Source organism: Streptomyces cellostaticus (assembly GCF_001513965.1).
Classification (GTDB): domain Bacteria; phylum Actinomycetota; class Actinomycetes; order Streptomycetales; family Streptomycetaceae; genus Streptomyces; species Streptomyces cellostaticus.
Map to the genome: position 1 here is coordinate 1 of NZ_KQ948042.1, position 56042 is coordinate 56042.

General features: G+C 71.8%; 51 protein-coding genes (1 of these 51 running past the window's edge). 25 read left to right on the plus strand and 26 right to left on the minus strand.

Annotation, left to right across the window (positions count from 1 at the left end; genetic code table 11):
* Positions 1 to 12 precede the first annotated feature (12 nt).
* Positions 13 to 594, minus strand: coding sequence for a hypothetical protein (locus AQI88_RS34880; protein ID WP_067007334.1), 582 nt, complete (start codon positions 592 to 594; stop codon positions 13 to 15).
* 151 nt (positions 595 to 745) lie between these two features.
* Between AQI88_RS34880 and hmgA the strand changes: the two genes are divergently transcribed.
* Genes hmgA through AQI88_RS34895 form a run of 3 tightly spaced genes read left to right on the plus strand, consistent with a single transcriptional unit; the run spans position 746 to position 4025 of the window.
* Positions 746 to 2062, plus strand: coding sequence for a homogentisate 1,2-dioxygenase (hmgA, locus tag AQI88_RS34885; protein WP_067007337.1), 1317 nt, complete (start codon positions 746 to 748; stop codon positions 2060 to 2062).
* A 27-nt stretch (positions 2063 to 2089) separates the two neighbouring features.
* Complete coding sequence (locus AQI88_RS34890) at positions 2090 to 2839, plus strand: GntR family transcriptional regulator (RefSeq protein WP_067007339.1); 750 nt, start codon at positions 2090 to 2092, stop codon at positions 2837 to 2839.
* Between the two features lie 25 nt (positions 2840 to 2864).
* Positions 2865 to 4025 carry a type ISP restriction/modification enzyme gene (locus tag AQI88_RS34895; RefSeq protein WP_067007342.1) on the plus strand — a complete coding sequence of 387 codons (1161 nt, stop codon included), beginning with the start codon at positions 2865 to 2867 and terminating at the stop codon, positions 4023 to 4025.
* Here AQI88_RS34895 and AQI88_RS34900 read toward each other — a convergent pair.
* The gene (locus tag AQI88_RS34900) at positions 4022 to 4549 is read right to left on the minus strand and encodes a nucleotidyltransferase domain-containing protein (protein ID WP_067007346.1); all 528 of its coding nucleotides are present in this window, start codon (positions 4547 to 4549) and stop codon (positions 4022 to 4024) included. The two genes, AQI88_RS34895 and AQI88_RS34900, sit on opposite strands and share 4 nt — an antisense overlap.
* Positions 4550 to 4655: 106 nt before the next feature.
* The gene (locus AQI88_RS34905) at positions 4656 to 5366 is read right to left on the minus strand and encodes a TetR/AcrR family transcriptional regulator (RefSeq protein WP_067007348.1); all 711 of its coding nucleotides are present in this window, start codon (positions 5364 to 5366) and stop codon (positions 4656 to 4658) included.
* A 62-nt stretch (positions 5367 to 5428) separates the two neighbouring features.
* Here AQI88_RS34905 and AQI88_RS34910 point away from each other — a divergent pair, with 62 nt between their 5' ends.
* The 3 genes from AQI88_RS34910 to AQI88_RS34920 are packed head-to-tail and all read left to right on the plus strand — an operon-like array spanning position 5429 to position 8405.
* A complete protein-coding gene (locus AQI88_RS34910) occupies positions 5429 to 6385 on the plus strand; it encodes an ATP-binding cassette domain-containing protein (RefSeq protein WP_067007351.1) in 957 nt (318 codons plus the stop codon).
* Positions 6382 to 7164: an ABC transporter permease gene (locus tag AQI88_RS34915; protein ID WP_067007354.1), complete on the plus strand. Its 783-nt coding sequence runs from the start codon at positions 6382 to 6384 to the stop codon at positions 7162 to 7164. The genes AQI88_RS34910 and AQI88_RS34915 overlap by 4 nt, the downstream gene beginning before the upstream one ends.
* 44 nt (positions 7165 to 7208) lie before the next feature.
* The gene (locus AQI88_RS34920) at positions 7209 to 8405 is read left to right on the plus strand and encodes a CaiB/BaiF CoA transferase family protein (RefSeq protein ID WP_067007357.1); all 1197 of its coding nucleotides are present in this window, start codon (positions 7209 to 7211) and stop codon (positions 8403 to 8405) included.
* A 75-nt stretch (positions 8406 to 8480) separates the two neighbouring features.
* On the opposite strand, the gene AQI88_RS34925 is transcribed toward AQI88_RS34920, so the two are convergent.
* The 3 genes from AQI88_RS34925 to AQI88_RS34935 all read right to left on the minus strand — a co-directional run bounded on the left by AQI88_RS34925 (position 8481) and on the right by AQI88_RS34935 (position 10234).
* Positions 8481 to 8750 carry a hypothetical protein gene (locus AQI88_RS34925; protein ID WP_067007360.1) on the minus strand — a complete coding sequence of 90 codons (270 nt, stop codon included), beginning with the start codon at positions 8748 to 8750 and terminating at the stop codon, positions 8481 to 8483.
* Between the two features lie 126 nt (positions 8751 to 8876).
* Positions 8877 to 9695, minus strand: coding sequence for an anti-sigma factor (locus AQI88_RS34930; protein ID WP_067007364.1), 819 nt, complete (start codon positions 9693 to 9695; stop codon positions 8877 to 8879).
* Positions 9692 to 10234: a sigma-70 family RNA polymerase sigma factor gene (locus tag AQI88_RS34935; protein ID WP_067007367.1), complete on the minus strand. Its 543-nt coding sequence runs from the start codon at positions 10232 to 10234 to the stop codon at positions 9692 to 9694. The genes AQI88_RS34930 and AQI88_RS34935 overlap by 4 nt, the downstream gene beginning before the upstream one ends.
* A 211-nt stretch (positions 10235 to 10445) precedes the next feature.
* Here AQI88_RS34935 and AQI88_RS34940 point away from each other — a divergent pair, with 211 nt between their 5' ends.
* The 4 genes from AQI88_RS34940 to AQI88_RS34955 all read left to right on the plus strand — a co-directional run bounded on the left by AQI88_RS34940 (position 10446) and on the right by AQI88_RS34955 (position 16989).
* Positions 10446 to 11987 carry a DUF4331 domain-containing protein gene (locus AQI88_RS34940; protein WP_067007370.1) on the plus strand — a complete coding sequence of 514 codons (1542 nt, stop codon included), beginning with the start codon at positions 10446 to 10448 and terminating at the stop codon, positions 11985 to 11987.
* Positions 11988 to 12082: 95 nt separating this feature from the next.
* The gene (locus AQI88_RS34945) at positions 12083 to 13696 is read left to right on the plus strand and encodes a tetratricopeptide repeat protein (protein WP_244184459.1); all 1614 of its coding nucleotides are present in this window, start codon (positions 12083 to 12085) and stop codon (positions 13694 to 13696) included.
* Complete coding sequence (locus tag AQI88_RS34950) at positions 13693 to 15345, plus strand: sulfite exporter TauE/SafE family protein (RefSeq protein WP_067007373.1); 1653 nt, start codon at positions 13693 to 13695, stop codon at positions 15343 to 15345. The genes AQI88_RS34945 and AQI88_RS34950 overlap by 4 nt, the downstream gene beginning before the upstream one ends.
* A 27-nt stretch (positions 15346 to 15372) precedes the next feature.
* Positions 15373 to 16989: a serine/threonine-protein kinase gene (locus tag AQI88_RS34955; RefSeq protein ID WP_067007377.1), complete on the plus strand. Its 1617-nt coding sequence runs from the start codon at positions 15373 to 15375 to the stop codon at positions 16987 to 16989.
* A gap of 4 nt (positions 16990 to 16993) precedes the next feature.
* On the opposite strand, the gene AQI88_RS34960 is transcribed toward AQI88_RS34955, so the two are convergent.
* Positions 16994 to 17803: an SGNH/GDSL hydrolase family protein gene (locus tag AQI88_RS34960; RefSeq protein ID WP_067007379.1), complete on the minus strand. Its 810-nt coding sequence runs from the start codon at positions 17801 to 17803 to the stop codon at positions 16994 to 16996.
* A 307-nt stretch (positions 17804 to 18110) separates the two neighbouring features.
* On the opposite strand from AQI88_RS34960, the gene AQI88_RS34965 reads away from it, so the two are divergent.
* From AQI88_RS34965 to AQI88_RS34985, 5 genes are all read left to right on the plus strand, one after another.
* On the plus strand, positions 18111 to 18569 hold the full coding sequence (locus AQI88_RS34965; protein ID WP_244184461.1) for a hypothetical protein: 459 nt from the start codon (positions 18111 to 18113) through the stop codon (positions 18567 to 18569).
* Between the two features lie 365 nt (positions 18570 to 18934).
* Complete coding sequence (locus AQI88_RS34970) at positions 18935 to 19756, plus strand: glycosyltransferase family 2 protein (protein WP_067007382.1); 822 nt, start codon at positions 18935 to 18937, stop codon at positions 19754 to 19756.
* Positions 19753 to 20775 carry a glycosyltransferase family 2 protein gene (locus AQI88_RS34975; protein WP_067007385.1) on the plus strand — a complete coding sequence of 341 codons (1023 nt, stop codon included), beginning with the start codon at positions 19753 to 19755 and terminating at the stop codon, positions 20773 to 20775. The genes AQI88_RS34970 and AQI88_RS34975 overlap by 4 nt, the downstream gene beginning before the upstream one ends.
* 34 nt (positions 20776 to 20809) lie before the next feature.
* On the plus strand, positions 20810 to 21610 hold the full coding sequence (locus tag AQI88_RS34980; RefSeq protein ID WP_067007388.1) for a polysaccharide deacetylase family protein: 801 nt from the start codon (positions 20810 to 20812) through the stop codon (positions 21608 to 21610).
* The gene (locus tag AQI88_RS34985) at positions 21603 to 25340 is read left to right on the plus strand and encodes a lipopolysaccharide biosynthesis protein (protein WP_067007390.1); all 3738 of its coding nucleotides are present in this window, start codon (positions 21603 to 21605) and stop codon (positions 25338 to 25340) included. The genes AQI88_RS34980 and AQI88_RS34985 overlap by 8 nt, the downstream gene beginning before the upstream one ends.
* A gap of 21 nt (positions 25341 to 25361) precedes the next feature.
* On the opposite strand, the gene AQI88_RS34990 is transcribed toward AQI88_RS34985, so the two are convergent.
* Positions 25362 to 26783, minus strand: a complete 1422-nt coding sequence (locus tag AQI88_RS34990; RefSeq protein WP_067007393.1) for a GH39 family glycosyl hydrolase — start codon at positions 26781 to 26783, stop codon at positions 25362 to 25364.
* 212 nt (positions 26784 to 26995) lie between these two features.
* On the opposite strand from AQI88_RS34990, the gene AQI88_RS34995 reads away from it, so the two are divergent.
* Together AQI88_RS34995 and AQI88_RS35000 are read left to right on the plus strand one after the other, a co-directional pair.
* Entirely contained in the window at positions 26996 to 28090 is a 1095-nt protein-coding gene (locus tag AQI88_RS34995; protein WP_067007396.1) for a DUF5925 domain-containing protein, read from the plus strand.
* Positions 28091 to 28105: 15 nt separating this feature from the next.
* Positions 28106 to 28900 (plus strand): DUF72 domain-containing protein, encoded by a 795-nt coding sequence (locus AQI88_RS35000; protein ID WP_067007399.1) that lies wholly within the window; start codon positions 28106 to 28108, stop codon positions 28898 to 28900.
* On the opposite strand, the gene AQI88_RS35005 is transcribed toward AQI88_RS35000, so the two are convergent.
* Positions 28888 to 29256 (minus strand): GntR family transcriptional regulator, encoded by a 369-nt coding sequence (locus AQI88_RS35005; protein ID WP_067007402.1) that lies wholly within the window; start codon positions 29254 to 29256, stop codon positions 28888 to 28890. The genes AQI88_RS35000 and AQI88_RS35005 overlap by 13 nt on opposite strands.
* Before the next feature lie 71 nt (positions 29257 to 29327).
* Here AQI88_RS35005 and AQI88_RS35010 point away from each other — a divergent pair, with 71 nt between their 5' ends.
* Positions 29328 to 30257, plus strand: coding sequence for a GNAT family N-acetyltransferase (locus AQI88_RS35010; RefSeq protein ID WP_067007406.1), 930 nt, complete (start codon positions 29328 to 29330; stop codon positions 30255 to 30257).
* Positions 30238 to 30738 (plus strand): ribonuclease FAU-1 family protein, encoded by a 501-nt coding sequence (locus tag AQI88_RS35015; RefSeq protein ID WP_067007408.1) that lies wholly within the window; start codon positions 30238 to 30240, stop codon positions 30736 to 30738. The genes AQI88_RS35010 and AQI88_RS35015 overlap by 20 nt, the downstream gene beginning before the upstream one ends.
* A gap of 10 nt (positions 30739 to 30748) precedes the next feature.
* On the opposite strand, the gene AQI88_RS35020 is transcribed toward AQI88_RS35015, so the two are convergent.
* Positions 30749 to 31369 (minus strand): class I SAM-dependent methyltransferase, encoded by a 621-nt coding sequence (locus tag AQI88_RS35020; protein WP_067007411.1) that lies wholly within the window; start codon positions 31367 to 31369, stop codon positions 30749 to 30751.
* Between the two features lie 138 nt (positions 31370 to 31507).
* Here AQI88_RS35020 and AQI88_RS48635 point away from each other — a divergent pair, with 138 nt between their 5' ends.
* A complete protein-coding gene (locus AQI88_RS48635; RefSeq protein ID WP_107118754.1) occupies positions 31508 to 31642 on the plus strand; it encodes a hypothetical protein in 135 nt (44 codons plus the stop codon).
* On the opposite strand, the gene AQI88_RS35025 is transcribed toward AQI88_RS48635, so the two are convergent.
* On the minus strand, positions 31643 to 32092 hold the full coding sequence (locus AQI88_RS35025) for a GNAT family N-acetyltransferase (protein WP_067007414.1): 450 nt from the start codon (positions 32090 to 32092) through the stop codon (positions 31643 to 31645).
* 167 nt (positions 32093 to 32259) lie between these two features.
* Here AQI88_RS35025 and AQI88_RS35030 point away from each other — a divergent pair, with 167 nt between their 5' ends.
* Entirely contained in the window at positions 32260 to 33219 is a 960-nt protein-coding gene (locus AQI88_RS35030) for a lytic polysaccharide monooxygenase auxiliary activity family 9 protein (RefSeq protein ID WP_067007416.1), read from the plus strand.
* A 55-nt stretch (positions 33220 to 33274) separates the two neighbouring features.
* Here the strand turns inward: AQI88_RS35030 and AQI88_RS35035 are convergent, their stop codons facing one another.
* Positions 33275 to 34138 carry an esterase/lipase family protein gene (locus tag AQI88_RS35035; protein ID WP_067007419.1) on the minus strand — a complete coding sequence of 288 codons (864 nt, stop codon included), beginning with the start codon at positions 34136 to 34138 and terminating at the stop codon, positions 33275 to 33277.
* Positions 34139 to 34308: 170 nt separating this feature from the next.
* The gene (locus tag AQI88_RS35040) at positions 34309 to 34755 is read right to left on the minus strand and encodes a MarR family winged helix-turn-helix transcriptional regulator (RefSeq protein WP_067007422.1); all 447 of its coding nucleotides are present in this window, start codon (positions 34753 to 34755) and stop codon (positions 34309 to 34311) included.
* Between the two features lie 87 nt (positions 34756 to 34842).
* Here AQI88_RS35040 and AQI88_RS35045 point away from each other — a divergent pair, with 87 nt between their 5' ends.
* Positions 34843 to 35217 carry a cupin domain-containing protein gene (locus AQI88_RS35045; RefSeq protein WP_067007588.1) on the plus strand — a complete coding sequence of 125 codons (375 nt, stop codon included), beginning with the start codon at positions 34843 to 34845 and terminating at the stop codon, positions 35215 to 35217.
* A gap of 17 nt (positions 35218 to 35234) precedes the next feature.
* Here the strand turns inward: AQI88_RS35045 and AQI88_RS35050 are convergent, their stop codons facing one another.
* From AQI88_RS35050 to AQI88_RS35095, 10 genes are all read right to left on the minus strand, one after another.
* The gene (locus AQI88_RS35050; RefSeq protein ID WP_067007425.1) at positions 35235 to 36209 is read right to left on the minus strand and encodes a DNA polymerase Y family protein; all 975 of its coding nucleotides are present in this window, start codon (positions 36207 to 36209) and stop codon (positions 35235 to 35237) included.
* A complete protein-coding gene (locus AQI88_RS35055) occupies positions 36206 to 39637 on the minus strand; it encodes a DNA polymerase III subunit alpha (protein ID WP_067007428.1) in 3432 nt (1143 codons plus the stop codon). The genes AQI88_RS35050 and AQI88_RS35055 overlap by 4 nt, the downstream gene beginning before the upstream one ends.
* 225 nt (positions 39638 to 39862) lie before the next feature.
* A complete protein-coding gene (locus AQI88_RS35060; protein WP_067007431.1) occupies positions 39863 to 40945 on the minus strand; it encodes a S1 family peptidase in 1083 nt (360 codons plus the stop codon).
* Between the two features lie 342 nt (positions 40946 to 41287).
* Positions 41288 to 42187 (minus strand): S1 family peptidase, encoded by a 900-nt coding sequence (locus AQI88_RS35065; protein WP_067007434.1) that lies wholly within the window; start codon positions 42185 to 42187, stop codon positions 41288 to 41290.
* Between the two features lie 240 nt (positions 42188 to 42427).
* The gene (locus AQI88_RS35070) at positions 42428 to 43216 is read right to left on the minus strand and encodes a DUF1684 domain-containing protein (RefSeq protein ID WP_067007437.1); all 789 of its coding nucleotides are present in this window, start codon (positions 43214 to 43216) and stop codon (positions 42428 to 42430) included.
* Positions 43217 to 43240: 24 nt separating this feature from the next.
* Positions 43241 to 44539 (minus strand): NtaA/DmoA family FMN-dependent monooxygenase, encoded by a 1299-nt coding sequence (locus AQI88_RS35075; protein ID WP_079057994.1) that lies wholly within the window; start codon positions 44537 to 44539, stop codon positions 43241 to 43243.
* Positions 44536 to 45615, minus strand: a complete 1080-nt coding sequence (locus tag AQI88_RS35080) for an LLM class flavin-dependent oxidoreductase (protein ID WP_079057995.1) — start codon at positions 45613 to 45615, stop codon at positions 44536 to 44538. The genes AQI88_RS35075 and AQI88_RS35080 overlap by 4 nt, the downstream gene beginning before the upstream one ends.
* A 53-nt stretch (positions 45616 to 45668) precedes the next feature.
* Complete coding sequence (locus tag AQI88_RS35085; protein ID WP_067007440.1) at positions 45669 to 46430, minus strand: amino acid ABC transporter ATP-binding protein; 762 nt, start codon at positions 46428 to 46430, stop codon at positions 45669 to 45671.
* Between the two features lie 28 nt (positions 46431 to 46458).
* Positions 46459 to 48216 carry an FAD/NAD(P)-binding protein gene (locus AQI88_RS35090; protein WP_067007443.1) on the minus strand — a complete coding sequence of 586 codons (1758 nt, stop codon included), beginning with the start codon at positions 48214 to 48216 and terminating at the stop codon, positions 46459 to 46461.
* Positions 48213 to 49070 carry an amino acid ABC transporter permease gene (locus tag AQI88_RS35095; RefSeq protein WP_067007446.1) on the minus strand — a complete coding sequence of 286 codons (858 nt, stop codon included), beginning with the start codon at positions 49068 to 49070 and terminating at the stop codon, positions 48213 to 48215. The genes AQI88_RS35090 and AQI88_RS35095 overlap by 4 nt, the downstream gene beginning before the upstream one ends.
* A gap of 386 nt (positions 49071 to 49456) precedes the next feature.
* On the opposite strand from AQI88_RS35095, the gene AQI88_RS35100 reads away from it, so the two are divergent.
* Entirely contained in the window at positions 49457 to 50374 is a 918-nt protein-coding gene (locus AQI88_RS35100) for an ABC transporter substrate-binding protein (protein ID WP_067007449.1), read from the plus strand.
* Here AQI88_RS35100 and AQI88_RS35105 read toward each other — a convergent pair whose 3' ends face one another.
* Positions 50375 to 51454 (minus strand): DUF5685 family protein, encoded by a 1080-nt coding sequence (locus tag AQI88_RS35105; protein WP_079057996.1) that lies wholly within the window; start codon positions 51452 to 51454, stop codon positions 50375 to 50377.
* A 311-nt stretch (positions 51455 to 51765) separates the two neighbouring features.
* Here AQI88_RS35105 and AQI88_RS35110 point away from each other — a divergent pair, with 311 nt between their 5' ends.
* Complete coding sequence (locus tag AQI88_RS35110) at positions 51766 to 52203, plus strand: cell division protein SepF (RefSeq protein WP_067007452.1); 438 nt, start codon at positions 51766 to 51768, stop codon at positions 52201 to 52203.
* A 36-nt stretch (positions 52204 to 52239) separates the two neighbouring features.
* Here AQI88_RS35110 and AQI88_RS35115 read toward each other — a convergent pair whose 3' ends face one another.
* Positions 52240 to 53430 carry an acyl-CoA dehydrogenase family protein gene (locus tag AQI88_RS35115; protein WP_067007455.1) on the minus strand — a complete coding sequence of 397 codons (1191 nt, stop codon included), beginning with the start codon at positions 53428 to 53430 and terminating at the stop codon, positions 52240 to 52242.
* Positions 53431 to 53533: 103 nt separating this feature from the next.
* A complete protein-coding gene (locus tag AQI88_RS35120) occupies positions 53534 to 55171 on the minus strand; it encodes an MFS transporter (RefSeq protein WP_067007459.1) in 1638 nt (545 codons plus the stop codon).
* A gap of 260 nt (positions 55172 to 55431) precedes the next feature.
* Here AQI88_RS35120 and AQI88_RS35125 point away from each other — a divergent pair, with 260 nt between their 5' ends.
* On the plus strand, positions 55432 to 56042 hold the beginning of the coding sequence (locus tag AQI88_RS35125) for a mannosyltransferase family protein (RefSeq protein ID WP_067007462.1). It continues 655 nt past the right edge of the window; the window shows 611 of its 1266 coding nt (coding positions 1-611); it begins with the start codon at positions 55432 to 55434; the stop codon falls past the right edge of the window.

The window sequence follows — 56042 nt, forward strand, 5'->3', positions numbered from 1 at the left end:
TGGCTGATGCACTCATGGGCCGACGGTGACGGTCACGGTGGCCTCCGAGGGATCGGCCGACCCCTCGCCCGAAGGGGGCGTGGCCGAGTCCGTCTCCGCACCTGAGGCCGTGATGTCGGCGGTGCTCTCGACCGGCTTGCCGTGCACGGCCCACACCGTGCCGTCGTCGGCGTACAGGCGGGCCGTGACGTGGTGGGTGCCGTGCGGAACGAGACGGTCGGCCAGGTGGTACCCGTGCGCCCGCAGCCTGCTCACCAGACGGCCGTCGACCAGGAGGTACACGAGCCCGCGCGCGGGCAGCGCCCTGGGCCGCACGCCGGCCGGCGAGAAACGGAAGTGGCGCAGCGTCAGCAGGACGTCCCAGCCGCCGGCCTGGTCCGGGGTCACCTCTATGCCGACGCCGGGTGCGTTCTTCTTGTCGACCTCCCGCAGATGCCGGCCGGTGTCGTCCGTGTCGCCGAGGACCTTGCCCACCGGCGAGGGCGAGACGGCACTTCCGTGCCCGTGCGCCCCGCCGGTCCCGCAGCCCGCCGCTCCGAACGGCAGCAGGACGCAGACCGCGAGCGCGGTGAGAGTTCTGCGCGTCCACGACATGTCCCGGAGACTAGAACAACGCTCCGGCACCCGAATCCCCCTGAAGTCTGGTTCTCGCCCTACCCCGGACGGAGGAGCCGGCGCCCTCTTGCGCCCGCCCCCGCTCATTCCTACGGTGTTGCATAGGAATCGGGAGCGCAAGGGAGCGATCATGAGCGGGGACGCACGGAAGACCGCCGAGGGACTGTCGTACCTCTCCGGGTTCGGCAACGAACACGCCTCGGAGGCGGTGCCGGGCGCCCTGCCCGAGGGCCGCAACTCGCCGCAGCGCGCGCCGCTCGGTCTCTACGCGGAGCAGCTGAGCGGCACGGCGTTCACCGAGCCGCGGGCCCACAACCGCCGCTCCTGGCTGTACCGCATCCGGCCGTCGGCCGCGCACCCGGCGTTCACCCGCACCGAGAACGGCGCGATCCGTACGGCCCCCTTCGCCGAGACGGTGCCCGACCCCAACCGGCTGCGCTGGAGCCCGCTGCCCGAGCCGCCGTCCGGTACGGACTTCCTGGCGGGTCTGTGGACCCTCGGGGGCAACGGCGACGCGGCCCAGCGCACCGGCGTGGCCGTGCACCTGTACCACGCGAACTCCTCCATGGAGCGGGTGTTCAGCGATGCCGACGGTGAGCTGCTGATCGTGCCGGAGCGCGGCGGACTGCTGCTGCACACCGAGTTCGGCAGGCTCCATGTGGAACCGGCCGAGGTGGCGCTGGTTCCGCGTGGGGTGCGCTTCCGTGTGGAGCTGCTGGACGAGTCTGCCCGCGGTTATGTGTGCGAGAACTACGGGGCGCCCTTCCAACTGCCCGACCTCGGCCCCATCGGCGCCAACGGACTCGCCAACGCGCGGGACTTCCGGGCGCCGGCCGCCGCGTACGAGGACGTGGAGGGGCCGGTGGAGGTGGTGAACAAGTTCTGCGGCAACCTCTGGACGGCGACGTACGGCCACTCGCCCCTCGACGTGGTCGCCTGGCACGGCAACCATGTGCCGTACGTCTACGACCTGCGCCGTTTCAATGTGATCGGCACCATCTCGTACGACCACCCGGATCCGTCGATCTTCACGGTCCTGACCTCCCCGTCGGACACCCCGGGCCTGGCCGGCGTCGACTTCGTGGTCTTCGCCCCGCGCTGGCTGGTGGGCGAGGACACCTTCCGGCCGCCGTACTTCCACCGGAACGTGATGAGCGAGTACATGGGCCTCATCGAGGGCGCCTACGACGCGAAGGCCGAAGGTTTCGTACCGGGCGGCGGCTCGCTGCACAACATGATGTCGGCGCACGGCCCGGACCGGGAGACCTTCGACAGGGCGAGCGCCGCCGAACTGCGGCCGCAGAAGATCGACGACGGACTGGCCTTCATGTTCGAGACCCGCTGGCCGGTGACGCTCACCCCACACGCGGCAGGGGCGGACCACCTCCAGCAGCGGTACGACGACGTGTGGCAGGGTCTGGAACGTCACTTCCGGCCGTTGCACTAGCCGGTCCCGACAGGTACGGATAGCCGCGTGACCTCCTTCGCTCCGGATTCGATCGTCCTGAACCGCAAGCTGCCGCTGTGGTACCAGGTGTCGCAGTCACTGCGCGCCTCGATACTCGGCCGTTCGCCGCAGGAACCCCTGCGGCTGCCCACCGAGGAGCAGCTGGCGGAGCACTACGGGGTCAGCGTGCTGACCATGCGGCAGGCGCTGAAGGAGCTGGAGGACGAGGGGCTGATCAGCCGGCACCGGCGGCGCGGCACGTTCATCGAGCCCGGGGTGCGGCGCGGGGCGCCCGTGCGGCTCCTCGGCTCGGTGGACGCGATCGTGGCCCAGCAGTCCGGCATGACGACCGAGCTGCTGGACCACGGCCGCGCCCCCGTGCCGGCCGATCTCGCCGAGCACTTCCCGGACCTCGCCGAGGTGGCGACGTACCATCGCCTGCGCAGCGACGAGAAGACCGGCGAGCCGACCAACCACGCCGTCAACCACGTACGTCCCGAACTTGCCGCGCGCATCGACCTGGAGGACCTGGTCCGCTGGCCGATGACGAAAGTGCTGCGGGACGTGGTCGGGGCGGACATCAGCCGCATCACGGACACCGTGGAGGCCCGGCTCGCCGACCCGGAGACCGCACGGCTGCTCCAAGTGCCGCTGCTCAGCCCGATCCTGCACTACACGGGCGTGACGTACGACACCGACGGCCGGGTGCTGGACGTGGCGGTCATCCACTACCGGGGCGACCGCTTCTCCTTCACGGTGACGCTGGACGCCACCTGACCCGATGCCGTCGGCAGGCTCTACGATGCCGAGCGTGACGCACGACGACGCTCCGCTGCTCGCGGACCTCATGCCGTGGTCCGTCGCACCGCCGCGACTGGGCCGCAGGTGGCCGGCGGCCCCCGACGCGGCCTCCCTGAAGGCCCGCTGGGACGCCTTCGTGAAGGCTGACGGCCCGGACCGGGAGGCACTGTTCGAGCCGACACGCTCGCGCACGCTGCACTCGGCGATCGGCCAGCTGCCGGGCCAGTCCAGCGGCACCGAGAAGCTGGCCCGCGCGTCCGGTCCCTGCCCGGAGCCGGTACGGGCCCTGGTGGCTCCCTTCGACGAGCAGTGGCTGATCCCCGACCACCGGCTGATCGACTCGGCCCGTCCGGAGCTGTGGCGGGTCGCCGACGAGCACCAGGTCTTCGCCGTGGAGACCGCCACGGACGCCGGCGGCCCCCGCCTGCTCGCGACGTCCCTGCTTCCCCTTCTCCGCCCGGGCCGCGTCCGCCCGCTCTACCGCCGCCCCGGCGGCACGGAACCCAACCTGGCACCGGGCCTGCTGGACCACCTCGGCACCCGTCTCGGACTGTCCCCCACCCCGCTGGACGTCCTGGCCTGGACCGTGTCGGCGCTCCGCACGGACCTCACCGTCCCCCTCACCGAGGACCCCGGACTCTGGGCGCGGGGCGTCGAGTCGGGCCGCCGCACGCTCTGGCTGCTGCGCCGCGACGGCGAGCGCCCCAAACTCCCCGGCGGCCGCCGCCCCTACGTCCGTGCCCCGCTCCCCTCCCGGCCCCTCGCCCTCCACTACGACCGCGACGAGGAGACCCTCCGCCTCGACGAGGGCCGCATCTCCCCGGTGCCGCAGGAGGCGTGGGACTTCGAGGTGGCCGGGGGCCGGGTCCTGGAGCAGTGGTTCGCGGCCCGCACGCAGGACCCCGAGCCGGGCACTCTGGCGGCGATCCGCCCGCCGACCTGGCCGCAGGCGTGGACATCGGAACTGCTGGAGCTGATCACGGTCCTGGCCTTGCTGACGGAAGTACGCCCGCAGCAGACGGAGCCGACGGTGACATCGCCGATCACGGCGACCGAGCTCCGCAAGGCGGGAGTGCTCCCGGTCCCGGACACGGCCCGCAGACCCGCCTCGGTCCTGGACCACCACGAGGAGGGACCCGAGGGCCAGTTCGCCCTGCTCTAGCGACCGCGCAGGGCCGCTTCGAGCCGTGCGACGTCCTCGGCGTCCTTGGTCCTACGGGGCCGGGACGCGTCCCAGACGGGCATCATGCGCTTGATCTCGATCTGGGCCCGCGGGCTGACGATCGGGGCCTCCAGCGTGCCGATGCGCCCCGGCTCGGCGTCGAGCAGTCCGTCCGGCCAGGGGGTCCCGGCCCAGGGGCCGCCCGCGACCGTGATCCGGCCCGCCGCGTCCCGGTCGAGCAGGGTGAAGCTGCTGTCCAGGCCGTCCTTGACGAAGTCGAGCTGAAGGTCGGAGGGCGGTCCGGGCACCGGCGTGTGACCGAGCCGGGTGAGGACATCGGCAAGGGCGGCCGCGTCCCACGCCCAGGCGAACCAGTCGATGTCCCCGTGATCACGGGTGACCTTACCGAGAAAGAAGTCCATCGCCCAGCCGCCGCGCAGCCACAGCTCGATACCGCTGCCGCGTGCCGCGTCCAAGTCCTGGGCAATCAGAGCGAGTTGGCGCTCGGCACGCTCGTGGTCCATCACGATTCCACCGTTCCCGTCAAGGCGGCCTCGCGGCCACTCCCCCAGGGGCGTGGGGAACTGCGCGATCAACCCCCACAACCCGCACCCGCCAAACCCGCCCCGGCTAGCGCGGCGCAAACCCATCCACAACCCGCTCCAACGCCCGCTGAAAGACCGCCTCCAGATCGATCGGCCCCGGATCCTCCCGGAACGCCGCAGCCATCCGCGGATACGCCCCGGAGGCAATCTGCCCGCCCAGATACGCGATGCGCATCGCGTTCTCCTCGTCCTCCGACCAGGGCAGCGCGCGCACCCGCTCAGCGGTGTCGAGTTCGTTGCGGACGTAGGTGGTCACCACGCCGTTCAGCATCGCGATCAGCTCGATCTTGGTGCCGTAGGACGCGTCCAACGGGTCCAGGCACGCCAGGCAGTGCTCCAGATAGCGAAGAGCGTGCGGGCTGAAGCCGTACACCGGAGACATCAGCCGTGGAACCCACGGATGCCGATGCATCAGCGAGCGCGTGGCATGGGCCACCCGGAACAGATCCGCCCGCCAGTCCCCGCTCGGCTCCCACGGCTCGTGCTCCGCGCTGACCGCGTCCATCATCAGCTCGTACAGGTCCTCCTTGCGGGGGACGTAGTTGTACAGCGACATGGTGCCGCAGCCCAGCTCGGCCGCGACGCGCCGCATCGAGACCGCGTCGAGCCCCTCGGCGTCGGCGATCCGGACGGCCGCGGCCGCGATGTCGTCGCGCGTGTACGCCGGCTTCGGGCCCCGGCCCGTGCGCTCGGGACGCGCCCAGATCACTTCGGGTACGGCCCCTCGGACTGCCATCGATCATCACCTCGGGACCATCCTAGTTACGTACAGCGTACGCAGTGCGCTATGGTCGCCGCATGGATACTACGTACGCTGTACTTAGTGAGGGCCTGGAGAAGCGCTTCGGCGCCGTGCACGCCCTGCGCGGGCTCGATCTGGCGGTGGCCCAGGGGACGGTCTGCGGGCTGCTCGGCCCGAACGGGGCCGGGAAGACGACGGCCGTACGGCTGCTGACCACGCTGCTGCGGCCCGACGCGGGCTCGGCACGGATCGCGGGCCACGACCTGGTGCGCGAGGCGGCGGCCGTACGGAGCCGGATCGGCGTCACCGGGCAGTACGCCTCGGTCGACGCGGACCTCACCGGCCGGGAGAACCTGCGGCTGTTCGCACGGCTGCAGCGGGTGCGGGGGCCGGCCGGGCGGGCCGACGAGCTGTTGGAGCGGTTCGGGCTGACCGAGGCCGCGGACCGGAAGGCGGCCGCCTACTCGGGCGGGATGCGGCGCCGGCTCGACCTCGCGGCCAGCCTGATCCGGCGCCCCGACGTCCTCTTCCTCGACGAGCCGACCACCGGACTCGACCCGGCCAGCCGCACCCGCATCTGGGAGTCGGTGCGGGAGCTGAGGGCGGAGGGCACGACCGTGCTGCTCACCACGCAGTACCTGGAGGAGGCCGACCGGCTCGCCGACGACATCGCCCTGGTGGACCGGGGCCGGGTCGCACACACCGGCTCACCCGCCGAGCTCAAGGCGCTCATCGGCTCGTACGCGGAGGCCGTCGTCGCGGATGCGGACGGGCTGCCGGCCGCGGCCGCCGTGCTCGACCGGCTCACCGGGTCCACGCCCGTGTTCGACCGTGAGCGAGGCGCCGTCGGCGCGGTCACCACCGACCCGACCCTCACCCTGCCCCGCCTGGTGCGCGAACTCGACGCGGCCGGTGTGCCGTTGCTCGACGTGAGCCTGCGACCGCCGACCCTCGACGACGTCTTCCTGCGGCTCACCGGGGAGTCCACCGACAGCAAGGAGCTCGTGGCATGAACGCGTTGGCCCACGACGGCCTGGCGATGACGGGGCGGCAGCTGCGCCGGGTCCGCAACAGCCCGGGTCTGGCGATCCTGACCCAGATGATGCCGATCAACATGCTGCTGTTCTTCGGCTACGTCTTCGGCAGCGCCCTGGCGATGCCCGGCCGTGAGTACCGTTCCTTCCTGGTGCCGGGGCTGCTGGTGGCGACCGCGGCCGGCGGCCTGATGACCGGCATGTTCCAGGCGGCCGCGGACACGCACCGGGGCGTGATGGACCGCTTCCGCACGATGCCGGTGAGCCGTGCCGCCGTACCGCTGGGACAGGCGGCGGCGGACCTCGTCGTCACGACCCTCGGCACCGTGCCGCTTCTGCTGGTGGGGCTCGCGGTGGGCTGGCGGATCGAGGGGTCCGCGATGGAGGCCGCCGCAGCGGTGGGACTGCTGCTGTTCTTCCGGTTCGCCTGCACCTGCGCCGGGATCTTCCTCGGGCTGCTCACCCGCAGCGAGGACGCCGCCGGGCAGCTCGGCGCCTCCTCCTTCGTGCTGCCGCTGCTGTCCAACGCCTACATTCCCACCGGCAACCTGCCCGGCTGGCTGCGCACGCTCGCCGAGTGGAACCCGATCAGCGCCGTGACGACCGCCCTGCGGGACCTGTTCGGCAATGCGCCGGTCCCGGCGGACTCCTCCTGGCCGGTGGCCCACCCGGTCGCCGGGTCGCTGGCCTGGAGCCTCGCCCTGACCGCGGTGTTCCTGCCCCTCGCCGTGCGCCGGTACGCACACGGCGAGCGGTGACCGGCTACTGACAAAGCCGCCGGTCAGGGGAGATCATCCACCCCATGGATCATCTCCCGCTGCCCCTGGAGGGCATCACCGTCGTCGCCGTCGAACAGGCCGTGTCCGCACCCTTCGCGACCCGGCAGCTCGCCGATCTGGGCGCCCGGGTCGTCAAGGTGGAGCGGATCGACGGCGGCGACTTCGCGCGCGGTTACGACACCGCGGCCGGCGGTCTCGCCTCGCACTTCGTGTGGTGCAACCGCGGCAAGGAGTCCATCGCGCTGGATCTCAAGGACCCGCGCGGCCTCGACGTCGTACGGCGGCTGATCGCGGACGCGGACGTGTTCGTGCAGAACCTCGCGCAGGGGGCCGCGGCCCGGCTGGGGCTCGACGCGGCCACGCTGTGTGCGGCGCATCCGCGGCTGATCGCCGTGGACATCTCGGGGTACGGCAGCTCGGGGCCGTACGCGGACAAGCGGGCCTACGACATGCTCGTGCAGTGCGAGGCCGGGCTCGTGTCGGTGACCGGGACGCCCGGGCAGCCCGTCAAGGCGGGCATCCCGGCGGCCGACATCGCGGCGGCCATGTACGCCTTCTCCGGGGTGCTGGCCGCGCTGGTGCGGCGCGGCACGACCGGGCGGGGCGGACCGGTGGAGGTGTCGATGCTGGAGGCGCTGGCCGAGTGGATGGGCCATCCGCTGCACCATGCGATGCATGGAGGTGAGCCCCCGGCGCGCACCGGTCTCGCGCACGCCGTCATCGCGCCTTACGACGCCTATGCGACGGCGGACGGCGGGCGGGTGCTGTTGTCGGTGCAGAACGACCGGGAGTGGCGGCGGCTGGCCGAACAGGTCATAGGCCGACCGGGCCTGGGAACGGATCCGGCATACGCGAGCAACGCGGCGCGGGTGGCGAACCGGGAGCGGACCGACGAGCTGGTCGCGGGGGCGCTGGGCGTGCTGGACGCGGACGAGGCGCTGGCCCGGCTGGAGAAGGCGGGCATCGCCTGCGCCCGGCTCAGGGATCTGCACGAGCTGGCGGAGCATCCGCAGCTGGCGGCCCGGGAGCGGTGGCGTGAGGTGGGGTCGCCGGTCGGACCGCTGAAGGCGCTGCTGCCTCCCCTCACGCTGCCGGGCGGGGACGAGGCACGGATGGGCGACGTGCCCGCGCTCGGGCAGCACACCGAGGCGCTGCTGCATGCCGTGGGGATGACGGACGACGAGATCGCAGCGTTGCGCCGGGACGGCGTGGCGGCCTGAGCGCGGGCCCCCCGAAGGCTTCTCCGAGGAACGCCGGTTCGCTCAGAACTGGACGAGATCTGGACGGGATACCGCTCAGTGTCCGCCGAACAGCGAGCGGCGCAGTCGGCGCAGAGGCGCGAAGAGGGAGACGCGGCTGACCCGCGCACCTCGGTCGCTGCGCCTGCGCGTGGTGTCACGTGCCGTCAGCTCGAGCATCAGCGAGGTCGCCTCGGCCGCCTTCTGCTGCGGTATGGCGGGACCCGCCAGCACCGAAAGATGGCGGTCGAGGCGCGAACTGGTCGCGCTGCTCCCGCAAGTGATCGCAGGGACCCTGGCCCTGCTGCGCACTGTTATCTGCTCCATGTCACTCCCCACCCGTACGAGTCCACCCGGCCCGGGCAGGGTAACCCTATCGCCCCGGTGGGGCACGCGGGTATCTCGACCACAGGATTCACCTTCCCCGCAAGGCGGTTGACCATCCCTCGATGACTACTCTCCGAATCCGACCGATTTCAGGGTGAGTTGGACAAGGGGCTGGCCGGTCGGCTGCGCTGACCCACCGTCAGGCTCGACGGTTACGGCGAGTGACGTCGAGGACTTGTCGAGACCCTTGGCGACCAAGGGCGTGTCGCCCGCGAAGAGCCCCAGGGAGCGCGGTTGCGCATGGGGGCGCATGGCCCAGAGCTGGTGGACACGGCCGCCGGACGGGGTGCCGTACCCGCTGAGGGTGACGACGACCTGCCCCTGCGATGCGGAAGCGATCACTCCGATACTGCGGCCCCGGGCGTCCTTGCCTGCGGCTGCGCGGGCGTCGGGAGCGGCAAGAACGTGGGCGATCTCACGTGCCTGGGTCCGCTCGGCGTCGAGCTGGTCCCGGGTGCGGTTCGCCTGGACCGCGAAGAGGGAGGCGACGACGAGGGCCGCGGCGGCGGTCGCCGTGGCGAAGGGGACGAAGAGGGGGCGCGTGCGGGGAGTACGGGTGCGCGACGGCGGGGGCTGGGTGCCCCACACATGCGGCGGCAGCTGGGGCGCGCGCTCCCGGGCGGGCGTCGGTGCCTGCTCCTGCGGGGTGGTGCGGACGGCGGCCAGCACCCGGTCGCGCAGGGCCGCCGGTGCAGGGGCGGCCGTGGACCAGGCGAGGCGCACCGCGTCCTCGGACAGGGCCCGCACCTCGGCGGCGCAGCGGTCACAGCCCTTCAGGTGCTTCTCGAAGCGGCGGCGCTCGCCGGGTTCGAGGGCGTCGAGCGCGTAGGGCGCGGCGAGGGAGTGCAGGTCCGCGCGGCCCGGCAGGCGGCCGAAGATGCTCATGCGGTACCTCCCAGGCACTCGCGCAGCCGGGTGAGTCCGTCGCGCATCCGCGTCTTGACCGTGCCGAGCGGCAGCGAGAGCCGCTCGGCCACCTCACGGTAGGTGTAGCCGTCGTAGTAGGCGAGGGTCACGGACTGGCGTTGCAGGGCGGTGAGCCGGTCCAGGCAGCGGCGCACCCACTCGCGCTCCAGGCCGGCCTCGACCTCCTCGGCGACGTGGTCGAAGGCGGGTTCCCCGGCGCGCAGGGCCTCGCGCTGCTCGCGTTCGCCGGCCGCGCGGGCGCTGCGCACCCGGTCGACGGCGCGACGGTGGGCGAGGGTGAGGATCCAGGACAGGGCGCTGCCCCGGCGGGGGTCGAACCGGGCGGCGGAGCGCCACAGTTCGAGCAGTACCTCCTGGGCGACCTCCTCGGACTGCGCGGGGTCGCGCACCACCCGTCGTACGAGCCCGAACACCGGTCCGGAGACCAGTGCGTACAGATCCTCGAACGCATTCTGGTCACCGCCCGCCACGAGCACCAGCAGCTCGTCCGCCTCCACCCCGGTCCCCCTTCCGCGGCCGCAGCCGGCCCCCCTGCCTCTGACTCCACGCATCCGCACGAGCGCACACCTCCGGCGGGTGATACGGATCGGCGGGCCGAAAACGCGGGTCCGAAACGGCGAAAAGATTTTTTCCGTCCGACCAATCCGATCGGCTCCTCCGCTCCGTATACCCGTCCGTCAAGGCAAGTTGGCACTGAGGACGGACGGCATGACACCTCTCTTCTCCAGGAGCGGCACGGGACGCAAGGGCCTGGTCACGCTCATCTGTGGTGCGCTGGCCGCCGGAGGGCTCGCAGCCGCCGGCGTCGCCACGCTGGAACCCGGGGCGGCCTCCGCCTCCTCCCACCGGGAGGCCCCGCTGATCTCGGGGACCCCGCAGTACGACAACACGGACCTGTACGCGTTCGTCAGCCCGGACAAACCCGACACCACGACGATCGTGGCCAACTGGATCCCGTTCGAGGAGCCGGCCGGCGGCCCGAACTTCTACACGTTCGCGGACGACGCCCAGTACGACATCCACATCGACAACAACGGTGACGCGCAGGGCGAGCTGCTGTTCCGCTACACGTTCAAGACGCACGTCAAGAACAAGAACACCTTCCTCTACAACACGGGTGCGGTGAAGAGCCTCGACGACCCGAACCTCAACATCACGCAGACCTACGACATCGATCTGATCAAGCTGCACAACCAGAAGGAGGTCGCCAAGACGCGGCTCGCGGACAACGTGCCGGTCGCGCCGTCGGACGTCGGCAAGGCCTCGATGCCGGACTACGCCAAGCTGCGGTCACAGGCCATCTACAAGACGGCGGGCGGCGCCGCGACCTTCGCCGGTCAGGCCGACGACCCGTTCTTCGCGGACCTGCGCGTCTTCGACCTGCTCTACGGCGGGAACCTCTCCGAGGTCGGACGGGACACGCTCAAGGGCTACAACGTCAACACGATCGCGCTGCAGGTGCCCAACGACCTGATCCGCGAGTCGTCCAAGCAGCCGATCGTCGGCATCTGGTCGACGACGCAGCGCAGGAACGCGCAGGGTTACTACGAGCAGGTCTCGCGCCTGGGCAACCCGCTGGTGAACGAGGTCGTCAACCCGCAGAAGGACAAGGACAAGTTCAACGCGTCCCAGCCTTGGTACGACGCGCAGTTCCTGAAGAACGTGACCAACCCCGAGCTGCCGAAGCTCATCGAGTCGATCTACAAGATCAAGGCACCCGCCGAGCCGCGCAACGACCTGGTCGACGTGTTCCTCAAGGGCGTCAAGGGCCTCAACCAGCCGCCGTACGTGAAGCCGGCGGAGGAGCTGCGGCTGAACACCTCGATCAAGCCGAGCATGCATCCCAAGCGGCTGGGCGTCCTCGACGGTGACAACGCGGGCTTCCCGAACGGCCGTCGCCTCACGGACGACGTGATCGACGCCTCCCTCCAGGTGGTCGAGGGCGAACTGGTCGGTTCCAAGAACGACTTGGGCGACGCGGTCGACAAGAACGACAAGGGCTTCGAGAAGTACTTCCCGTACGTGGCCGAGCCGACGTCCGGTTCCCGCGGCGCCCTCGCCAAGGGCACGTCCGGCAACGCCGACGTCCGCAGCCAGCTCGGCGACGCCCTGCAGCCGGCCGGGTCCTCCTCCGGGGGCTCCGACAACACGGTCCTGATCGCGGGCTCGGCGGCCTCGGGCGCGGCCGGGATCCTGCTGATCGGCACCGCCTTCGCCTGGTGGCGCCGCCGCATGCAGCGCCCGTACTGACCCGCACCCCACCGACCGGCGCGGCCCGTACCCCCCTCCCCCACGGCGGGCCGCGCCCTTCCCTTCGACCATGACCAGGCGACCTAGGAGAGGGCATGGCCCCGCGTACCCATGACGAGGAGACCGGTGGGCGGACGGTGAGCAAGGGCGTGGACGGCACCCCGGCGCCCGCCGCCTGCGAACCCGAGCCGACCAGGCCGCAGACGGAGCCGACCGGGTCAGAGACGGAGCCGAACCCTGTGCCGACTGCGTCGGAAGCAGAGCCGGCCGCCTTTGGAACGGATCCCGCCGAGCCTGAAGCCGCGTCTGTCGTCTCCGGGGCGGCCTCCTCCGCGTCCGGCGCCGACCGGCGCGTGGTCGCCGTCCGCCGGGTCGCCGCCGCGGGGCGGCGTCGGCATTCCGTGCAACTCCTCGGCTCTGCCGTCCTGTTGGCCATCGCGCTGACCGGCGGGGCGATCGCCGTCGGGGCGGCGCGGGACGGCGGGCCGGCCGTCGCGGCCGCCTCCAGTGCTGTCGATCCCGGGGTGCTGGCCGGCGGCAACCTGGACACGGGCATCGCTGCCCTCCAGGCTCATCTGCGGTCCCAGCCGAGGGACTTCGGCAGCTGGGCCACCCTCGGCCTGGCCTACGTCGAGCAGGCGCGGACCAAGGGCGACCCCGCCCGGTACCCGCAGGCCGAGAAGGCCCTGAAGCGGTCCCTGGAGCTGGCCCCGGGCAACGACCAGGCGCTGGCCGGCCGGGCCGCCCTCGCCGCCGCCCGGCACGACTTCAAGGACGCCCTGACCTACGCGGACCAGGCCCTGAAGCAGAACCCGTACAGCGAGCGCGCCCTGTCCTTGCGCGTCGACGCCCTGGTCGAACTCGGCCGGTACGCCGAGGCGTCCCGGGCCGCCGGGACAGCGGACACGCGCAAGCCGGGCGTGCCGGTCTTCACGCGGTACGCGTACGTGCACGAGCTGCGCGGTGACGTGCCGACCGCCCGGCGCGTACTCGAACAGGCCCTCGACGTGGCCGCTTCCCCGGGCGATGTGGCCTACGTGTCCGCCCAGCTCGGCCAACTCGCCTGGAACCAGGGCGACTACAAGGCGGCGCTCGGCTACTACGCCCGGGCCCTGGCCGCCGACGAGAACTACCTCCCCGCGCTGGAGGGCCGGGCCCGCGCCCAGGCGGCGAGCGGCCGGCGGGACGAGGCGATCAAGGGGCTTGAGACCGTGGTCTCCCGCTATCCGCTGCCCGGACCGCTCGTCGAACTCGGCGAGCTGTACGAGGCACGCGGCGCGGCCGGCGACCGGGCCAGGGCGCGCGACCAGTACGCGCTCGTGGACGCCTGGATCGCCCTCGCCCGTGCCAACGGCGTCAACGCCGACCTCGACACCGCGCTGGCCGCCGCCGACCACGGCGACAAGGCGTCCGCCCTGCGTGCGGCCCGCGCCGAATGGGCCCGACGGCACACCGTGCACACCGCGGACGCGCTCGCCTGGGCGCTGCACGTCAACGGCCATGACGAGGAGGCCCTTCCCTACGCCCGCCGGGCCACGGCCACCGGCTACCGCAACGCCGCCTTCCTCTACCACCGCGGCATGATCGAGCTGGCCACGGGCCACGAGAAGGACGGCCGGGCCTCGCTCAAAGCGGCCCTGACGCTGAACCCCGGCTTCTCCCCCTTGGGTGCGGCCAAGGCCCGCAAGGCGCTGGAGGCCGCCAAGTGAACCTCCGTCGCCCGCTCTCCTGCGCCGCCGCCGTCCTCACGGCCGCCTGTGCCCTCGCGCTCACCCCGGCCACGGCCGCGAGCGCGCACCCCCTCGGCAACTTCACCGTCAATCGCTACGACGGTCTCGTCGCCGCCCCCGGGCAGCTCCGCGTCGACCATGTGGAGGACCTCGCCGAGATCCCGGCGACCCAGGCCAAGCCCGGCATCCAGCGGCTGGGCCTCGCCGCGTGGGCCGAGCAGCGGTGCGCCGGGGCGGCGAAGGGCAGCGGGCTCACCGTCGGGGGACGGTCCGTCCCCCTGGCCGTCGGCTCCGCCCACGCCCGGCTGCGGCCCGGGCAGGCCGGGCTGAACACCCTGCGCGTGGAGTGCCGGTTCACCGCGTCCCTCCCCCGGGGGAAGTCCGTCGCCCTCGGCTTTCACAGTGCGGGTGCCACCAGCGGGCCCGGCTGGCGGGAGATCACCGCGCGCGGCGACCGCATGACGCTCACCGCGACGGACGTACCGAAGAAGTCCGTCTCGCACGAACTCACCACGTACCCCAAGGACTTGCTGTCCTCGCCCGCCGACACCACCAGGGCCTCCCTGCACGTGCGCCCCGGCGGTCCGGCGCTCGCCGAGGAGCGGCAGGAGGTCCCGGGCGCCGGTGTGCTGCCCCGGGGCGCCGACCGCTGGACCCGTGCCCTGGACGACCTCGTCGCCCGCCACGACCTGACCCTCGGCTTCGCCTCGCTCGCCCTGCTCATCGCGGTCGTCCTGGGCGCGATGCACGCCCTCGCACCGGGCCACGGCAAGACCCTGATGGCCGCGTCGGCGGCGGCCCGCGGGGGCCGGGCCCGGCTGCGGGACGTGCTGCCCCTGGCCGCCTCGGTCACGGTGACCCACACCCTCGGCGTGGTCGCCCTGGGCCTGCTCGTCACGGCCGGTTCCGCCGCCACGCCCTCGGTGATCGCCTGGCTGGGCATCGCCAGCGGCGCCCTGGTGCTCGTGGCGGGCGCGAACCTCGTACGACGGGCCTGGCACAGCCGTGCACACGGACACGCCCACCCGCACCCCCGCGAGCAGGCCGTGGAGCGGCCGTTGGCCCTGGTGGGCGCGCACCAAGGCGCCGCCTCGGCGCGCCATGCCGACGAGCACGACCACGGCCACCAGCACCACCACGATCACCACCACGGCCACGATCACCACGGTCACGATCACCACCATGGTGACCACACCCATGCGCACGGGCACCACCATGACCACGACCACGACCACGCCATGGTGCACACCCATGGCGGCCACACCCACAGCCACCCCACCGCCCCCACCCTCCGCGGCACGATCCTGCTCGGGTTCGCCGGTGGTCTGGTGCCCAGCCCCTCCGCGGTCGTCGTGCTCGTCGGTGCCGCGGCGCTCGGCAAGGCCTGGTTCGGACTGCTGCTCGTCGTGGCGTACGGCGCCGGGCTGGCGCTGACGCTCACGGCGGCCGGGTTCGCCGTGGTCCGGCTGGGCTCGGGCGTCACCCGGGTGCTGGAGCGGCGCCCGCGCTGGACCGTCCACCCGGTGGCCGCCCTGGTGCGCCGGACCCTGCCGCTCGCTTCCGCGCTGGTCGTGGTGGCGCTGGGGGTCGGATTGGTGCTCAAGGGGGCCGCATCCGCACTCGGCTGAGCTACTTTTGTGGAGAAATCACGTCAGATGCCGTGGGGGGCGCCCGTGTCCGAAGAGCCGGGCCGTGACCGCGTGATCGCGGGTCGCTACCGTCTGCTGTCCCCGCTGGGCGAGGGCGGCATGGGCACGGTGTGGCGCGCCCGCGACGAGGTGCTGCACCGCGAGGTGGCCGTCAAGGAGGTGCGGGCCCCGGCCGGGCTGCCCGCCTCCGACGTCGAGCGGATGTACGCGCGCCTGGAGCGCGAGGCGTGGGCGGCGGCCCGGGTCGCGAACCGCAACGTGGTCACGGTGTACGACGTGGCGATGGAGGGCGGCCGTCCGTGGATCGTGATGGAGCTGGTCCGCGGCCTGTCCCTCGCCGACGAGCTGGAGGCCGAGGGTCCGCTGTCGCCGCAGCGGGCCGCGCACATCGGTGCCGAGGTGCTGGCCGCGCTGCGCGCCGCGCACGCCGTCGGGGTCCTGCACCGGGACGTGAAGCCGGCCAATGTGCTGCTGGCGGCCGACGGCCGGGTGGTCCTCACCGACTTCGGCATCGCGACGGTCGAGGGCAGCTCGGCGCTGACGATGACCGGCGAGGTGGTCGGTTCCCCCGAGTTCCTCTCGCCGGAGCGGGCGCTCGGGCGCACGCCGGGCCCGGAGTCGGACCTGTGGTCGCTGGGCGTGCTGCTGTACGCGGCCGTCGAGGGCAACTCCCCGTTCCGGTACGACACTCCGCTCAGCACCCTGCGTGCCGTGGTGGACGAGGAGCTGCCGCCGCCGCACCGGGCCGGACCGCTCGCTCCCGTCATCGAGGGGCTGCTGCGCAAGGACCCGGCCGAGCGGCTGTCCGCCGAACGGGCCGAGCAGGACCTGCGGATCGTCGCGGCGGGCGGGGCCGTCCGCACCGAGGCGATGCCCGTCTCGCCGTACGCCCCGACGGTCGCGGCCCGGCCGCAACGGCCCTCTCCCACACCGCCGATGCCCGTGCCCACGGGGTATCCGGAGCCGCGGACCACGGCGGTCGCAGCGCCGGAGCGCAACCGGCGGGCCGGCGTGGTGCTGGTGGCCGGTCTCCTCGCGGTCGTCCTGGCGGTGGCGGGACTGACGTACGCGCTGCTCAACCGTGACAACGGCAGCGGCAAGGGGAACGCGGGCGCGCACACCGGCGCGGCGAGCGGCAGCGCGCACTCGCCCACCCCGAGCACCGGTACGGACTCCGACACCGGGGCGCCACCGCCCGCGCACAGCAGCAGCACGGCGAGCAGTCAGCCGGCCCAGTCCGTACGGGTGACCCTGACCGGCTCGCACACGGAGTACGACGGAACCTGTCCGCCGCCCACCGCCCAGGCGCCCGCGTTCACGGCGACGTTCACGGTCGGGCGGCTGCCCGCACAGGTGGAGTACCGGTGGGTGCTCGCGCACGGGTCGGTCTCCGACCCGGGATGGAAGACGCTGGCGTTTCCGGCGGGCGGCGGGAGGACGAAGCAGGTGCAGGTGGTCGTGACCGCCTACTCCGACGGCGGGACGATCGAGAACGAGATCAGTGTGGAGGTGCGCGGTCCGGTGCGGGCGACGTCGGACTCCGTGCCCTTCTCGGTGACCTGCGCGACGGCGGCGACGGAGACCCCGTCGGGCGGGGCCTCCCCTTCGCCGTCAGCCTCCTGACGGCTCAGGACGCCGCGTTCGTGAGCACCGGCAGATAGCCGCCGGACTGGCCGGCCGCGGTCGGGTGGTACGACTCGCTGATGGAGAGCCAGTTGACGCTGTGCAGCCAGGAGCTGCCGGAGCAGATCTCGTGGCCGGAGAACGGGGTGCGGACGTCACCGAAGACGAAGTCGTGGTCCAGGGCGCGCTTCTGGATGGCGGCGTCGATGTAGTCGGCGGCGCCGTTGATCGCGGACCGCTTGGTCTCGGAGAGGCCGAGGCAGGTCTGGCCGAGCAGATAGAAGCGGGGGTAGCCGAGGACGACCACCCGGGCGGACGGGGCTTTGGCGCTGATCGCGTTGTAGACGGCGTCGAGCTTGCCGGGGAGTGTCGAGTCGACGTACGCCTTGGCGCTGTTGATCTTGGACAGGCAGGCGCTGTCGGACGAGATGACACAGGTCGTCATGACGTCGGAGAAACCGGCGTCGTTGCCGCCGATGGTGACGGAGACCAGGGCGGTGGAGGAGTCGAGGGAGCCGAGCTGGCCCGCGAGCACGTCGTCCGTGGTGGCGCCCGAGCAGGCGTTGAAGGCGAACGAGGACGGGCTGTGGGCGGCGTTCCACAGGTACGGGTACGCCTTGGTGCTGCGGTCGCAGTTTCCGCTGGAGCTGATGTAGCTGCCCGCTCCCACCCCGGAGGAGTAGGAGTCGCCGAGCGCCACATAGCCGCCGGTCACGGCCGCCGAGGACGCCTGCGCCGTGGCGGCCCCGGTGAGGGCGAAGCCGGTGGCGAGGAGGAGCGAGGTCACGTATGCCGTAAGTCGGGAACGTCTCATGGAACCTCCCTTTAGCAGGATCTCTGCCACAACTGTCGTAGCAACTACGCGTGTTGAACGGAAGTGTTCATGCCAAGACTTTTCAGGTCTCAACAACGCCTCGACGGGATCGATTCGGGACGTTCACCGACCATGCGTTTCATGCACATGCCAGACCTGTTGACGGCTCGCCAACTCCACGCTTCCCAGGGGCCTCGAACGCCCCCGGGGAACACATGTTTAAAGAGGGACCGCTGTCTTGACGGCCCATGCGGGCCTGCGCCACATTGAAGCCCGGCATCCGGCGCGTCGGGGGGCAAAGTCGCCAATGCAGACCTTACGCATCAAGACACCTTCATCAGACGGCTCCGGGGACGACGCCGAACGGGCGCGGCCAGGTCCGGGGAGGGACCTGTCCCCGCTGCTCGCGGGGGCCGCCACGGCCGTTGGCGCGGTCGGCGCGCTGCTCGCACTCACCGACGCCGGCTCACCGCTGCGCGGACCGTGCACGTTGTTCTTCCTGCTCACGGCTCCGGCCGTGGCGGTCGGGGCGGCGCTGCGCGGGCTGGATCCCGTCGGCCGGGTGCTCACCGCGCTTGCAGGCGCGGTCGTACTGAACATGCTGGTTGCCCAGGGCATGCTGGCCGTGCACCGCTGGACGGTGCGCGGCGGGGTCGTCGCGGTGACCGCGCTCAGCCTGCTGCTGCTCCTGCTCGTCCTCGGGCGGGAGAAGTTCCGTTCGAGGAAACAAACACAAGACGGACCAACCCAGGCCAAAGTTGTGTAACGGCCAAACCAACAAAAACGTGAGGCCTCGTTCCAGGTCTTGCCATTCTGCTTCAATCGTCAATACCGTCGTACATCTCACCCGCATCGGTCCGTCAGCACACGGTTCAGGGGAGGGCTCAGGGCCGTGACGTATCGGCGCGGGGCGCGGTAGGGGGGTGCCGTGCTCGGTGGCCGCACTGGTTTCCGAGTCGTGCCGCGCGACCGGCTGCCGTCTTTTCCCGGCAGCCCGGCCAGCTTTGCCAGCTCGTCTGCGTGCACGCAGATCGCTTCACCGTGCCGAAGATGAGAACCCCCCTTTCGAACCGGACACAGAGCCGGGCCGCCCAGGGGCGGGCGGTCCACCGGACGAGAGGGACACAACACATGAGTTCTGTTCTGCATCCGCCGAGTTCGGGCCAAGATCCGTTAATGGCCGCCCAATACCGGCCCATCTCCACTCACCTTGCGATCACTCCGCCGGTGAGCGTGGTGATTCCCGCCATGAATGAGGCGGAGAATCTGCCCTACGTCTTCAAGACCCTTCCGGCCTGGATACAGGAAGTGGTTCTTGTGGACGGCAATTCCACCGACGACACCGTCGAGGTGGCCCGCTCGCTGTGGCCCGGGGTGAAGGTCGTCGAACAGCGGGGCAAGGGCAAGGGGGATGCCCTGATCACCGGGTTCGAGGCGTGCAGCGGCGACATCATCGTGATGGTCGACGCGGACGGCTCGGCCGACGGCAACGAGATCGTGTCGTACGTCTCCGCCCTCGTCTCGGGCGCCGACTTCGCCAAGGGCTCGCGTTTCGCCAACGGCGGCGGCACGGACGACATGACCTTCATCCGCAAGCTCGGCAACTGGGCGCTGTGCACCATCGTCAACCGCAAGTTCGGCGCCCGCTACACCGATCTCTGCTACGGATACAACGCGTTCTGGCGGCACTGCCTCGACAAGATCGACCTGGACTGCACCGGCTTCGAGGTCGAGACCCTGATGAACATCAGAGTGGTCAAGGCGGGACTCAAGGTCCAGGAGATCCCCAGCCACGAGTACCTCCGCATCCACGGCACGAGCAATCTGCGGGCCGTGCGGGACGGGCTGCGGGTGCTGAAGGTCATCCTCGAGGAGCGCTCCAACCGGCGTGCCCTGCGCCGCCAGGCCCACCAGGCGCGACTGCTGAACACCGGGCAGGGAGAGGCGTCTTGACGGATCCCGACATCTCCGTCGTGATCTGCGTGTACACCGAGGACCGCTGGGAGGACATCCTCGCGGCGGTCTCCTCGGTGCGCGCGCAGTCGTATCCGGCGCTGGAGACGCTCCTGGTCGTGGACCACAACGCCGCCCTGCTGGACCGGCTGGCCCGCGAGTACAAGGAGGCCACCGATGTGCGCGTGCTCGCCAACGCCGGCCCGCGCGGGCTGTCGGCCGGCCGCAACACCGGTATCGCCGCCTCCCACGGTGAGGTGATCGCCTTCCTGGACGACGACGCCGTGGCCGAGCGGGACTGGCTGCGCCGCTTCGCCGAGGGGTACGCCGACCCGCGCGTACTGGCGGTCGGCGGCCGTACGGAGCCGGTCTGGGCGTCGGGCCGGCGTCCCGCCTGGTTCCCCGAGGAGTTCGACTGGGTGGTGGGCTGCACCTACCGGGGACTGCCGCCGGGCCGGGTCCGGGTCCGCAACGTGCTGGGCGGAAACGCTTCTTTCCGGCGTACGGCGTTCGAGGCGGCGGGCGGTTTCGCCACCGGCATCGGCCGTGACGGCGACCGGCGACCGCTGGGCGGCGAGGAGACGGAGCTGTGCATCCGGCTCAGCCGGGCCCGCCCCGACGCCGTACTCCTCATCGACGACGGCGCGGTGATCCACCACCGGGTGCCCGCGGCCCGCGAGCACTTCGCGTACTTCCGCACCCGCGCCTACGCCGAGGGCCTGTCGAAGGCGCTGGTGGCCCGGAGCGTCGGCACGGACAAGGGGCTGGAGTCCGAGCGCCGGTACACCACGCGGGTGCTGCCCGCCGGGGTCGCCCGCGGTCTGCGGGACGCCCTGTTCGCCCGCCCGGGCGGCGCGGGGCGCGCGGGCGCGATCGTCGCGGGGGTGCTCACGGCGGCGGGCGGTTACCTGATGGGCAGTGTGCGGGCACGGCGGGGCGGGACGACGTTCTCCGTCGTACGGATCGACGGGGACGCCCTGACCGACCCGGGCGCAGGGACCGAAGGGGAAGGCGCATGAGCCAACCGGGCGTACGGATCGAGGGGGAACGCCCATGAGCGGCACAGCCGTACCGATCCTCATGTACCACGCGGTGGCGACCGCGCCGAACGACGCCACCCGGGCCCTGTCGGTCGCGCCGGAGGCGTTCGCCGAGCAGATGGCGCTCGTCGGCGACCTGGGCCTGACCCCGGTGACCACCGCCGACCTCGCGGCGCGCTGGCGCTCCGGCCGCCCGCTGCCCGGCCGGCCGGTGCTGATCACCTTCGACGACGGCTACGAGGGCGTCCACCGGCATGCCCTGCCCGTGCTCGCCAAGCACGGCTTCCCGGCCACCCTGTTCGTCTCCACCGGCTGGATCAAGGGCGCGTACGACACCGGAGGCGGCCTGGACGCCATGCTCGACTGGCAGCAGGTGCGCGACCTCGCGGACGCCGGTGTCGAGATCGGCGGGCACAGCCACAGCCACCCGCAGCTCGACCAGCTGGACGACGCCGCCCTGCACGCGGAACTGGTGTGCAGCACGGAGATCGTCACCGGAGAACTCGGATCGCGCCCGCTGTCGTTCGCCTACCCGTACGGCTACTCCAGCCGCCGGGTCCGCCGGGCCGTGCGGGAGGCCGGGTACGCCCAGGCGCTCGCCGTCGGCAACGGCCTCGCCCGCCGCCGGCAGGGGCCGTACGCCCTGCAGCGCGTCACCGTCCGCCGCAGCACGGGCGTCGAGGAGTTCGAGCGGCTGCTCCAAGGCCGCGCCATCGCCCGTAACTTCGTCAAGGACCGCACCCTCACCAAGGGGTACGCGCTCCTCCGCAGAGCACGCCAGGTCCGCCGGAAGGCCATCCGTTCCCGTGTCTGACACGACCACCACCACCGAGGCCGCATCGCCCGGGAGCCGGGCGCCCGGGCAGCCGGGGCGCCGCATCCGGCTGCCCGGGATGGGCCGCTCGCCCGGCGGCGACCAGTTGTTCCGCAACGCCTACGCGCTGATGCTCAACACCGGCATCTCCGCCGTCCTCGGGCTCGGCTTCTGGCTGGCCGCGGCACGCTACTACTCCGAGTCGGCGGTCGGGCAGGGCTCGGCCGCCATCGCCGCGATGAAGCTGCTCGCGGGGCTGACCGCGGTGACCCTGACCGGGGCCCTGGCCCGCTTCATCCCGGTGTCCGGGCAGCGCACCGGACGGCTCATCTTCCGTACGTATACGGGCAGTTCGCTGGTCGTGGCGCTGGCGGCGGGTGCCTTCCTGGCGACCCTGGACAGGTGGGGGCCGTCGTACCGCTTCCTGCACGGGCCGGTCAACGGGCTCGGGTTCATCGCTGCCGTCGTCGCCTGGAACCTGCTCACGCTCCAGGACGGCGTGCTGACCGGGCTGCGCAGCGCGCCCTGGGTGCCGGTGGGCAACACCGTGTTCTCGGCGGTGAAGCTGGGGCTGCTCGTCGCGTTCGCCGTGGCGATCCCCACCACCGGGGTCTTCGTGTCCTGGGTCGCCGCGATCGCCACCTCGGTGGTACCGCTGGGCTGGCTGGTGTTCCGGCGTCTGGTGCCCCGGCACGTCAAGGCGACCGCGGACCACGCCGAGCCGCCGACGCTGAGGGAGATCGGGCGGTTCCTCGCCGGTGACTACACCGGCTCGCTCTTCTCCCTCGCCGTGGTCTACCTGGTCCCGGTGATCATCGCCTCGCAGGTCAGCTCCGAGGACAACGCGTACTTCTACATCACCACCACCATCGGCGGCACGACCAACCTGCTCGCCATCAACATGGGCGCGTCGCTGACCGTGGAGGGCTCGCACGACCCGGGGCGGCTGGCCGCCAACACCCGGGCCGCGCTGAAGCGGATGGCCCGGATCATGCTGCCGATCGCGGGTGTGCTGTTCGTCGGCGCGCCCTGGATCCTGGGCGTCTTCGGCGACGGCTACGCGGACGCGGCGACCCCGCTGCTGCGCTGGTTCGCCCTCGGCGCGCTGCTGCGGGTCGTGATGGAGACGTACTTCGCGGTGCTGCGCGCGCAGAGCCGTACCGCCGGACTCGCCTGGCTGCAGGGCCTGTTGTGCGTGCTGGTGCTCGGGCTGACGCTGCTGCTCCTGCCCCGGATGGGCCTGACCGGGGCGGGCGTCGCCGAGATCTCCAGTCTCGCGGTGATCGTGGCGATCGCCGCGCCGAAGCTGTGGAAGACGGTCCGGGCCGCACCGTCGCAGGCCGTCGTGGAGACGGTGGCATCGGACGGGGACCTCTCCGACCTGGGGGCGCGCGAAATCCCGGCCGTCTCCCCGGCGCGCCGGCAGGGCCCGGCCTGGGCCCTGGACCACGACACCGTCGCCCTCGGCATCCACGTCGACTTCGACCACGTCGAGCGCCGGCCGGACGTCCGCCCGGGACCCGGCACCCCACCCACGGGCACACCCCTGCCGCTGCCGGTCGAGGAGCCGGAGCCGGGCGCCGAGGCGTCGCTGGGCCCGGCCGAGGCGGCACTGCTGCGGGAGGCGGTGGTCGACGCGCCGTTCGAGGAGGCGGCACCCGAGGACGCCGTGGCGTACGACGCCGTGGGCGAGGAGCCGCCGCCGCACCGTCGTCTGCTGCCCACCCGCTCCGGTGTCGTCCTCGGCTGTCTGCTGATCGCCGCGCTCCTGCTGTACTGGGTGCCCGCGCTGCGGCTCGGCGAGGGGGATCTGGACCGGATGGGCGGGCTCGGCCTGGTCTCCGTGCTGCCGCTGCCGACGCTGGTGGGGGCGGCCCTGCTGGTCACGGTGTTCGCCTCGCTGCTCTGGCTGCGCCGCGAGCACCGGGCCCTGCTGCTGGTCACCCTGCTGGCGACCGTGGTGTCCCTGCACGCGCTGCCCGCGGTGCTGGAGACCCAGCCGCGGTTCCCGACGGCCTGGCAGCACCTCGGCTTCATCGACTACATCGACCGCACCGGCTCCGCCGTACCGGACCTGGACGCCCGCTGGAGCTGGCCGGGCTTCTTCGCGGCGGCCGCGTTCGTCGCCCGGGCGTGCGGGGTCGACGACTTCACGGAGATCATCCGCTGGTGGCCGACGGCCGTCCAACTCGCCTATCTGGCCCCGATGTTCCTGCTGACCCGCTCCCTGCGGGCGAGCTGGCGGGCCAAGTGGACCGGCGTCTGGCTCTTCGTCCTGTGCGGCTGGGTCGGCCAGGACTACTTCTCCCCGCAGGGCTTCACCTATCTCCTCTACCTCGTCTTCGTGGCGATCCTGCTGGTCTGGTTCCGTGCCCCCCAGGTGATCTGGGCGACGTTCCGTCCGGGAGAAGCCGAGGTGGAGCCCGCCGACCGGCGCCAGCGGGCCGTGCTGCTGCTCGTGGTGATCGGCCTGTACGCGGCGAGCGTCCCGGCGCACCAGCTCACCCCGTTCGTGATGCTCGGGGTGCTCGCGGCCCTGGTGCTGCTGGGCCGGTCCGAACTGCGCGGCCTGCCCATCCTGTTCGCGGTGCTGGTCGCGGTGTGGGTCGGCTTCATGGCCGAGCCGTACTGGTCCGGGCACTTCAACGACCTCTTCGGCGGGGTCGGCGGGGTCGGCAGCAATGTCTCGACCTCCGTGTCCGGCCGTATCCAGGGCGGGGATTCGACACACAAGCTGGTCCTGTACACCCGGGTGCTGCTGGCCGGCTCGGTGATGGCCTTCGCCTGCTGGGGCTGGCTGCGGCGGCGCCTGCACCGGTACCGCGAGCGGTCGCTGCCGGTGCTCACCTTCGTCCCGTTCCTGGGCTTCGGCATGCAGTCCTACGGCGGTGAGATGGCGCTGCGCGTCTTCATGTTCGCCGTGCCGGGCGCGGCCCTGCTGGGCGCCCTCGCCCTCTTCCCGCGCACTGGCGTCACCGCGCAGGAGCGCGCGAAGGACCGGGCCGGCCTCGCCCCGCTGGCCGCGCTGCTGGCCGGGCTGCTGCTGATGGGCGGCTTCCTGGTGGCCCGCTGGGGCAACGAGCCGTTCGAGCGGACCCGGCCCGGCGAGGTGGCCGCCATGGACTGGGTGTACGCCCACGACCGGCCGACGGTACGGCTGCTGTGGCTGACCCAGGACACGGTCAACGACGTGACTCCGGCGATGCCGTGGGGCGCGAGGGACATGGAACGGGTGAACTACGTGCCGACGCTCGCCCCCGTCGACCCGGTGCTGGTGTCGGGCCTGGTCAAGGCGCTCAAGGACGCGGGACCGAACTCGTACCTGATGATCAACCAGAGTCAGGTCACGTATCTGGAGCTGGACGCGGGCTACTCGGCGGCCTGGGAGTCCCGGCTGATCCACAACCTGGACAACCGGCAGGAGCTGACCAGGGTCCTGGTCAACGACGACGTCACCGTGTACGCGCTGCACAAGCAGGCGGCGGGCCCGGTGCCGAAGCCGCACCCGGGCCCGATCGGGCCGCAGGTGACGTGGACGCCGTGGTCGGTGGTCGGCGCGCTGGCCGCCGTCGCGCTGATCCTGCTGCTCACCGCCCGCGAGGTGGTCCGGGTCGCGGTGCGGCCGGGCGTACGGCAACTGCGCTGGTTGCAGGGCAGCTTCTGGTTCTCGCTGCCGCTGCTGGCGGTGCTGCTGGCCTCGCTGGTGCAGCGGTTCCTGACGATGAAGTGACGGGTGCGGGGTGGCGGTGGCTCAGCGGTCGAGCCACCTCACCTCGTAGGCGTGCATGTCGAACCGCTTCCCGTCGACCTGCGCGCTGATCGTCCGGTCGAGGGTGTTGACCACGAGGACCGTCCTGCCGCTGGCCAGCACCCGCACGTTGGGCACGTCGTCCTGGGCGACGGACACGGTCTCGTACCTGGTGCCCGGCGGGAACGCCCTGTCGAACCGGGACACCAGGTCGTACATGGGCAGTGCCTTGCCCCCGTCGGCGCTGTCGGTCGGCGTCCACAGGCAGCCGGGGCAGCCGGGGCCCTTCTCCGCCTCCGGGTTCCAGTAGAAGCCGGAGGCGGCGCCGCCCTTGACCATGGCGATCAGCCCGGCGGCGTGGACAGCGAGGCGGTGCGCCTCGGACCAGCCCTTGCGTTGGTCGTTGCCGTCGGCGGGCTCGACGTAGTACTCGGCCCACCACAGGGGAAGGTCGGGGGTCTGCTGCCGTACCCACTCGCCCACCGCGGTGAGCTTGTCGGTGGCGGCGAACTCGTCGGGCAGCAGGTCGTCGTCGTTGGTGTAGCTGGAGCCGTCGACGACCACGAAGTCGGCGCCTGCCTTGTGGGTGTTCCAGTAGGCGAAGGCGTCGAGGACCCGCTGGTCCATGGCGCCCCAGGGGCCCTTCAGCGCGGTGGAGGCCTTCTGGTCGCGCGGGTCGACACTGTCCATGACCAGGTACGGCCCGCCGACCATGATGTTCTTGTCGACCTTCTTCAACGCCTGGTGGACGAGGTTGTACATCTTCGTGTAGCCCTCGTAGTCCCAGCGGCCCTCGGCGTTGTTCCAGAAGCCCTTGAACTCGTTCCAGACGATGAAGTGGCGTACGTCGGGATAGCGCCTGGCGACGGTCGCGGCGAGGTCGGCGAAGTCCTGGTAGTGGTCGGGGGTGGGCGCGGTCTCCAGGGCGCCCTGGCTCCAGTCGGTGTTGTCGACACCGGCCCGGCCGCCCTTCATCCAGTCCGGCGAGCAGCACAGCGTGACCACGGGCGTCCCGCCGGACCTGCGGATGAAGTCGATGCGGCGGTCCATCGCCCCGAAGTCGTAATGCCCCCTGACCGGCTCGGGGTTGTCGGCACCCCAGCCCATGATCGCCTGGTCCTGCGGCAGCCCGCCGTCCTTGGCCAGCAGCGCCTCGACCCGCCCGGTGGCCGTGCCGCTGCCCTCGTCGGCGCTGTACTGGGTGTGGGTGAAGCCCCAGCCCACGTACGGCTCCGGGGGTGCGGGCCGGGTGGCGGGCGTACCGTGCACCTTGTCGCCGTCGCGCGAGGTGCCGGCGATGCTCGCGACGCTCCCGGGCAGCGTGTTGACCAGGGTCACCACCAGGGCCAGAGCGGCCACACCCACACCGAGCAGGGCCGTGAGCCGCCACCGCCGAGTCTCCGTATACCACCCATGACGTCCCATCACGGACAACAGTAACGGCGGAAGTCTCGGCGGGGGCAGGTCTTGGGAACACCCAGAACGCAGCGCCCCGTAGGGGCGCGGAGCTGTTCTCGACATGCGGCTCCGCCTCGTGGGCGCGACCAGCCACGGACGGCCCGCGGTTTCGGCTCTTCCAGCAGAGCGAGCAGTGGAAATGCCGTGCGCGGAGCGCATCGGTGCCGGATCATGGCGGCATGTCTGCGAACCCACACGACGCTCTGCCGATCCGGCTCCACGTCGACGACTCCGACTCGCCGTCCGACGTCGTCGACGCGCTGTTCCTCGGCCGCTTCGCGACGGGCGAGCAGCCGTACTCGCACGCGGCCAACATCGACCGGGTGCGCTCCGGCGCGACCCTGCTGCCGGAGGGCTCCCGGGTGCTGCGGGTCGCCCGCGACGACGATCGCAGCGCGACCCTCGCCGAGGGCGACGGCTGGACCCTGCTGGTCTCGCGCTGGAACCGCGGCGCGGACGTCACCGTGACCGCGACCAGTGCCGAACTGGCCAAGGACGTCCTCCACCGGGCCACGGACGGCGCGGCCGACGAGCCGGAACCGCAGCCGGAGAACGTGACCATGGGCTTTTGGTACGTCTCCCCGAGGCGCGGCCCGCACCGCACCACCCGCCAGATCTCCGCGGGCACCTGGGACGAGGTCCGGCCCAACTACACGGCGCCCGTGGCGGACGCGATGGACCACCTGATGAAGACGACACCGCAGGACATCGCGGGCCGCCTCCTGCTGCTGCACGGTCCGCCGGGCACCGGCAAGACCTCGGCCCTGCGCACGCTGGCCCGCTCCTGGCGGGACTGGTGTCAGGTGGACTGCGTGCTGGACCCGGAGCGGCTCTTCTCCGACGTCGGCTACCTCATGGACATCGCGATCGGCGAAGAGGACAGCGCGGGCAAGGGCCGCTGGCGCCTTCTCCTCCTGGAGGACTGCGACGAACTGATCCGCGGCGAGGCCAAGCACACCGCGGGCCAGGCCCTGTCCCGGCTTCTCAACCTCACCGACGGCCTGCTCGGCCAGGGCCGCAACGTCCTGGTGGGTGTCACCACCAACGAGGACCTGGAGCGCCTGCACCCGGCCGTGGTCCGCCCCGGCCGCTGCCTGGCCCGCATCGAGGTGGGCCCGCTGACCCACCGGGAGGCGGTGAACTGGCTCGGCTCCGAGGAGGGCATCGGCCGGGACGGCGCGACCCTGGCCGAGCTGTACGCGCTGCGCCGGGGCACGGCGCCGACATCGGTGCCGGGCGCGCGGGACGCGGCGGACGCGGGCCTGTACCTGTAGTGCTTTGATGGTGCTATGACCCTGTTCGTCGGCACGTCGGGGTGGCAGTACAAGGACTGGCGGGGGGTCCTGTACCCGGACGACTGCCCGACCCGGCTGTGGCTGGAGAAGTACGCGACGCGCTTCGCCACGGTGGAGGTCAACAACGCGTTCTACCGGCTGCCGACGCGGGAGAACTTCGAGGCCTGGCGGGACCGGGTGCCGGACGACTTCGTGGTGGCGGTGAAGGCGAGCCGGTACCTCACGCACATCAAGCGGCTGAAGGACCCCGAGGAGCCGGTCCACCGCCTGATGAGCCACGCGGCGGGCCTGGGCGACCGTCTGGGCCCGGTCCTGCTCCAGCTCCCGCCGACCCTGCGCGCGGACCCGCCCCTGCTGGACACCTGCCTGGCCTGCTTCCCGCCCGGTACGAGGGTCGCGGTCGAGCCGCGCCACGACTCCTGGTGGACACCCAAGGTGCGCAAGGTGCTGGAGTCCCGGGGCGCGGCCCTGTGCTGGGCGGACGTCCAGGCCCACCCGCTGACCCCCCTGTGGCGCACCACCGACTGGGGCTACGTCCGCTTCCACGAGGGCCGGGCCACCCCTTGGCCGCGCTACGGCAAGCGTTCCCTGGAGACGTGGGTGGACCGCATCGCGACGACCTGGTCCAAGGCGGATGACGTGTATGCCTACTTCAACAACGATCCGGGCGGGGCGGCGGTGGAGGACGCGGTCGTGTTCGCAAAGGCGGCGACGAAAGCGGACCTGACGGTGACCCGCACACCGGGCACTGTCTCAGCACGCCGTCAGTCGATCCCCTACTCCCCGTAAGCCGCCCGCAGGGCATCCCGCACGGCGGCCAGCGCCTCCTCCTCCCCCAGCCCCAGCCTCCGCACCCGCTCGACATACCCCTGCGCAGCCGCGGCGGCTTCCCGCACCGCGGCCGAGCCGGCCGCAGCGACGAACGTCCCGTTGCGCCCCCGCGTCTCGATCACCCCGTCGCTCTCCAGTGCCCGGTAGGCCTTGGCCACCGTGTTCACCGCGAGCCCCAGCGATTCGGCCAGCCCTCGCACGGTGGGCAGCCGGTACCCCACCGGCAGCACGCCGGAGAGCGCCTGCTCGGAAATCTGTGCCCGCACCTGCTCGTAGGGCGGCGCGCTGTCATCGATATGGATCTTCAGGCTCACAAGGCCGATTGTCCCGTACCCGGCGGAAAATGAGAGGCATCGCAGCACGTCTGCCCGTACGGTGCCTCACCATGACAGTGATCGTGCGCGACCTGCGCCCCGACGTCCCGGCCGAGGCCGAGGGCTTCGCCCGGGTCCGCCAACTTGCCCTTCCGTACATCCTGTTCACCCCCGAGTCGGTCCGCCACCTGCTCACGCACAGCCACCCCGACGCCCGCTTCCGCTCCCTCGTCGCGGTGGAGGACGGCGAGGTGATCGGCACGGCCCAGGTCTCCCTGGTGCACGACAGCCCGGAGCCGGGCCAGGGGTACGTCAACGTCTATGTACGCCCGGACCGGACCCGGCGCGGTGCCGGCCGGCTCCTCGTCCGGGCCGGCGAGGAGCATCTCACCGCGCTCGGCGCGACCAGGCTGCTCACCTGGGTCCTGGACGAGCCTGCCAACCGTGCCTTCGCCGAGAAGCACGGCTACACGAGGGGCCGTCCCGCCCACTTCCTCCGCCTCGACCTGGCGGGCGGCACTCTCCCGCCGCTCCCGGAGGTCCCGCAGGGCGTCGAGCTGCGCACGGCGGCCGACTTCGCGGGCGCCCCGCGCCCGCTGTTCGAGCTGGACGCGGAGACGATACTGGACGAACCCGGCGACGTCGCCTTCGAGCTCACGGACTACGACGCCTGGCTGGAGCAGACCTGGCAGCATCCGCTGCTGGACCGCGAGCTGACCATGGCCGCGGTCGTGGACGGCCGTCCGGTCGCGTTCAGTGTGGCCTACACGGACGGCGCCGGCCGCTACACCACCGCGATGACCGGCACCGCCCGCGCCCACCGCGGTCGTGGCCTGGCCAAGCTCGCCAAGATCCACTCCCTGTACCGGGCCCGTGCCGCCGGCATCACCGAGGCCTTCACCGGCAACGACGCCAGCAACGACCCGATGATCGCGATCAACAAGTGGCTCGGGTACGACATCTGCGCGACGGAGGTGTGCCATGTCCGCGAACTCGGCTGAGCCCGCGGGGCGGGTCGAGGTCGTCCTGGTCAAGGGCGGCCGCACAAAGATCCGTTACCCGGCGGAGCTGCTCCACGACGACGGCGTCCATGTCTGCGTCCGCGCTCCGTGGGCGGGCGAGGGCGTCCGTGACTTCGGCTTCGTGCGCTTCGAACCGGGCGACGTGTTCACCGAGCACTACTGGCGCAACCGCTGGTACTCGGTGAAGGAGGTCCGCGCCGGGGACGGCACCGTCAAGGGCTGGTACTGCGACATCACCCGCCCGGCCGTGCGGTCCGGCACGGAACTGGTCGTCGAGGACCTCGACCTGGATCTGTGGCGCTCCGCCGACGGCACGGACGTACGACGCCTGGACGAGGACGAGTTCGCCGAGAGCGGGCTGGCGCAGACGGACCCCGAGGCCGCGTCCGCCGCCGTGGCCGCCCTGGACGAACTGGAGGCGCGGGCCCGCGAGCGCGGCTTCGAGGACCTCATGGCCTGACGCCTTCGCCTCACACCGTCGCCAGCACCGCGTACCGCTCGTCGTCCACGGTCCTCCCCCACAGCAGCGGGTCGTCGGACAGTCGCTCCACACGCACGTCCCGGGCGACCGGGGCCAGCAGGGCGGTGAGCCGGTCTGCGGGTATGCCGACCGGGCTCAGGGTCCCCCAGACGCCCTCGACCAGCAGGAGCCGGCCCTCGGGCCGCAGCAGGGTCCGCCAGTGCCCGAGGACGCGCGCGGGGTCGGGCAGCATCCACAGCACATGCCGGACGAGGACGACGTCGTAGCGCTGCTCCCCCACCGGCGGGGCCGCTGCCTCCCCGTGCAGGACCACCGCGTCGCGTCCGGCGAGCTTGGCGCGGGCCCGCTCGACCATGGCCCAGGACCGGTCGACTCCGGTGACCCGGTGTCCCTGCTCGGCCGCGAGGAGCGACAGGCTGCCGGTGCCGCAGCCGAGGTCGAGGACGTCGGCGGGGCGCTCGGGCAGCCAGGACCGGAGTCTGGCCGCCCAGGCGGCCCGCACCTCGGGGGCGCGCAGGCCGTGGTCCGGCTTGTCGTCGAACGCGGCGGCCTCCGCGTCCCAGTCCACTTCGGCACCCGCCGCAACCGTGTGCTCACGCTCGTTCGTCATGCCCCAAGAGTGACACCCGCCACTGACAGTCCCGACGTGACAGCCGCCACTGACAGACCGGCACCGATGAGGAACTCTCGCCGAAAGGGTCTACCTCCGTGAAAACACGGAACCAGGTGGGCACTGAAGGAGGCAGCCATGCGCCGCATGACCGTGCACAAGCCCCTGAAGAGGACGGACAGCCGCCGGATCCGTGAGGAGGCGGCGGAGCGCCCCGCCGGACGCCCGGAGGTGCGCAAGGACATCGCACGCACCTGGTGGCCGGACGGCTGATCAGACCAGCCGTTTCCGGTAGTGGATGCGGTCGTAGGGCCCGTCCACGCGCCGCTCCACCACCTCGTAACCGAACCTCGGATAGATCCGCTGGTTCTCCCACATCAGCGCGTTCGTGTAGAGCCCGACCTCGGGCAGACCGAGCGCACGCGCGCGTGCGTCCACGAACTCCAGCAGGCGCCGCCCCACCCCCTTGCCGTGCAGGTCGGGGTGGACGGCGATGCTGTCGAGGAACAGGTGGTCGTCGTGAGCCTCGATGACGACGAGCCCGGTCACCGGCTCCCCGAGGACGAACACCCGGCCCGCGGCCACGTTCGCCGCATGGTCCGCCTCCATGGGCTGCGGAACCACCCCGATGCGCTCGATGTAGTGGTGGTACGCCGCGTCGGTCACGGCCTTCACGGCCGGTAGGTCGGCGGCCCGGGCAGGCCGGATCTGGTCGCTCGTCATGCCGCGAACGCTATCTGCCTCAGCGCAGCCTGAGCACTCCCTTAAGACCACCATAAGGATCTCCATCACCCGCCCCCAGCAGGCGATTCCACGGTTTCCTGGGGCTAGCTTCTGATCGCCCCCACGGGATTCAGCCCATCCCCGAGGACCGTTCCGAGGAGTTCCCCATGCCCGCACGCCGCAAGGCCGCCGTCGTCGCCGCCCTCGGTATCACCGCGCTCGCTCTCTGCGCCGCGCCCGCCTCAGCGCACGGTTCGATGGCCGGCCCGGTGAGCAGGGTGTCGCAGTGCTACGCGGAGGGCCCGGAGAGCCCCAGGTCGGCCGCGTGCAAGGCGGCGGTCGCGGCCGGCGGCACGCAGGGGCTCTACGACTGGAACGGCATCCGCATCGGCGACGCCGCCGGACAGCACCGAAGGCTGATCCCGGACGGCAGGCTGTGCAGCGCGGACAACGAGGAGTTCAAGGGGCTCGACCTGGCCCGCGCGGACTGGCCGGCGACGAGCGTGAGGAGCGGCTCGTACACCTTCAGGTACCGCGTGACCGCCCCGCACAAGGGCACCTTCAAGGTCTACGTCACCAAGCCCGGCTACGCCCCGACGAAGCCGCTGGCCTGGAAGGACCTTGACCTGGGGCACCCGGTCGCGACGGCCACCGACCCGGTCGCCTCGGGCGGCTTCTCCACGTTCTCCGGCAGGCTGCCCCAGCGCACGGGCAGGCAGCTGCTGTATGCGATCTGGCAGCGTTCGGACAGCCCGGAGGCGTTCTACTCCTGCTCGGACGTCACGTTCGGCGGCGGCCACGACACGGGAGGCGGAGCGACCGCCGCCCCGACGGCCTCCGCGCCCTCCGACGACCAGATCGAGGCCGGTGCCGACAAGTCGACCATCGAGCACCACGGGCACGGCGGCGACGACGCGAGCACGTCCGCAAAGCCCACGACGGCCGTCCCGGCAGCCCCGGCCGGCGAGCCGAAGGCCGCCGGATCTTCGGAGAACCTCGCCGAGACAGGCGCCTCCACCGGCACCTCGTACCTCGCGGTCGGCGGTGCGGCAGCACTGGCGCTCGGTTCGGCGGCGCTGTTCCTGTCGGTGCGGCGGCGTGCCGCGGGCGGCCGGCACGGGCGCTGAACCAGGACTCCGGGGCCTGTCCGGCGGCTCAGGTCGGACAGGCCCCGGCGGCACGTCAGCTGAAGGCCGACGCGCAGGTGGTGGTCGTCGCGTGCGCCGGGTCGAGCGCGTTGGCCACCTCGTGGAAGGCGATGCGGTCGAACAGGCCGATCGCCACGTGCTCGGACAGGTCGAGCGGGCACAGGTCCTGGAGCAGGACGTTGTGCACGTCCGAGCCGCTCAGGTACTGGTCACGCCAGGGTGTGGCCACCTCGTCGTACTTGGTGGCGATGACCGTGTAGTGCACTCCGGGGACGGTGTCGCCGCCCGCGTTGAGCTTGGTGAGGAAGGCGGAGCCGGCGATCTGGTCGGCGAGGCCGGGGGTGGTGGCCTTGATCAGGTCCTCGGCGCCGGGGAAGTACGGCAGCAGGTGGGTGAGGCCGTCCAGGTCGGTGCCGTGGTTGTCGGGGGCGAGGCCGACGAGGGCGTTCACCTTGGCTGCTCCGCCGAGGAACTTGAGGTAGTAGCGGGGCATCATGCCGCCCTGGGAGTGGCCGACCAGGTCGGCCTTGGCGGCTCCGGTCGCGGCGAGCACCTTGTCGACGAAGGCGGAGAGCTGCCCGGCCGACTTGTCGATGGGGCCGAGGCCGTAGAAGAGGGGGACGCCGGGCAGCTGGCCGTAGTCGAGGGAGTAGACGCAGTATCCGCGGTCCTTCAGATACGGGGCGAGGGACAGCCAGTTGTCGACGGAGTTGCCCAGGGTGCCGTGGACCAGGACGACCGGGCGGGGGTGAGTGGCGGAGGGCTTGCAGGAGTAGTCGTTCCAGCCGCTGCTGGGAGCAGCGTCCGCCGCGTGGGCGGTGGCGGCGGGAACGGCGGCGACGGCGGCGGTGAGGAGCAGTGCGGTGAGGGGTCTGAACACTCGCTTCCAGGGCAGCATCGGGTGATCTCCTTGCGGCTCAAGGGAGGTGCGACGGCCTAACCCTGTGATCCGGATCACGAGGATGCTGTTCACTCGTCAAGTTACGGGCGAGTAGTGCAGATGTGAAGTTACGCGCCAGTAAAAACTTCCAGTGATAACCAGGAGCTCGTGCGGCAGCCGACGGACCGTCACCAGGCAGGCCGGATCGGGCCGTAGGGCGCGATGCGCGTCAAACCCTCCCGCAGCGCGCGCACTTCACCCTCGCCCAGCAGTTCGGCCCACCGCTCCACGACCTCGGCCGCCGCCGCCTCCGCGGCCCGGGTGCAGGCCCACCCCCGCTCGGTGAGCACGACCAGCCGGGCCCGGGCATCCCCGGGATGCGGGCGCCGCTCGGCGTATCCCTTGCGGACGATCTCGTCGACCAGCTGGCTCGCCGCCTGCTTGGTCACCCCGAGATGCGCGGCGAGGTCGGTGACCGTGGCCCCGTCCGGGGCGAGCCGCGCGAAGGCGAAGCCGTGGGCTGGCCGGATGTCCGTGAAGCCCCGGGCCACGACCCCGTCGTTGATGCGTTGCGTGAGGTCGCCCGCGACGGCGAGCAGGGCGGCGGACAGGGCCATGGCTTCGGAGTTCTGCACGGAGGCATTGAAACACCCTTGACAGGTTGGTCAAGCAGCTTGACCATATAGTCAAGCGGCTTGACCATACGAATGGAGATCACCACCATGCCCGTCGTCCGCTCGTCCGAAGCCGTGACCCACGAGATCCACGGCGCCCGTTTCGTCTCGTACGCCAGCCCCGGCACCGGAAGCAAGGAGTTGTGCGCCTGGCGGGGCGAGATCCCCGCGGGCACCAGGGCTCCCGCTCACACCGTCAGCCGGGAGGAGATCTTCCACCTGCTCGTCGGCGAGCTACTGGTCACCCTCGACGGTCACGCCGAGCGGATCTCCGCCGGTGACACGGTGATCATCAACCCGGGTACGACCCTGGCCGTCGAGAACCCCACCGACCACACCGCGCTCTCCTGGGTCACCACCTCCGTCGGCCTCACGGCGGAGCTGGCCGACGGCACGCGCCTCACTCCGCCGTGGGCCAACTGACATACACCGCAACGGGGTTATGCGGCCAGCGTCCCCGGCATCACCGCGCGCGGCCCGAACTTCGCCCGTGCGCGGTCCGCGACCTCCTCGATCCGGCGGACCTTCTCGTCCACGGGATCGAAGGTGAGCTGGCAGGAGGCCTGGTCGGCAGGGGCCAGGCCCTCGGCGCGCAGGACGAGCGCACGGACCCGGGCGCGCTGGAGGCCGAGCGCCTCGTACATGCCGTAGGCCGCCTTCGTGAGGGCCGCCGAGTGTGCGGTCGGCTCCTTGAGGGTGCGGCTGCGGGTGGTGGAGGAGCGGTCGGCGTAGCGCACGGTCAGGGTCAGGGTGCGGCAGACCTTCTCCACCGTGCGCAGCCGGGCGCCGATCTCCCCGGCGGCCGACAGCAGGGCGCGGCGGTGCCGGTCCGGGTCCAGCTCGTCCAGTTCGAAAGGCCGGTCGGCGGCGAGGGACCGGGAGACGGCGTTCGGGACGACCCGGCCGCGGTCGACGCCGCTCGCCTTCTCGCGCAGCTCACGGCCCGCCTTCGCGCCGATCAGCCGCTGGAGTGTGGACAGCGGCGCGGCGGCGACCAGGCCCAGCGTGTCGAGACCGTACTCGCACAGGGTGCGGGCGGTCGCCGTACCCACGCCGGGCAGCGCGGCGACGGGCCGCTCGGCGAGGAACCCCGCGAGGGCGTCCGGCTCCTCGGGTACGGCGCAGGTCACCCCGGGACGGGCGTCGCGCAGCGCCATGCGGGCCAGCATCGGCCCCGGTCCGGCACCGATCACGCAGTCGACGCCGTACAGCGCGAGGGTGCGGACCCGGATCACCGCGGCCAGTTCCACGGCGCTGCGCCCGAAGTAGCGCTCGGCGCCCCGGAGATCGGCCAGTGCCCCGTCCGGGGGCAGCGCCTCCACGACCGGGGTGAACTCCTCCAGCAGCCCGAGCAGCCCGGGCAGGGCCGCCTCGTACATCGGCGGCAGCTGGAAACGTACGCAGAGGATGGTCATCCCGCACTCCCCGGACTCTGGTGCCACAACTTCCGTACCGTCGAAGGCCCTTGCGCGGCCTCCTGGCCCGCGGGCCGCAGATCGGCCCACGGGTGCATCTCGTATCCGGTCGGCAGACGGATCCGGCGGCCGCCCGTCGGGTCCTCCCTGTCCGCCCGCCCCTGGACCGGCTCGGCCAGCCGGGCGGCCACCTCGTCGAGACCGCCCTCGGCGCGCAGTTCGACCAGTTCGGCGAGGTTCCAGGCGGCAGAGCCCACCACGCTCAGGCTGCGCGGCCCGCGCCGCTGCACCACTCCGCGCACCAGCAGCAGCCAGGAATGGAAGACGGTGTGGGCGCAGGCATCGTGCGAGTCGTCGAAGAAGGCGAGATCGACCAGGCCCGTGCCGTCGTCCAGCGTGCTGAAGATGACCCGCTTGCCGGAGCGGATCGGCGGGGTCTGGGTGGCCGCCTTGGCGCCCGCGACCAGCACGGTCTCCCCGTGCCGGGCCTCGCGCAGCCGGCGCGCCGACACCACGCCCAGCTCCTTCAGGAACACCCGGTGGTCGTCCATCAGATGGCGTGAGGTGTCCATGGACAGCACGCCCAGCTCGGCGCTGAGCCGCTCCGCCGAGGTGAGGTCGGGCAGCCCGGCGGACGCCGTCTTCCGCCCGCCGGCCAGCGGGAGCTGACCGCCGCCCCCGCCCCGGGCACCCCGGTGCAGCTCGGTCAAGTGCAGTTGCAGGTCACGGCGGTTGGCCCCGAAGGCGTCCAACGCGCCCACCTGGGCGAGCCTTTGGGCCAGCGGACGGCTCGGCCGCGCCCGCTCCCAGAAGTCGAGCAGCGAGGCGTACGGCTGCCCCTCGGCGATCCGCGCCGCCTCGGCCTCGCTGATGCCGTGCACATCCGAGAGGGCCAGCCGAAGTCCCCAGACCTCCGGCTTTTCAGACACCAGTTCGATACGGTGGGCGACCCCGGACACGTTCACATCCAACGGCAGGATCGGCACCCCGCGCCGTCGCGCATCCGCCAGCAGCAGCCGCTTCGGATACATCCCGGGGTCGTGCGTGAGCAGCCCGGCATAGAAGGCGGCCGGATGGTGCGCCTTGAGCCATGCCGACTGATAGGTCGGTACGGCGAAGGCGACGGCGTGCGCCTTGCAGAAGCCGTACGACCCGAACGCCTCAACGATCTCCCAGGTCCGCCGAATCGTTTCTGCGTCATATCCGTTCGCCGCCGCGTGCTGGGCGAACCACACCTTGATCCGCCCCTGCGACTCCGGATCGGACAGTCCGCGCCGCACACGGTCCGCCTCGCCGCGCCCGCAGCCGGTCATGATGGCGACGATGTCGATGACCTGCTCGTGGAAGACGACGACCCCGTACGTCTCCTTCAGCGGCCGCTCCAGGTCCGGGTGCGGACAGCGCACCGGCGCCCGCCCGTGCCGCGCCTCGATGAAGGGCCGCACCATGTCGGCGGCGACCGGCCCCGGCCGGAAGAGGGAGATGTCGACGACCAGATCATGGAAGGTGGCCGGCTGGAGCCGCCCCACCAGATCCCGCTGGCCCGGCGACTCGATCTGGAAGCAGCCGAGCGTCTCGGCGGACCGGACGAGCCGGTACGTCGCCGGATCACCCGGCGGCAGGGCATCCAGGTCGATCCGCTCCCCCGTCGCCCGTTCCACCTCCCCGACCGCGTGCGCCATCGCCGACTGCATCCGCACCCCCAGCACGTCCAGCTTGAGCAGCCCGAGGTCCTCCACGTCCTCCTTGTCGAACTGCGACATCGGCAGCCCCTCGCCGCTGGTCGGCACCACCGGCGTACGGGCGAGCAGGGAGGCGTCGGAGAGCAGCACCCCGCACGGGTGCATGGCGACTCCGCGCGGCAGGGCGTCGAGGGCCTCGACCAGCTCCCACAGCTTGCCGTACCGCTCCTTCTCCCCCGCGAGCCGGCGCAGCTCCGGCAGCTCCTCCAGGGCCGCGCGGGCGTCCCGTGCCCGGATGTGCGGGAAGGACTTGGCGATGCGGTCGATGTCGGCGGGATCCATGGACAGGGCGGCCCCGACGTCACGGACCGCATGGCGGACCCGGTAGGTCTCCGGCATGGAGACGGTCGCGACCCGCTCGGTGCCGAACCGGCCGATGATCGCCCGGTAGACCTCGATGCGGCGCGCGGACTCCACGTCGATGTCGATGTCGGGCAGCACGACCCGCTCCTTCGACAGGAAGCGCTCCATCAGCAGCCCGTGCTCGACCGGATCGGCGTGCGCGATACCGAGGAGATGGTTGACGAGGGAGCCCGCACCGGAGCCACGAGCGGCCACCCGGATCCCCCTCTCCCGTACGTCGTCCACCACTTGGGCGACCGTCAGGAAGTAGGAGGCGAAGCCGTGATGGGCGATGATGTCCAGCTCACGGTGCATCCGCTCCCAGTAGGCACGCCGGTCGGCGTAGCCGTGCAGCACCATGCCCGCCGCCGCCCGCGAGGCGAGCGCCCGCTGGGCGGTGCGGCGGCCGGCGCCGACGAGGTGCGCCTCGGGAAAGTGGACGGTGCCGATGCCGAGATCGTCCTCGGGGTCGACGAGGCACTCGGCAGCCGTGACCCCGGTCTGCTCCAGCAGCAGACGGGCGGTGTCACGCCGATAACCGGCCGCCTCCACGACCCGCTCGGCGACCCGCAGCATGGCCTGCGCGTCCTTCAGCCAGGCTTCGCCGGAGTCGAGCTCCCCCCGGGGGTCGATCGGCACCAGCCGGCGAGCGGCATCCAGCACATCGGCGACCCGCCCCTGGCCGGGGTCGGCATAGCGGACGGCGTTGCCGAGCACCGGCCGGATCCGCTGCTCTGCGGCGAAGCCGACGGTACGGGCGGCCAGCCGCAAGGAGCCGGACCCCGTACCTTTCCGGCCGTGCCAGACGGCCTCCAGGCGCAGCGCGTCGCCGTAGACCTCACGCCAGGGGACGAGCAGCCTGGCGGCCCGGTCGGGGCGCCCCGCGGCGAGGGCGCGCCCCACGTCGGAGCCAGGACCGAGCAGCACGGTCAGGCCGTCACCGCGGTTACCGGACCAGGGCAGCAAGGGTGCACCCTCGCCCCCGTGCGCCGCCGTGACGATCCCGCACAGGTCGGCCCAGCCCCGGGCGCCGTCCCGGGCGAGGAAGGTCACCCGGGGTGTCGACTCATCGACGAAGGCACCACCGCGCACCGGGGCGCGCCGCCGTTCACCCCGCACGGCCTCCGGCCCGGCCACCGCCAGATCGACACCGAACAGCGGACGGACGCCCGCCCTGGCGCATGCCTTGGCGAAGCGGACCGTGCCGGCGAGGGTGTCGCGGTCGGTGAGGGCGAGGGCGTCCATGCCCCGCTCCGAGGCACGCTCGGCCAGCCGCTCCGGGTGCGAGGCGCCGTAGCGCAGGGAGAACCCGGAGACGGTGTGCAGATGCACGAAGCCCGGCACACGCACCTCCCGTAATCGTGAGCCCCGAACGACTCTCGAACATCAGTTCCCACCTCCACCATACCCCTATTCCGAACAAGTGTGCGACACCCGTTCGGGCGTCTCCCACCTGCGCAAACACCCGCCCGGACCCGGGGTCACCGCAGGCACAGGCACGCACGGAACCGTAAAGTCCCGCCCCTCATCCGGGGCGGGACTGCACGGAACAGGAACACGTACGGGCGGTCAGCCGATCTGGGTGCCCGTCGCCGACAGCGCCTCGGTGACCGGCTGGAAGAAGGTCTCCCCGCCGGAGGTGCAGTCGCCGCTGCCCCCCGAGGTCAGGCCGATCGCGTTGCTGCCCGAGAAGAGCGAGCCGCCGCTGTCACCGGGCTCGGCGCAGACGTCGGTCTGGATCAGACCGCTGACCGTGCCCTCCGAGTAGTTGACGGTGGCGTTCAGGCCGGTGACCGTCCCGTCGTGCACCTGGGTGGTCGAGCCGCTGCGGGTGACCTTCATGCCGACGGTGGCCTCGGCCGCGCCGGTGATCTTCTGGGTGGAGCCGTTGTAGAGGTCGACCTCGCTCGGGTGGTCGGTGTCCGAGGTGTACTTGACCAGACCGAAGTCGTTGCCCGGGAAGCTGGACTGCTCGTTCTTCCCGATGACGTTGCCGGAGGAGTCCGACCAGCTGGTGATGGCGTGGGTGCAGTGACCCGCGGTCAGGAAGTACGGCTGCCCGCCCTTGACCACGTTGAAGCCGAGCGAGCAGCGCCCGCCCGAGCCGGAGATCGCGTCACCACCGGCGATGAAGGGCTTGAACTCCCCCTTCGACCGCTTCAGTTCCGCCTTCGTGCCGAGCCCGTCGACCACCTTGCCGAGCTTGGCCCACTGCGCACCGGACACCGTCTTGTCGGCGGTGACGACGACCTTGTTGGTGACCGGGTCGGTCGCCCACGAGGTGCCGGGGATGGTCGCGTCCGCCTTCAGGGTCGCCCGCGCCCCGTCGAGTTCGGCGAGGGAATGGGCGACGATTCTGGCCTTGGCGCCGGCCGCCTGGACGGTCTTGGCGGCGCCGGCGTCGAGCACGTTGACGACGAGGCTCTTCGCCTGGGCGTCGTAGTAGCTGCCCGCCGCGTCGGACCCGAGGTCCTTGACGAGCGTCGAGGCGAGCTTTCCGGCCGCGGGGGCCGACAGAACCTGCGGTGCCGCAGCGGACTTCGAGGGTTCGCTGGCGTTCGCAGTCTGGAAGGTGACACCCGCGGCGACCAGTGCGGCGATTCCCGCTCCGGCCAGCGCGGCCCGTCGTCCGGGTATGCGTCGGTGCTTCAACTCACGTCCTCCTGTGGGGGGTCGACCCGGAGGTTGTGGGGACCTCGCGGGCCGGAAGGCTGGTTGACGAGCGCCTACTCTTCCGAACCGCACAGGGAGCACACAAGGTCGACTTCAGGACGCGCACGCGACGAGCCCGTACGCCCCCACCCCACTTGACCGAGGACAGTCACCCCAGTGAAATTCGCACTGCAAACACTACGTGCGAGTAACTCATCGGCGGACAGTGACCGTTACCCGTGTCCGGAAACCGCCCCCAGACCCCGCTGACACACAGCCCCGGACAAGGGAAGACCCCCGCACGCGGATTGCGCGCGGGGGCCTGGAGCCGAGCCGTACCCGTCAGGGAAGGGTCACACCGTAGTAGCTCAGTGCCTCGGTGACCGGCTGGAAGAAGGTCGTACCGCCGGAGGTGCAGTCGCCGCTGCCGCCGGAGGTCAGGCCGTAGGCCACGCTGCCCCCGTAGAGCGAGCCGCCGCTGTCGCCGCCCTCGGCGCAGACCGTGGTCTGGATCAGGCCGTAGACGATGTCACCGCTGCCGTAGTTGACGGTGGCGTTCAGCGCGGTGACCCGGCCGCTGTGCGTGCCGGTGGTGGAACCGCGGCGGTAGACGGTCGTCCCCACGGACGGGGTGGCCGCGCTGCTGATGGTCTGGCTGCCCACCGCGCTCGGGTGCGCGATCGAGGAGTTGGTGTAGCGCACCAGCGCGAAGTCGTTGCCCGGGAAGCTGTATCCGACGTTCGTGCCCAGCACGGTGCTGTGGCCGGAGTTGCTGTACCAGGTGGAGGCGACCTCACCGCAATGGCCGGCGGTCAGGAAGTAGTACGTACTGCCGCTGTGCACGTTGAAGCCGAGCGAGCAGCGATAGGAGCCGCCGTAGATGGCGTCGCCGCCGCTGATCAGCTTCCGGAGCTTGCCGGGGGTGTGCTTGATGGTCAGCGCGCCTGCGTTGGCGCCGGCCTGCTGCTTGATCGTGGCGATCTCGGCCTGGGAGACCGTGCTGTCGACGGTGACGACGACCCGGTCGGTCTTGCTGTCGACCGCCCAGGCCGTGCCGGCGATGTCGGCCTTGAGGACGGAGTCACTCGCCTGGGCGAGCTGGTTGGCGCTGAACGTGTGGTCGTCGCTGGCGCTCGCGGTGGGGGCGGCGAACGCTGCCGCGGCCAGGAAGCCGGTCGCCACGGCGATCAGCCGGGTCCGTCTTGTGGTGCCGCTGCGGGGAGTGGTGCGCTTGATGCTCACTTTTCGTTCCCTCCTGGGGGAAGTCGGGGGCCCGCGTGGGGGTCGGGGCCCGTGAGTCGCAGCCAGGGACAGGTCCGGGGGTCCGAACACGTATGCCCCCGACAAGCGCTGAGGGGGAGTATTCGGCCGAACGGCCGGTCGGCACAAGAGTGCCTTTCGGCCGTCAACCTTTGAACCACTCTTTAGACAATGCCCACTGACATCCGCTCACTAGACCATGCCCGCTGACATCCGCTCACATCAGCCCAGAGCGCGCTCTCCCGCCTCGATCGCCACGTCCAGCCGGTTGCCCGGCGGCGGGAAGGGGCAGATGAAGTGGTCGGCGAAGGCGCACGGCGGGAGCTCGGCGCGGTTGAAGTCGACCGTGGTACGGCCCTGCGCGTCCGGTGCCTCGGGAAAGAGGAACCGGAAGCGGAAGCTGGTGTCGCCGCTGGTGGCGTCGGCGAACACCGCCCACAGCCGGCCGACGCCCTGCGCGACCTGGAGCGTCAGGTCCTTTCCGTCCAGGGTGAAGGCGAGTTCCCCCGCGAGGGTGAGCCCGCGCTCGCGCCCGTCCGCGTTGCCGACCCGTACGGTGCGCGTCCCGTCGTACGGTGTGAAGCGCCCCGGCACCGACCGGTCCGGGTCGTACGGGGTGGCCTCGATGCCCTGGAAGGCGCGGCGGGCGTCCGCCGCGGGGTCGTAGACCCGCACCCCCCAGACCCCCTCGCGGACCAGCACGACCAGCCGCTTCTCGCCGAGCGCGACCCGCGAGCCGGCCTCCGGTCCGCTGTCGGCGCCGAGCCGGACCTCGCCGGAGAAGGGCAGGCTGTCCACGGTCAGGCCGTCGGTGCCGGCGGCGGTCAGCACCACCCCGGCACCCTGCGCCACCCACGTCCCGGGAATGTCCGGAAGTCGGCCGTCCGGATGGTCCTCGACCCAGTGGGTGGCGGTCAGCGCGAGCGGTCCGTAGGGCGCCGAGACCGTCTCCACACGCTGCTCGTGCCACCGCTTCCACGCGTCCGGTGCGGCCGATGCGTCCGTCGTCATGCGATCGAGTCCTTTCATGCGCGCTCACCCCTCCCCTGGCGGGTCGGGCAGCCCGAGGTGTGAGCGCAGGGTCGTGCCCTGGTATTCCGTGCGGAACGCGCCGCGCTCCTGGAGCAGCGGCACCACCCGGTCCACGAACTCCTCGAGGCAGCCGGGTGTGCGATGCGGGAGGAGGACGAAGCCGTCGGCGGCGTCCTCGCGTACGTACGCCTGCAGTTCGGCGGCGACCGCCTCCGGGGTGCCGATGAAGGACTGCCGGCCGCTCGCCTCGATCACCGTCTCCCGGATCGACAGTCCCTTCTCCTTCGCCAGCGCCCGCCACGTCCCGGCGAGCGCGACCCGGTCACCGTGCCGGCCACGGCCGGGTGTGAACGCCGGGTCCGGCACCGGGTCGGTCCGCGGGAGCGGGCCGTCGGGGTCATGGCCGCAGAGGTCAGCGCCCCAGACCCGCTCCAGGACGTACAGGGCGCCTTGCGGGGTGATCTGCTGCCGTCTGATCTCCGCGGCCCGCTCCTGGGCCTCGGCGGCGGTGTCCCCGAGGACGACGGTGACACCGGACATGATCTTCAGGTCCTCCGTGGCCCGGCCGTAGGCGGCGAGCCGTCGTCTGACGTCCGCGGCGAAGGCACGGCCCGCCGCCACGGAGCGGTGCCGGGCGAGGAGCACGTCGGCCGAGGCGGCGGCGCACTCCCGGTCCTCGTCCGAGTCGCCCGCCAGGATCACCACGGGGTGCCCCTGCGGCGGGCGGGGCAGGCCGAACTCGCCCGCGATGTCGAAGTGCCGGCCCTGGTGCGCGAACGGCCGGGACACCCCATCGGCCGTCCAGGAGTCCCACAGCTGCCGTGCGAGGCCGATGAATTCGACCGCCTGTGCGAACCGGTCCCGGGCGTCGGCCCGGCCGCCGTGCCGGAAGTTGGCGCCGGTGAACGCGTCCGAGGAGGTCTCGGCGTGCCAGGCGGCCCGGCCCTCGCTGAGATGGTCCAGGGTCGCGAGCCTGCGGGCGAGTTCGTACGGCTCGCTGTAGGCCGTGTGCACGGTGGCGGCGAGACCCAGCCGTTCGGTGACCCCGGCCAGCGCGTTCAGCAGGGTGAGCGGCTCCGGCCACCCGGCCGCGTCGAGGTCGTGGATCCGCCCCCGGTGTTCGGGCAGCCGCAGCTGTTCGGAGAGCAGCAGGAAGTCGAACAGCCCGCGCTCGGCGGTGCGCGCCTGCTGTGCCGGCGAGGCGAACGCGATCCGCGAGCCGGAACACGGGTCCGTCCCTACGGCGGCCCGGCCGTCCCCGGGGAGGCGGGCCGCCAGGTGCACCGTGCGTCGTACGGTCATGACGTTCCCCCGGTCACGGCGTACTGGTTGGCGGGGCGGGCGAGGCCCAGGTGCTCGCGCAGGGTGCTGCCCGGGTAGAAGGTGCGGAACAGGCCGCGGTGCTGGAGCAGCGCCACCGTGCCGTTGACGAGCCGCTCCAGGTCACGGCGCGGCTCCACGGGGGTGAGGTGGAAGCCGTCGGTGACGCCCTCCGTGTGCCAGGTGGCGATCAGCTCCGCGAGGTCGACGGGTCCGCCCCGGTACAGCGGGCCCTCGGGGGTCGGCCGGGGCCCTCCCCCGCCATGTCCGGGCTCGGCCGCGTGCTCGCCGTCGCCGAGGTCGACGAGGAGGCTCGCCAGGATCCGCAGGGTGTCGGGGTTCCTGCCGGACTCCGCGGCCCGGTCCCGCAGTTGCTGCCGTACGGCGGCGGCCTGGGCCGGGGTCGCGGCGCGGACCAGGGCCACGTCGGCGTACCGGGCCGCGGTGGTCCTGGCCGGTCCCTCGGTGGCGTCGACCACCCGGACGGGGTGGCCCTGCGGGGGCCGGGGCACGGTCGAGGGGCCCTTGACGGAGAAGGCGGTACCGGTGAAGTCGACATGGTGCAGCCTGGTCCGGTCGAGGAAGCGGCCGGTCGGCACGTCTCTGATCTCCGCGCCGTCCTCCCAGCTGTCCCACAGCTTCGCCGCCACGTCGGCTGTTTCGCCCGCCTCCGCCCACAGCGCGTCCGCGGGCGCGGCAGGCCGGCGGCCGAAGAGGCGGGCCTCGCCCTCGGTGGTGGACACGTCGATCCGCCAGCCGGCCCGGCCGCAGCTGGCCCAGTCGAGGGTGGCGACGGCGGCCTGGACGCGGAAGGGCTCGGTGTGCGTGGTGGTGAGGGTCGGGACGAGGCCGATCCGCCGGGTGGCGGGGGCCACGCGGGAGAGCACGGCGAGCGCGTCGGGCCCCGGTCGCGCGAAGGAGTCGTCCAGCGTCACGAAGTCGAGCCCCCCGCGCTCGGCGAGCTGCGCCAGCTCGACGTAGGGGGCGGCGCCGAAGGAGCCCGGCCGATCGACGGCGGCGGCGAGATGCAGCAGCCCACGCCCGTACCGCGCGCTCACGTCGGCACCCCCTGTTCGCAGGGCACCGGCGCATCGCAGGCCATGGTCATCGCTCACAGCACCTTCGACAGGAACGCCCGGGTCCGGTCCTCGCGCGGAGCGTCCAGGACCTCGCCCGGCGGCCCCTGCTCGACGATCCTCCCGTCGGCCATGAACACCACCGTGTCGGCGATCTCGCGGGCAAAGGCGATCTCGTGCGTGACGACGATCATCGTCGTGCCCTGTCCGGCCAGGTCCCGTATGACATCGAGGACTTCACCGACCAGCTCGGGATCCAGCGCCGAGGTCGGCTCGTCGAACAGCAGCAGCTTCGGCTCCAGCGCAAGCGCCCGCGCGATCGCGACACGCTGCTGCTGTCCCCCGGAGAGTTGGCGGGGATAGGTGTCGGCCTTGTCGGCGAGCCCCACCCGCTCCAGCAGCCGGCGCGCGCTGTCCACCGCCTCGTTCCGGGGCCGTTTCAGCGCGGCCACCGGTGCCTCGATGACGTTCTCCAGCACGGTCAGGTGCGGGAACAGGTGGAAGTTCTGGAAGACGAAGCCGATCCGCGTGCGCTGCTTCAGCACCTCGCGCTCGGGCAGCTCGTACAGCTTGTCGCCGGAGCGCCGGTAGCCGATCAGTGCGCCGTCCACGCTGATCGCGCCGTGGTCCACCTTCTCCAGGTGGTTGATGGTGCGCAGCAGCGTCGACTTCCCGGAGCCGGACGGGCCGAGGACGACGGTGACTTCACCGGTGCGCACTTCCAGATCGATGCCCTTGAGGACGTCGAGCGAGCCGAAGCTCTTGTGGACGGACCTGATGTCGACCATGACACTCATCGCGGAACTCCTTGGAGTCGGGGGGGGTTCATGCGGCTGCGCGGAGGGCGAGTTCGGCCAGGAACCGCAGCGCGGCCCGCGCCGTCGCGTCGTTCTGCCGGAACGCGGGCCCGCCGGTGCGCGGCCGGGTGAAGGCGCCGGGGGTACGGGCGTCGGTGTACGGGCCGAGCGCGAAGCGCCGCGGATGCGGCCGCCCGGCCCCGTCGAGGATCCGCCCGTCGGCGGGGTCGACGCGCAGCAGCCCCTCGGGGGTCTCGGCGGCGCCCTCGGCGTGCAGCTCGCGCAGCAGCGTGTCGCGGGCGCGTCCCACGGTCGGCTCGGGCAGCCGGGCCTCGACCAGCGCCCGTGCCTCGACGGCGAACCCCGGCACGGTCGGACTGGCGGCCCGGAACACCCCGTCCTCGGCGGTGACCGTCATATCGGCGCCGACGAACCGCAGCAGCCCCGCCCGGGACAGCGCGAGCATCTGCCGCAGCCGGGGTCCGGGCGGGCCGGATGCCAGGTAGCTGAAGAAGCCGTGCCACCAGGGGCCGATGTCCCCGAGCCGCACCAGTTGCCCGTAGACGGACAGCAACCCGAGGAAGACGCCCAGGTCGGCACTGTGATCCGGATCGTGACGACGGCTCAGGTCACCCTCGACATAGCCGCGCAGACCCTCCTGGAACTCCTCGTGCGAGGCGTACCGCACCCCGTCGAGGGGGTGGTCGAGCGCGGTCAGGTCGAGGCGGTCGTCCGGGTCCGGTACGGCGGTGGCGACGAGCGCCCGGATCTCGGCGGGGCCGCCGGCTGCAGCGTACTTCTCCTCGAAGTCGGCCCACCCCATCGCCGTACGCCCGGCGTGGGCGGTGAACAGGCGGTGGTAGTGGGCGAAGCCCAGCTCCTTCTCCACCAGCGGCCACACATCGCGCCGGAAGTCGAAACCTGACGGCCTGGCCAGCAGCTCCCCGACCTCGGCGGGCCCGAAGAAGCGGGGCAGCGGGGGCCGGTCGCCGGTCCAGTCGTAGCCGATCTTCGAGTGGTACGGCACTCCGCGCCGCGAGCCGACGTACAGCACCGGTTCACGCCCCGAGGGCAGGTAGGCGTCACCCTCGTAGCGCCCGCCCCGCCCCTCGGTGAGCAGCACCATCAGGTCGACGAAGGCGAGACCGAAGCCCCGCACGAGGACGGCTTCGCCGGGCTTCAGCGGGGACAGGTCGCTGTCGGCGGTGAAGTCGGGCGGCAGATGGACCAGGCCGTGCTCGCGGGCGTACGCGGCCAGCTCGGCCTGCCCGGAGTCGAGGTCGGAGTCGAGGTGGCCGAGGGCGAGGACGACCAGGTCGGCGAGGAGGGGACGCGGGCGGCCCTCCAGCCACACCTGCTGGCGCCCCTCGCGCGGACCGCTGACGCGCAGCGCACGCCGGGCGTGGTGGTGGACGGTGATGCCGGGGGGCAGCTCGGCGAGGGCACGCTCGTACACCCAGCGCAGGTAGCGGCCCTGGATCTGCCGGTCGGCGAAGGTGCGCCCGTCCAGGCCCGCCCACTCGTGCAGGGTGGGGCCCTCGCGCACCGGGCCGTCCATCCGCACCGTCTCGTCGGTGAACATGGTGACGTCCTCGGCGTGCGAGTTCATCCACAGCAGCGGTGACTGCTTCTGGCGCCAGATGCGTCCGCCGCCCGGCGGATGGGGGTCGACCAGATGGACGTCGAGGGCCGGGCCGGCGTACAGATCGGGCGCGTTGGCGGCGATGCGTTCGAGGAGTCCGGTCCCCCGCGGCCCGGCTCCCACGATCACCAGCTGCGGCCTCATCGGGCGGACTCCGTCCCGCGCGCGTAGTGCTTCTCGACGTAGTACTGGCCGACGCCGAGCACCGAGGTGACCACGGTGTACCAGAGGGTGGCGACCATCAGCAGCGGGATGACCTGGTAGGTGCGGTGGTAGATCAACTGGGCCGAGAACAGCAGGTCGTTGACGGCGATGACGCTGACGATCGAGGTGCCCTTGAGCGTGCCGATCAGCATGTTGCCGGCGGGCGGCACGATGGAGCGCATGGCCTGCGGCAGCACGATCCGCCGCAGGCGCCGCAGGCGGCTCAGGCCGAGCGCCTGGGCGGCCTCGATCTGCCCGCGGTCGACGGAGAGCATGCCGCCCCGGACCACCTCGGCGGCGTAGGCGGCTTCGTGCAGGGTGAGACCGACGACGGCGACGGCGACGGGGCTGAGCAGGTTGACGGTCTTCACCCCGAGGATCTGCGGGTACAGCGCCCCGATGTTGAACCACAGCAGCAGCTGCACCAGGACCGGGATCGACCGGAACAGCCAGACGTACCCCCAACTGACCGCTTTCAGTACGGGGTTGGCGGACAGCCGGAAGGCGGCGAGCAGGGTGCCGAGGGCGAAGCCGAGGACCATCACCACCGCGGTCAGCCACAGGGTGAGCCACAGACCGCGCAGGACGGAGTCCGAGGTGAAGTAGTCGGCGACGACGTTCCACTGGAACGCCTGGTTGCGCAGGACCGAGTTGACGGCGAGCCCGAGCAGCACCAGGACGACGACGGCGGCCGTCCACTGGCCCGGGCGGCGCTGCGGGACGATCGTCAGGGCGTCCGCGCGCTCGGGCACCCGGGGTGCGGCGGGGACTTTGGCGAGGGTGTCGGATGACATGTGAAGGCTCCGTGACGCGGTAGGTCGAACACGGTGGTGCCTTCACACGGCCGAGCCCCTCAGCAGGGCCGTTCATCGAGAGTACGTGGGCGTTTCCCCTCACTGTCAAGGCCGTCCGGACTGTGAGCCGTACGTCTCAAGTCAGTTGACGCGGAACCGGATGCCTGTTCCACTTGGCCCATGCATCCACAGCAGTGGCTGGTCACCCGCTCCCACATCGACTTCGGTCGCGTGTGGTCCTGTTCCTGTTGAGCTGACCCCCTGCGCGCCCGCTCCGGCGGGCTCATGCGTTCTCCCTTCTTTCTCCTTCTCCTGCGTCGCCTTCACACGCGCACCCCTCCCCTCGCGCTCTGCAATGCCTTCTGTTTCCAGGAGACCGCTTTCCGATGCGTACGCCCGTGCACCGCCATTCCCTGCTCTTCACAGCCCTCACTTCGGCCGCCCTGCTGCTCACCGCCTGTGGCTCCGGGTCCGCCGGCCCGGGGTCGGATGACCCCTACGGAAGGGACGTCGTCTCCGCCGAGAAGAAGGACGACGCGGCCGCGAAGCTGCTGCCGGCGGGCGTCACGAGCCTCACCGTCGCGGTCAGCGTCGGCGGCACCCCGCCCGGCACCACCTATCTCGCCGACGGCAAGACCCTGACCGGCCAGGACGTCGACTTCACCAAGGCGGTCGGCAACGTGCTCGGCATCAGACTCAAGGTGGAACAGGCGAGCTTCGAGGCGATCCTGCCCGCCCTGGACAGCGGCAAGTACGACTTCGGCGCGAGCAACTTCGGCGTCACCGACGAGCGGCGCCGGACGATCGACTTCGTCACCTACGTCAACGACGGCCAGGGCTTCGCCACCCGCAAGGACAGCAAGCTGTCCGAAATCACCGATCTGAGGCAGCTGTGCGGTCTCGACGTCGCGACCGGCGCCGGTACGACCTTCGAGGCCACCCTGGAGGAGAACAAGCACGTGTGCACCGACGCCGGCAAGAAGGCGTACCGGGTGCAGACGTACGCCGAGCAGAGCGCGATCTGGTCCTCGGTGCAACAGGGCCGCAGCGACGTCGTGATGTCCACCATCAACGGCCTGCGCTACGCGGTCGCCCGCCAGCAGGGCCTGAAGTTCCTCAACGAGTACCACCGCCTGGACGTCGGCTTCGCCTTCAAGAAGGGCACCAGGCTGGCCCCGGCCTTCCAGGCAGCGGTGAACAGGCTGATCGCCGACGGCACTTACGACAGGATCCTGAAGAAGTGGGGGACGACGGGTTCGGCGATCGACAAGTCCCGGATCTCCCCACCGGAACGGAAGAACTGACTAGCAGCCGTCACAAGGACAGCAGCAGTCGCATCCGTCACACCCGTCGCACCCATCGCACGGGCAGTCACAGTCGCAGTCGTTGCAGCAGCCCTCCCGCTTCTTGCGGGACCAGGGCCCTTCGTACTCCGACGCACAGCACATCTGGCAGCTACAGCACAGCAGCAGGAACATCCCACAGCCGGGCAGAAGACCGCGGGACTTCTGGGGATGGGGATGGTGCTCGCCGGGACCGAACGCCCGGTCCACCGAGCGCCGCAGCTCGTGCGCGAGCAGGAGATGGACGAGCGTGCCGTCGGTGAACTCGGCCTCCCGCAGGGCGAGCCGGATCCCGTGCAGCGCGTCGTCGGCGAGCCTGCGGGCCTCGGCGAGGGAAGTGCCGGTGGCGGTGAGCGGGTTCCACGCACCCGAGCGCGCGTCGGCCTCCCTGTCCTCGACGGCGTCCAGCAGGTGTGCGAGCCGCCCGAAGAGACGGCCGGCCTCGGCGAGCGGCTCGGCGTTGCCGGGCCGCCCGGCCAGCACCGCGGTGTGGGCGAAGGCGGCCGCGGTGGCCGTCTCGGTCGGCTCGGTGACCATCAGGACCGGCGTGCCGGGCCCGGCCAGGGTCTCGATGCCGACCTGCCGGTCGACGGCGTCCACGAGGACACCAGTGTCGAACCCGACCGCCGATCCGCTGTGCTCCCCGGCCCGCCCCCAGCTCGCGGCGACGCGGCGGGCCGCGGCCGCGACCGGCCTGCGGGCCAGCAGCCCGTCCTGGTCGGCGACATGGTCGCGCACCTTGGCCGAGGCGAGCACCAGCGAGACGGCGGCGGCGAGCCGCGCCCCCTCGCCCTGGGCGACGGACGCCGTCCGCATCCCGCGCAGCGCGCACGGCCCGGCCGTACGCCGGGACCCGCTCACCGCTCCGGCCTGAGCCTCCGTCAGAACCGATATGAGAAGTCCGTCATAGTTCGTTACGATACGAGCAAACTGTCCGTGATCCCGGCGCAGTGCGAGACACAGCCCGCACAAGTGCGCCATCCACTGGGCCTTGAGGCTCTCTCCGAGCCGGTGACTGCACGGTCTGACGATTCCGAACACGACGATCCCCCGTGGTGTGCTGCGATGTTGAGCTGCGGCATCGTATCGGCCGACTGTCAGCTCGTATCAGTCCGCGCGTTCACCCGTACGCACCGTGCATCACCCATCCGCCGACGACAATCATATTTCACTCACAGTCAGCAGCCGTATGAGTCATGCCCCTTGGGGCACAAGGACTCTCGACGGATCGGCTGTGCACCAGTACCGTCACAAACCCCCCGCGCGGCGTCTATCCACTTGGCGCGCCGTCCGCATCATGGATGACCATAGGGATGCGGAAAGCAAAAGGACCGCTGTGAGAGGAGGCGTCCATGGGATCGGTACGCAAGGCGAGTGCGTGGCTCGGCCTCGTCGACGACAACGATGACGAGCGTTACTACGACGACGAGTACTCCGAGGGCACCGAGTCCGGGAACGCCTGGGTCACGGACCCCCGGGTGAAGGTGGCCACGGACACGGCCGAGGAGAAGGGCCAGCGGATCGGCACGGTCACCCCGGACAGCTTCCGGGACGCCCGCGCCATCGGCGAGCTGTTCCGGGACGGTGTCCCGGTCATCATGAACCTCACGGCGATGGAGCCGTCCGATGCCAAGCGTGTGGTGGACTTCGCCGCCGGACTGACCTTCGGTCTGCGGGGCACGATCGAGCGGGTCGCGAACCGGGTCTTCCTGCTGACGCCCGCGAACACGGAGATCATCAGCGGTGAGCCGGCGGCGCGCCGCGAGGACGGATTCTTCAACCAGAGCTGAGGCAGGGCCGCTCACCGGCCCTGCCCCGCTTCTGGGTCAGCGGAAGGCGTCGAGCCCGGTGAGCGCCTTGCCCAGCACGAGCTGGTGCATCTCGACGGTGCCCTCGTAGGTGAGCACCGACTCGAGGTTGGTCGCGTGCCGCATGACGGGATATTCGAGGGAGATCCCGTTGGCACCGAGGATCGTCCGCGCCGTACGGCAGATCTCGATGGCCTCGCGGACGTTGTTGAGCTTGCCGAAGCTGACCTGCTCGGGGCGCAGGCGGCCGGCGTCCATCCGCCGCCCCAGATGGTGGGCGAGCAGGATCCCCTTGTGCAGTTCGACCGCCATGTCGGCGAGTTTGGCCTGGGTGAGCTGGAAGCCGCCGATGGGCCGCCCGAACTGCTCCCGCGTCCTCGCGTACTCCAGGGCCGTCTCGAAGCTGCTGCGCGCCGCCCCCATAGCGCCCCAGACGATGCCGTAGCGGGCGTGCGAGAGACAGCTGAGCGGTCCGCGCAGTCCGGTGACCCCGGGGAGGACCGCGGTGGCGGGCAGCCGTACGTCGTCCAGGACGAGTTCGCTGGTCACGGAGGCACGCAGGGACCACTTGTGCTTGATCTCGGGAGCGGAGAAGCCGGGGCGGTCGGTCGGTACGACGAACCCGCGGATCCCGTCCTCGGTCTGCGCCCAGACCACGGCCACCCCGGCCACCGACCCGTTGGTGATCCACATCTTGCGGCCGCTCAGCACCCAGTCGTCGCCGTCGCGCTTGGCGTGGGTGCGCATGGCGGCGGGGTCGGAGCCGTGGTCGGGCTCGGTGAGGCCGAAGCAGCCGATCACCTCGCCGGCGGCCATGCGGGGCAGCCACTCCTGCTTCTGCTCCTCGCTGCCGAACCGGTGGATCGCGTACATGGCGAGGGAGCCCTGGACGGAGACGAGGGACCGGATGCCCGAGTCGGCGGCCTCCAGCTCAAGGCAGGCGAGGCCGTACTGGACAGCGGTGGCACCTGCGCAGCCGTACCCGGTCAGGGACATGCCGAGCGCGCCGATGCTGCCGAGTTCGCGGGCGAGTTCCCTGATGCCGGGCAGCTCGCCCTTCTCGTACCAGTCGGCGATGTACGGCAGCACGCGGTCGGCCGCCCAGCTGCGGACGGTGTCCCGGATGGCGAGGTCCTCCGGGTCGAGCAGGTCGTCGATCCCGAGGGGGTCGGCGGCATCGAACGGGGGCAACTTCGCGGACGCGGACATGGAACACCCTCCGGCTCACTCAGGCACAGTGAAAACTAGCAGCGCTAGTTACGACTCCGCAGCCGACGTTACGGCGCAGTGTCCCGCACGTCCAGAGCCGGGGTCAGGCAGTGACCCTCGGCTTCGCGGCCTCCCGCGGAGACGGCAGCCCCACCTCGGCGACCTGCTCCGTGCTCTCCCCGGTCCCCTCGGCCTCCTCGCCGCACTGCATCACCCGGGGCAGCCGCAGCGCCATCACCGCACCCAGCAGCAACAGGCCCGCGCTCACCAGCAGCGTGACGTGCAGCCCGTGCACGAAGGAGTCCCGCGCCGCCCGGCGCAGGGCAGCGCCCACGGGCCCGCCGAGCCGTCCGGCGACGTCGTAGGCCTCGCCCAGCGAGTGGCCCGCGGCGTCCGACGCGTGCGGGGGGACGCCCGGCACCGACGCGAGTCCGGGCGCGTAGGCCGCGTTCATCACGCTGCCGAGCAGCGCGATCCCGATCCCGGCGCCCAGCTGGTACGACGTCTCGCCGATCGCCGCCGCCCCGCCGGCCTGCTCGGCCGGGGCCTCGCTCAGCATCGACTCGTACGCCCCGAAGAGGGTCGTCTCCAGGCCGAAGCCGAGCAGGACGAAGCCGAACAGCAGCAGGCCCGCGTTGTCGGTCGCGCCCATCGCGGTCAGCGTCACGACCGCCGCAGCAGTGAGGCAGAAGCCGAAGCACACCATCCGGCGCGGCCCGAAGCGGCGCAGCATCCGCGCACCCGCGAGGCCGGCCGCCATCGCCGCGATGGTCAGGGGCAGCAGCCTCAGGCCCGTCTGAAGCGGTGAGAGACCCAGCACCAGTTGCAGGTACTGGGCCGCGATCAGCTCCAGACCCACCAGCGCGAGCATCGCCAGCACGATGCAGCCCACCGAGGTACTGAACGCCGGCCGCCGGAACATCCGCAGGTCCACCAGCGGATGCGGGCGCCGGCCCTGGCGCCGCACGAAGAAGAGGAGCAGCGCCGCGCCCACCAGCAGCGGCACCAGGGTGAACGGGCTCGCCACCGGCTCCCCGCCGCCGAGCCGCTTCACCCCGAGGACGACACCGAACAGGCCGGCCGCCGCGGTCAGCGCGCCGACCACGTCCCACGGGCCGCCCCGGTCACCGCGCGACTCGGGCAGCAGCATCCGCCCGACCGGCAGGCTGACCAGCATCAGCGGTATGTTCACCAGGAAGACCGCGCCCCACCAGAAGTGCTCCAGCAGGAAGCCGCCGAGAAGCGGTCCGACCGCCGCGCCGACGGCGGCAACGGCGCTCCAGATGCCGATGGCCAGCGCGCGCTCGCGCCGGTCGGGGAAGACCTGGCGGAGGATCGACAGGGTCGCGGGCATGATCATCGCGCCGCCGACGCCGAGCAGCGCGCGGGCGAGGATCAGCGTCTCGGCGGTCTGCGCGAGGGCGGCCACGGCGGAGGCGACACCGAAGAGGGCGTAGCCGAGCAGCAGGATGCGCCGGCGGCCGACCCGGTCGCCCAGCGTGCCGAAGAGGATCAGCAGCGAGGCGCAGACCAGCGGGTAGATGTCGACGATCCAGAGCAGTTCTATGGCCCCGGGCCTGAGGTCCTCGGTGACGGCGGGGACCGCCACGTGCAGTACGGTCGCGTCGAGGGCGACGAGCAGCAGGCTCACACAGAGGACGACGAGGACAACCCAGCGGTTGGCACCGGCCCCGGCCGCCCGACGGCGCGGCCGAACGGCAGCCGTGGTCGTCCCGGACATGTACGTACCTCCCAGATGATCCCTCGCGTGCTGCGGATCGGCGGGGTGGGGACTCCCCGTCGTACGGCCGGAGAGGAGCGGTGTCTCCGGCCCGCGCAAACCCACGCGAGTGACTGGTCAGCGTACGCGAGTTCGGCGCGCGGACGCGTGGCGGACCTCTCACACGCAGGACCGAACCCGTGTGGCGTACGCCACTTCGCCCACCCTTGACCACGCTCCGGTAGGCGGCCCGGTTCCCCGTCCGGTCGATAATCGGGCCCGTGACCGATCTTGAAACGCGTGTGGCCCCCCTTCTGCGCCGGGCGGCGCCGGCGCTCCTCGGGTACGCGGCCGTCCGCGCCCTGGGCCTGGTCGTGCTGGCCGGGTGGAGCGCCGCGCGCGGCAAGAGCGCGTACACGCTGCTGACCGCGCGCTGGGACTCCCTCTGGTACACGCGGGTCGCCGATCTGGGCTACGGCTACGAGGTGCGGCTGCCCAACGGCGACGTCCACTCCAACCTGGCGTTCTTTCCGCTGCTGCCCTGGCTGGAGCGGCTGCTGCACGCGGCCCTGCCGCTGTCGTACGCGGACGCCGGCTTCGTCGTCGCCCTGCTCGCCTCGCTGACGGCGGCCTGGGGGATCTTCGCGGTCGCGGAGTGGGTATACGGCCCGAGGACGGGGGTCTGCGCGGTGCTGCTGTGGGCGGTGCTGCCGGTCGGGGTCGTGCAGTCGATGGCGTACAGCGAGTCCTTGTTCACGGCGCTGGCCGCATGGTCGCTGTACGCGGTGCTGACCGGCCGGTGGGTGAGCGCGGGCGCACTGGCGGCGCTGGCCGGGCTGACCCGGCCCGTGGGGCTCGCGGTCGTCGCGGCGGTGTGGGTGGCGGGCGTGAT

What these genes read in the sequence shown, in the direction of transcription:
- AQI88_RS34880 (WP_067007334.1), bottom strand. Translation starts at nt 594, where the DNA reads ATGTCGTGGACGCGCAGAACTCTCACCGCGCTCGCGGTCTGCGTCCTG.
- hmgA (WP_067007337.1), top strand. Translation starts at nt 746, where the DNA reads ATGAGCGGGGACGCACGGAAGACCGCCGAGGGACTGTCGTACCTCTCC.
- AQI88_RS34895 (WP_067007342.1), top strand. Translation starts at nt 2,865, where the DNA reads ATGCCGAGCGTGACGCACGACGACGCTCCGCTGCTCGCGGACCTCATG.
- AQI88_RS34900 (WP_067007346.1), bottom strand. Translation starts at nt 4,549, where the DNA reads ATGGACCACGAGCGTGCCGAGCGCCAACTCGCTCTGATTGCCCAGGAC.
- AQI88_RS34905 (WP_067007348.1), bottom strand. Translation starts at nt 5,366, where the DNA reads ATGGCAGTCCGAGGGGCCGTACCCGAAGTGATCTGGGCGCGTCCCGAG.
- AQI88_RS34910 (WP_067007351.1), top strand. Translation starts at nt 5,429, where the DNA reads ATGGATACTACGTACGCTGTACTTAGTGAGGGCCTGGAGAAGCGCTTC.
- AQI88_RS34915 (WP_067007354.1), top strand. Translation starts at nt 6,382, where the DNA reads ATGAACGCGTTGGCCCACGACGGCCTGGCGATGACGGGGCGGCAGCTG.
- AQI88_RS34920 (WP_067007357.1), top strand. Translation starts at nt 7,209, where the DNA reads ATGGATCATCTCCCGCTGCCCCTGGAGGGCATCACCGTCGTCGCCGTC.
- AQI88_RS34925 (WP_067007360.1), bottom strand. Translation starts at nt 8,750, where the DNA reads ATGGAGCAGATAACAGTGCGCAGCAGGGCCAGGGTCCCTGCGATCACT.
- AQI88_RS34930 (WP_067007364.1), bottom strand. Translation starts at nt 9,695, where the DNA reads ATGAGCATCTTCGGCCGCCTGCCGGGCCGCGCGGACCTGCACTCCCTC.
- AQI88_RS34940 (WP_067007370.1), top strand. Translation starts at nt 10,446, where the DNA reads ATGACACCTCTCTTCTCCAGGAGCGGCACGGGACGCAAGGGCCTGGTC.
- AQI88_RS34945 (WP_244184459.1), top strand. Translation starts at nt 12,083, where the DNA reads ATGGCCCCGCGTACCCATGACGAGGAGACCGGTGGGCGGACGGTGAGC.
- AQI88_RS34955 (WP_067007377.1), top strand. Translation starts at nt 15,373, where the DNA reads ATGCCGTGGGGGGCGCCCGTGTCCGAAGAGCCGGGCCGTGACCGCGTG.
- AQI88_RS34960 (WP_067007379.1), bottom strand. Translation starts at nt 17,803, where the DNA reads ATGAGACGTTCCCGACTTACGGCATACGTGACCTCGCTCCTCCTCGCC.
- AQI88_RS34965 (WP_244184461.1), top strand. Translation starts at nt 18,111, where the DNA reads ATGCAGACCTTACGCATCAAGACACCTTCATCAGACGGCTCCGGGGAC.
- AQI88_RS34970 (WP_067007382.1), top strand. Translation starts at nt 18,935, where the DNA reads ATGAGTTCTGTTCTGCATCCGCCGAGTTCGGGCCAAGATCCGTTAATG.
- AQI88_RS34980 (WP_067007388.1), top strand. Translation starts at nt 20,810, where the DNA reads ATGAGCGGCACAGCCGTACCGATCCTCATGTACCACGCGGTGGCGACC.
- AQI88_RS34990 (WP_067007393.1), bottom strand. Translation starts at nt 26,783, where the DNA reads ATGGGACGTCATGGGTGGTATACGGAGACTCGGCGGTGGCGGCTCACG.
- AQI88_RS34995 (WP_067007396.1), top strand. Translation starts at nt 26,996, where the DNA reads ATGTCTGCGAACCCACACGACGCTCTGCCGATCCGGCTCCACGTCGAC.
- AQI88_RS35000 (WP_067007399.1), top strand. Translation starts at nt 28,106, where the DNA reads ATGACCCTGTTCGTCGGCACGTCGGGGTGGCAGTACAAGGACTGGCGG.
- AQI88_RS35010 (WP_067007406.1), top strand. Translation starts at nt 29,328, where the DNA reads ATGACAGTGATCGTGCGCGACCTGCGCCCCGACGTCCCGGCCGAGGCC.
- AQI88_RS35015 (WP_067007408.1), top strand. Translation starts at nt 30,238, where the DNA reads ATGTCCGCGAACTCGGCTGAGCCCGCGGGGCGGGTCGAGGTCGTCCTG.
- AQI88_RS35020 (WP_067007411.1), bottom strand. Translation starts at nt 31,369, where the DNA reads ATGACGAACGAGCGTGAGCACACGGTTGCGGCGGGTGCCGAAGTGGAC.
- AQI88_RS48635 (WP_107118754.1), top strand. Translation starts at nt 31,508, where the DNA reads ATGCGCCGCATGACCGTGCACAAGCCCCTGAAGAGGACGGACAGCCGC.
- AQI88_RS35025 (WP_067007414.1), bottom strand. Translation starts at nt 32,092, where the DNA reads ATGACGAGCGACCAGATCCGGCCTGCCCGGGCCGCCGACCTACCGGCC.
- AQI88_RS35030 (WP_067007416.1), top strand. Translation starts at nt 32,260, where the DNA reads ATGCCCGCACGCCGCAAGGCCGCCGTCGTCGCCGCCCTCGGTATCACC.
- AQI88_RS35035 (WP_067007419.1), bottom strand. Translation starts at nt 34,138, where the DNA reads ATGCTGCCCTGGAAGCGAGTGTTCAGACCCCTCACCGCACTGCTCCTC.
- AQI88_RS35045 (WP_067007588.1), top strand. Translation starts at nt 34,843, where the DNA reads ATGCCCGTCGTCCGCTCGTCCGAAGCCGTGACCCACGAGATCCACGGC.
- AQI88_RS35050 (WP_067007425.1), bottom strand. Translation starts at nt 36,209, where the DNA reads ATGACCATCCTCTGCGTACGTTTCCAGCTGCCGCCGATGTACGAGGCG.
- AQI88_RS35070 (WP_067007437.1), bottom strand. Translation starts at nt 43,216, where the DNA reads ATGACGACGGACGCATCGGCCGCACCGGACGCGTGGAAGCGGTGGCAC.
- AQI88_RS35075 (WP_079057994.1), bottom strand. Translation starts at nt 44,539, where the DNA reads ATGACCGTACGACGCACGGTGCACCTGGCGGCCCGCCTCCCCGGGGAC.
- AQI88_RS35085 (WP_067007440.1), bottom strand. Translation starts at nt 46,430, where the DNA reads ATGAGTGTCATGGTCGACATCAGGTCCGTCCACAAGAGCTTCGGCTCG.
- AQI88_RS35090 (WP_067007443.1), bottom strand. Translation starts at nt 48,216, where the DNA reads ATGAGGCCGCAGCTGGTGATCGTGGGAGCCGGGCCGCGGGGGACCGGA.
- AQI88_RS35095 (WP_067007446.1), bottom strand. Translation starts at nt 49,070, where the DNA reads ATGTCATCCGACACCCTCGCCAAAGTCCCCGCCGCACCCCGGGTGCCC.
- AQI88_RS35100 (WP_067007449.1), top strand. Translation starts at nt 49,457, where the DNA reads ATGCGTACGCCCGTGCACCGCCATTCCCTGCTCTTCACAGCCCTCACT.
- AQI88_RS35110 (WP_067007452.1), top strand. Translation starts at nt 51,766, where the DNA reads ATGGGATCGGTACGCAAGGCGAGTGCGTGGCTCGGCCTCGTCGACGAC.
- AQI88_RS35115 (WP_067007455.1), bottom strand. Translation starts at nt 53,430, where the DNA reads ATGTCCGCGTCCGCGAAGTTGCCCCCGTTCGATGCCGCCGACCCCCTC.
- AQI88_RS35120 (WP_067007459.1), bottom strand. Translation starts at nt 55,171, where the DNA reads ATGTCCGGGACGACCACGGCTGCCGTTCGGCCGCGCCGTCGGGCGGCC.